We start from the raw sequence: 57,671 nt of genomic DNA, 5'->3' as shown, positions 1-57,671 counted from the left end.
GCCATCCGATTATTGTGTCACAAAGATAGAAATACAATTCCATAATTCAAAAAAATGTTCCAATATTTGAAACCAAAACCGAAAAATCAGGAAAGATTCACTTGAAACGTAGGCCTACGGGCATGGAATCGCTGAAATCGCATCGAAAAACACCCTTTTCTCAAACACTTGCTTCTGAGCCGACAGACACAAGTGTCTGTCAGCTTGAACACAAGTGTCTGTCGGCTCAGAAGCAAGTGTCTGTCAAAGGCATGAATAAGGGGTTAACTCCTTCAACTCCTTTATCCCTATACTTCCTCCCCCTTCAGCGTCGCCGAACTGGATTCGGTAATCTTCACCCGGACGAAGTCGCCCACGCGGTGTGTGCCACGGTCGAATACCACCACGCGGTTCTGCTCCGTGCGGCCGAAGAGCTGGTCGCGGCTGCGTTTGGAGACTCCCTCCACCAGCACCTCGTAGGTCCGTCCCACGCAGCGGGCGTTCGCTTCGGCGGAAAGACGGTTCTGGAGGGCGATGATTTCGTTCAGGCGGCGTATCTTCACCTCTTCGGGCACGTCGTCGGGCAGGCGTTTGGAGGCGTACGTGCCGGGGCGTTCGGAATACTTGAACATGAAGGCGGCGTCGTAGCCGCACTCCTCCATCAGCGAGAGAGACATCCGATGGTCTTCCTCCGTCTCGCTGTGGAAGCCGGAGAAGATGTCGGTGGAGAGGCCGCAATCGGGGATGATGCGGCGGATGGCGGCGACGCGCTCCAGATACCATTCGCGGTCGTACTTGCGGTTCATCAGCTTCAGGATGCGGCTGCTTCCGCTCTGCACGGGCAGGTGGATGTGCTTGCAGACGTTGGGCACGTCGGCAATGACCCGGAGCGTCTCGTCGCTCATATCCTTCGGGTGCGACGTGGTGAAGCGGACACGCATGGCGGGCACCGCCTCCGCCACCGTGCGGAGCAGCACGGGGAAGGTGACCACCTCGCCGTCGGGCCGCTCAAAGCGGTAGGAGTTGACGTTCTGTCCCAACAGGGTGACTTCCTTGTAGCCCTTCGCCGCCAGGTCGGCCACTTCGCTCAAGATGCTCTCCACGTCGCGGCTCCGCTCACGTCCGCGGGTATAGGGCACGATGCAGTAGGTGCAGAAATTGTTGCAGCCGCGCATGATGGAGACGAATCCTGAGATGTGGTTGCCGCAGATGCGCGAGGGGATGATGTCGCGGTAGGTTTCGGTGGTGGAAAGCTCCACGTTGATGGCCTTTTCGCCCGCCTCGACCGACGCTATCAGTTCGGGCAGGGAGAGGTAGGCGTCGGGACCCGCCACCAGATCGACGTGGTGGTTGGCGATGAGGTCGTCCTTCACACGCTCTGCCATGCAGCCCAACACGCCCACAATCAGGCCGCGCCGCTTCTTCTTCAGCGAATGGAAGAACTCCAGGCGGTTCAGGATTTTCTGCTCCGCATTGTCGCGGATGGAGCAGGTGTTCAAGAACACCGCGTCCGCCTCGTCCAGCGTTTCGGCCACGGAGTAGCCCGCCATCCGCATCACGGAGGCAATCACTTCACTGTCTGCCACATTCATCTGGCAGCCGTAGGTTTCGATGAACAACTTCTTGTTGCCATCGGCAGTTGCAGATTTAAAGTCTGCTCCTGTTGCTTTTTCCATAATCAAATTCGTTTTTAAATGAGTTTCCGGTTTGTCCCGGGCGGATCCTTGCCGGCCGAAACACGTTGCAAATATACTTCTTCCCTGCCAATTCGGGACGAAATAGCGTGGAAAAATAGCTCTTTGGATTGATTGTCTGAGTTTTACTACTAATTAATGTTAACCGATCGAACATTTTCCAGGCCTCCGCTTGAGATTCTTGAAATAAATCTCCATTTTTGTAGAATGAAAGAAACATTAGATTTTTTCATAGTTAAGGTTTAGGTTAAGCTCAAAAAGGATAGCTGTGAAGCTGTCCTTTTTTTATGCCCGATTCTTGCCTATATCAAATTAATTTGACTAACTTTGCCCAAACGAAGATAAGCCGTATGACAGAGGCACTTCGGTTTGCATCATCTTTGCATTAAAATTAAAACGAAGAATTATGGAAGACATCTTCAAGTTTCTGCTGGTCGTAGGCTTCATTGCCATCGGAATCGTAAAGCAATATAAGAAAGAGGCGGACAAGAACGCGAAGCCCGACGCGCCCGTGCCCGACCTGACCGGCAACGACACCACCTACGGAGGCTACATCCCCGAAGGTCCACAAAAACCTCAGAAAGCAAGGAAAGCAGGGAAAAAGGGGAAAGCGAAAGCCGCCTTCCAAACGCCCGGCAACTCCACACATTCCGCCCCGCCGCCCACCGAACCGCAAGAGTCGGAAGAGGCCTCCGAATTCAGCATCCGGTCGGCCGAAGAGGCAAGAAAGGCCATCATCTGGTCGGAAATACTGCAAAGAAAGTACTGAGAAATGAAGAATCTGAAATCATAAATCTAAAATCATAAATCTTATGGCACTCAATCACATTTCGGCAGCAGAAGCTGCAAGCCTCATCAAGCATGGCTACAACATCGGCCTGAGCGGATTCACTCCTGCAGGAACAGCCAAAGCCGTAACGGCTGAATTAGCGAAAATCGCGGAAGCGGAACACGCCAAAGGAAACCCGTTCCAGGTAAGCATATTCACCGGAGCATCTACGGGAGACTCTTGCGACGGCATCCTGTCACGCGTCAAGGCCATCCGCTACCGTGCCCCCTACACCACGAACACGGACTTCCGCAAGGCCGTGAACAACGGCGAGATTGCCTACAACGACATCCACCTCTCGCAGATGGCGCAGGAAATGCGCTACGGATTTATGGGTAAAATCAACGTGGCCATCATCGAAGCGTGTGAAGTGACCGAAGACGGCAAGATCTACCTGACAGCCGCAGGCGGAATATCACCGACCGTGTGCCGCCTCGCCGACCAAATCGTCGTAGAGCTGAACGCCGCCCACAGCAAGAGCGCCATAGGACTGCACGACGTTTACGAACCCCTCGACCCGCCCTACCGCCGCGACATACCTATCTACAAGGCAAGCGACCGCATCGGATTGCCCTACATACAGGTGGACCCGAAGAAGATTGTAGGCGTGGTAGAGACCGACTGGCCCGACGAAGCCCGCTCCTTCTCCGACGCCGACCCGCTGACCGACCGCATCGGACAGAACGTGGCCGACTTCCTGGCCGCCGACATGAAGCGAGGCATCATCCCTCCCACCTTCCTGCCGCTGCAATCGGGAGTGGGAAACATCGCCAACGCCGTGCTTGGCGCATTGGGACGCGACAAGACCATCCCCGCCTTCGAGATGTACACCGAAGTCATACAGAACTCCGTCATCGGGCTGATTCGCGACGGCCGCGTGAAGTTCGGCAGCGCCTGCTCGCTGACCGTGACGAACGACTGCCTGGACGGCATCTACCGCGACATGGACTTCTTCCGCGACAAGCTGGTGCTCCGCCCGTCGGAAATCTCGAACAGCCCCGAAATCATCCGCCGACTCGGTGTCATCTCCATCAACACCGCCATTGAAACCGACATCTATGGCAACGTGAACTCCACACACATCGGCGGCACGAAGATGATGAACGGCATCGGCGGAAGCGGCGACTTCACCCGCAATGCCTATATCTCCATCTTCACCTGTCCGTCGGTGGCCAAAGAGGGCAAGATTTCCGCCATCGTCCCCATGGTCTCACACATGGACCATACGGAGCACGATGTCAACATCATCGTCACCGAACAGGGCGTGGCCGACCTCCGCGGCAAAAGCCCGAAGGAACGCGCGCAAGCCATCATCGAAAACTGCGCACACCCGGACTACAAGAACATCCTTTGGGACTACCTGAAACTGACCGACGGCAAAGCACAGACACCGCATGCCGTACGTGCCTCCCTCGCCATGCACGCCGAACTGGCGAAGAGCGGGGATATGAGGAATGTGGATTGGGGACAGTATAAGTGATTTTTCAGCCGCAGATGACACGGCTGAAAAATCAAACACCATAAATCAGGCACGGAATTCTAAGACCTGTACAAGAAATTCCGTGCCTGAAATTTATACTACTTCTAAGAATCTCCCCTCTATTGCAATCTCAAGAACGGCAACGTATTCCCGCTCGTTGTTCTTTACATAAACTATTCCTCAAGGGGACATAACCGAATGGCAGTTCCACCGCTACGTGCCTGCCAAATAGTAAGGGTATCACCGCTTGACACTTCCCGTTCTTCCATAAGTATCGAGGCAGGACACGTCTCATAATCGGCCTCAGGAGCATCACGGTAAATCGTAGCCAAATATTTTTTATCCGTATCAAGAAAAGAGAGGTTAATGACAGCCGTCCTTCCCTCATCTCCCGTAATGCTGCCTACGTACCAGCATCCCTCCCCTTTATCGCGACGGGCAACGGTGACATAACTTCCAATGCGTGCTTCCGGTACCATTGTCCGACTCCAATCCGTAGGACAAGATGTTATAAATTTGAACGGTTCAGGATTGGCTTCGTAATTCTCTATCTCATCCGAAGCCATTTGCAGCGGAGAATAGAGCACCACAAAGAGCGCCAACTGTTTAGCCAATGTGGTATGCACACGCGTTTTCGGCATTACATCATTCACAAAACGGAACGTCGCCGGTGTAAAATCCATAGGCCCTGCCAATCCACGGGTAAATGGCAACACCACTGTATGAGAAGGGGGATTTCCACCACCGGCATCCCAAGCATCCCATTCTTGCCCACGTACGCCCTCTTGTGTCATCAGATTAGGATAGGTACGCTGTAATCCAGTAGGAATCACCGGCTCATGATTGTCTATGCAGATGCGATGACGGGCAGCTGCTTCTATCACCTTGCGATAATGAAGCACTCCAAATTGACTGCTGTGACGTTCTTTACCATCGAGCAAATCGCCTACATAGCCTGTTTTCACCTGATGCACACCGTACCTCTCATAGAAGCTGAAGCCCTCTTCCATCTGGCTTTCATAATTGGAGACATTGCCACCGGTCTCATGGTGTCCGATTAAAGCGACCCCTTTCTTATGTCCATAATCTGTAATGCGCTGTATATCAAAATCAGCGTATGGCTTTGTGAAACTGAACTTCCAGGTAGCCCAATCTTCATTCCATCCTTCGACCAATACACCACCGATGTTATTGGCTGCGGCAAAGTCGATATGACGCATTGTGTTCTCCGTTGTAGCGCCATGTTCCGGACCGGCATGCCACGTATTGTGTTTCATGTGGTAAGCCCACCAAATTCCAATATAGCGCATCGGCTGTATCCATGAAGTATCTTCCATGCGACACGGCTCATTCAGATTCAGCATAAGGCGGGAAAGCAGCAGGTCACCGGCAGATTCAGCCACTATCATGGTGCGCCAAGGAGAGACGCGCGTATCGGCGACACGCACTTTCTCACCTGTACTCCAAGGAGTAAGGGCCGCACGCAATGTGACGGCTTCACTATCTCCAGACTGTTCAACCGGCTTCAAGTTCATAGCGGCATAGTCCGTAAGATTCGCTTCATGAATTGCCAGATAAAGGCTGTCAGCCGTCTCTATTGTTACCGGAGTGCTTACCCATCCCATCTTGCTGAGAGGCTTTTTCTCAAACAACGCCTCATAAAAACGGACTCCTTCCACCGGAATGCTCCAAGCATCACAATCTGACGGAAAGACGAACTCGGTCACTTCATCATCAATCAGGAACTCTTGCAGATGTTCCTGACGGGGGAACTCATACCGGAATCCCATTCCATCGTCAAAAAGACGGAAAACGATGTCCAATTCCCGTCCCAACGCCTCTTTCTCCGCAAGGCATACCTTCAGTTCGTTATAATGATTTACGATTTCAGCCTCTTCTCCCCAAACCGGTTGCCAAACCTCGTTATGGGAATCATGTTTAATCTCTTTCACGGTGAAGCCCGTCAAAAGATTGGGAGCATCCTTCAAAACCAATCCTAAACGGGAAGGGAGCAAAATATCCTTTCCGTCATGTTTCAGGCAATACCGGGGAGTGCCCTCTTCATCCAATACAAACTCTAAAGAAAGCTTTCCGTCAGGAGAGGTCAGTTTGGTCTGCTCCTGTTGGCATGAAATCATCCACAGCCCCAAACATAAGGAAAGCATAATCCGCCACATTTTTTTTAGTTTCATAGTCTTTATCCAATTTAATATTTCCAACTCTTATTTCATAAGCCTACCGACAAGAAGGTCCTTCCCCTTTTCAACCGGAATCACACAGAAGTTCACAAACCCACAGGCGGATTCCGGTTCCAACAACGTAGCCGCCAAATTGCCCATAGGCTGCGACAAAGGTACCAGCCAACTGCCAATCGGAAGCTCGACATCCTCTTCACGAACGGCTGTTTCCACATTTACCGGACGAATGCCCTCCCATTCTTTCTCTGCGCGCTCCAAATGGGTCACTTTGTAACGTTCCGCTTTTACTCTTCGCACACGAGTGACCTGCTCAACAGATATACCCAATGCCTGAAGTTTGCATACAGCCTCCGCACAGCTTGCATCCAGCCAATAAGCCTTAGGACGAACGCGCGTCAACCGCGGTTTCATCCGCATGGCATCAATGGTCGGCAATTCAGCTTTAAACAATTCCTTCTTTTCATAATCAATAAAGGACGCGGTATGGCGTACTGTATCTGAAGAGAACGTGACATATATCGGTTCATCCGCCTTCAAAGTGCGCTTTCTTGCCTGTGCTATCATACGCTTGACCAAAACGCGATGGCGGGCGGCTGTAGCCAACGTCTGTCGGGCCACCAGAAAGCCACACTCACTACGGCGGGCGAAACAATCCGGTCCCAATCCAATCCCTCTTATTTCAATAAAAAGAGATACCGCACCGGTCAATGCCTGAAAAGTGGAACTGGACTGCGGGCTTTTCGCGTCTTTCGCAAGCAGCAGCGAACCATCATCCGCCACACGAGGAGTAAAATAGAAACCAGAAGTGTAACCCGCACGGTCCAATGCAGCCTCTGCCTCGTAGCGGAAAAGGGTTTCTGACAAAGAGCGTAAGGCCACAGGGACATTCAAATGTCCGGTAGGCAAGAACAATACATCAGAGGCATTCGCCACCGACGTGCCACGCAGCAAGCCAAATTCTTGACGCAAAGGATTATATTCGTGAATGTCAAGAGCTACATCCGGGCTCCATCGGCAATATGCCTGTTTCAACAACCAAGTAACGGGGTCTTCCAATTTACTCTGGTCACGGTTCAAATCGTAACCGTCTCCCGAACGGCGTTGCTGGATGGCATAACCGTCCACATTGGCTACAGGAACCAAAGCCACGGCTACCTGATTCAACAATTCACGCCCCTCTTCTTCACAGAGCAGGTAACGGACAAGCATACAGACAGCCTCAGCACCCGCAGGCTCATTGCCGTGCAGTGCCGCCTGAATCCACACCTTCACCTTCTTCTTGTCGGGAGCGCCTAAATAGAGCACAGAGATGGAACGGCCCTGTCCGGTCGCACCTACCTCCTCCATAGATGCCCTGTCAGGGAAACACGCGACCAATCGCCGCAAGTATTCCTTTATCTCATCCACCGATGCCAATCCGCTGCCATAAAACTTACTTAAAGTGGGGGTCTCACTATCAAGTTTCGGTTCAGGATAGAAACCGTCAGTGATGTATGACGGTTGTTTCGACATCTTCCGATTCCACAACACAAGGTTGGACAACACCACTTCCTGAGCTATTCTTTGCAGATAGAGAGCCTCATCCGATGACAAGCCCGCATAATAATCGCTCTGAAAAGACTCACCGAAGAAGACCGTATAGAAGACACAAGCCGCCAGATAGCTGCCGGCAAGACTGGGATGGCTGCCATCCGGATCATATAATTGCAAATCCGGCCGTTCCTTGCGCACCCGTCTCCACGCCTCACCCACAGGAGCGCAATAAGCATCCAGCCTATCTGCCATTTCCAGATAGTTTTCCGTAAGCCGCCGCTGCATCGTTTCGTAAGTATCGTTGTTGCGCCCCCATGTCATATAACAGACGCTCTTCCCCTTTGGAGCATAGAGGCGACGCAGACTATCCAACTGCTCCGCAGGACGGAACACATGCTCCTTCACCCGTTCTTTATCCTCATTGGCAGGTGCCTTGCTCTGCTCCTGCATCACCATATAGTCCCATCCTCCTTCACGAATCGTCTCTACGGTTCGCGTATCAGCGGTATGCTGTTCCAAGTACCAACCGGGATTAGCCACTTGGCGTACCGACATTCTTTTTCCACACGAAGCAGCCAACGCTTGAACCTGCCACGGCAGACGGTTGAAGAATGTATAGCTATTGCCTATGAAGAGTATTCTTAAGGAATCTGTCATCAACAATGGAACAGCTTGTTTTCCCATGGGGACAGACTCATGTCCTATTCCCGCTTCTTCCACCTTACGCCAATTGCATTTCCAGCCGCCGGACGCAGCCAGCCGATGCAGATAAGACCAGAAACTGCGTCCGCGTTCCAGCCGGTTCCGTCCTTGTCTCTCAGCTTCAGGAGTCTTGCGTAAGAAGGACTCACGTACCGTGTCCCCCAAAGCCAATTGCAACACGATTGGTTTGGAAAGATACTTCCTGATACGCTCGGACGAGATATAGGGAACGCCTGCCGTCCCGTAAGGATAGGCTTGCACGGAATCGGGAAAAGTGTACCATCCGGGCGAACCGATAATCGCTTTCTCCACGTAGGGGCTATCATGAAAGAGCATGAAACGCTGGACAAACTGCCCGCCTGCCGAGTGGCCGTAGAGCATATATCCTTTCCGCACGCTTTCCGTACATTGACGTATATGCTCAAACAGCTTGTCAATCAATACAGGCGTTATTGCCTCAGGAGCGTTGGCCACCGTATGGGAAGCATTCATTACCCCTATCTCCTGATAGTCCTTCAAGGGATAGGCTTTCAAATCGAAGTGGGGTATAAACAGCATGAACCCTTCCCGCTCCGCTTCTTTTTTCCAACTATCCAGCAGGTAAGAATATCCTCGGTCACCCCCTTCAAATACAAATACGACAGGCATCTGCCTGACATCCCCCCGTGAAGGTATATAGTAATGTATGTCTATCGGACGATTGGCGAAAGGAGCGTATTGGTTATATGTAAACACATGTTCGCCCCTTGAACTTTCAAAAGCCCTGTCCGCCATTGCGCACAGGGAAATGCAGAGAAATCCTATGCAGAATATAATCGTTTTCTTCATCATTCGTATCTTCCTTTCTTTACAATTTCACCATCCCGCATCACAAACTGTCCGCGGGCGACCACATCCGTAAGCCGCAAATCTTCCGTCAGGAAGCACAAATCCGCATCCGCTCCCTCCGCAACAAAGCCCTTGCTCCGCAGTTTCAGGTTGCGTGCCGGATTGGACGTTATCAGCGTAACAGCTTGCTCCAACGGCAATCCCTCTTCATGAACCAACGCGACCACTTCTCTAAAGTTCAAATCTAAAGGAGCCGGGCGATAGGTCACTTCACCCGTCTCAGGGTTTACCCTACGCACCCCGCCATGCCCATCGCTGGAGAAAGTGATGCGGTCAAGGGGGACACCTGCTTGCAGGGCACGTATCACACAACGATGGGGAGTATCGAATTGGGTACCTCCGGTCGAGAAATCAACCATTCCACCCAACTTACCCAATTCCACCGCTTGCATGAAAAGAGACTCCGTACGAATCAGATGCGTAGGAGACAAATAAGATATCAAGGTGGGATAACGGCGGGCGATGTCAAGCAATGTCCCAATGCCTTCGGGCAACGCCCCCAAATGAATGTGAAGAATCCCTCCTTTGCCGGAAGTGAATCCGCCTAAACGTACTTGATGGATGAGCCGCAATATCTCCTGTTCTGTGGGGAACGGACTGCGGTCATCGCTCATGGCAAGTTTGCAACCAATGACCTTGTCTATGAAAATAAGGTCATCGGCTACACTATCCATCAATGTCTTGGCAGGCAGTCCATAATAACCGGTCAGCATGTAAGCCGACAATCCGTCATCGTCAATGGCCTTCACCTTTGCGTAAAGCGTGGTAAGCTCTTTGGCAAAACCGTCGGTACCGAGCATCCCCAATACGGTGGTAGTACCGCATGAGACGAGTTCGCTCATGGTCACTTCGGGCACTAACGAAGCATAGCCCTGTTGCCCTCCTCCCCCAGTAACATGCACATGCTGGTCTATGAATCCCGGCATCACGATTTTCCCTTGCGCATCAATGGCATGACAATAAGAGCCATTCAGTTCAATTGCTTTAGAGACGTATGCAATCTTTTCTCCACAAAGCAATATGTCATTCTTGCCTAAATGGGCAGGAGCGTATAAATCTGCATTTTTTATCAATGTAAGCATAACAGTTGAACGTTTTTTAGAAAGTGATAAGATGATAAAGTATCAAAAAGATGATTCCTCCCACCAAGGGGAACGTATTGCGCCGCGCCAACTCCACCGGCGACACACCCGCCACACCGGCAATGGCAACAATGATTCCGGCGATAGGAGATGCGGCACGTCCCATGCTTGCCGCCAGTTGCAACGGAAGTACCAATGCAAAAACAGGCAAACCGAGTTGGGTAGCTATGCCGGGCAGTAACGGACCGAAAGAGAAAAAGGCGGCATTGCCGCTTCCCATCAACATGGCGGCTCCGAAGATGATGAGAGCAAAAACGGCGGCAATCGTCAATCCCGACAGTCCGATGTGGGAAGAGTAACTCACCAGAAAGTCAATAAACCCTAAGTGAATCAAACCTTTGGAGAAAACTTCCGAAGCGACTATCAATGTGACGACTGAAGTGAATACATTTCCCATCCCTTTCCAAAAACTGCCGAAAGCGTCAAAAGTAGTCCGCAAGTTGCGGGTATGAAGCAGCACAAACGTCAATGACAAGAACAGGGAAAAAAGCATGGCAGTAGTAGTGCCCAAAGCGACAACCGGCTGAAACAATCCCACAAATGGAGAAAAGACAATGAGAAGCGCCAAAGGCAATATGGGAAGCAGGGCAAAAAACAACGGCACATCCGGCTTTTCCACGGACGACTCGGCAAGATCGCCCGATGACTGCGATGAAAGTTCCTGCCGCTTTTTCCTGTCTCTCTTATCAAAATAGCGGTTACTGAAATAGAAAAGAATCATGATGACCAGTGAAGTGGGAATCACCAAAGGAAGCTGGTGAACGATGAAATACTCCACATTGGATTGCCCGATAAGTCCGGCAGCCATCGCCGTATTTGCCGAACCCGGTCCCTGGTCAAACAGCGTAGCGGCGGCAATGACCGACAAAGCCGTGAACCGGCTTACTCCAAGGCTAACCAGCACCGGATAGACCGAAGCCACCAACAGCAATCCCAACCCGGCTGCCGACGGAGTCGTGATGAACAGCAATTGTCCGATGGGAATCACGATGGTAGCCGCCAGATAAGGATAATTCCGGAAAAGCCCTAACGGCTTCATGGAAATATAGACCAGAGCATTCGTAGCTTTGATATGATTCATAAAGGCCACATACCCGCCAATCGTCATAATCATTAGCCCCGCACGCGCCAGATTGGAGAGGAAGGTCTCCTCTACCATCCTGATGATGTCAAACGTCACCGTTCCGGTGGGTTTATCGGGTGTTACAGGATGCACCTGCATAAAGAAAGCGGCTGTCAGCATAAGCAGGCCGGAGAGCATCAGAAGCCCCTGGGGGTTAAACTTACGGTAAAGGCCTATCGCCGTAACGCCCACCATAAAGAGGCTGAAAATAAAAGCTGATTCGGACATAGAGTATCAGATATTAAGTTTCTGCAAAGAATCAGATATAAATACCGGAAAAATCCGCCATCCCGCGAATTTCAGTATTTATATCTGATTCTTTGTTATCAATAACCGGGATTATTCTCCAAAGGATTCCCCACATTGGAATCTATGAACGATTGCGGCAGAGGGAACAACACCGGAGTATCATACTCGTCCATTCCACGTCCCGCGATGCCGGCTATCTCGTTCAGTTTCCGCATACGACGCTTGAAGTAATTATCGGTATCACGCTCGTCGCCACCGTTCTCTTGGCAGACACGTACCAGTGTGTGACGGCGTTCTTCCTCCGTAAGCAGCTCACGGCTACGCTCGTCCAGAATGAAATCCATGCCACCTGCCGTGAGGTCGTCTTCTGTGATGCTGACGGCGTTGGAACGGTTGCGAACCTTGTTTATCCACTTGACGGCTTCGCCTGCCTGATGGCTCTTATAGAGAGCTTCCGCATAGAGCAGATAAGTATCAGCCAAACGCAAATAGACAATATCCGCATAGTGCCCGTCATTGGCTGCATTGGCAAGAATGGGCGGGGTATAGTTCCACTTGCGGGTAGTGGGCCAATTATATTTCTTGATGGAAGTGGAGGAAAGCATAGAGGCATTGACCGTCGTGTCAACAAGTGCCTTTCCATCCAATTCGAATACCTTGGTCACATTACCGGAAGCGTCCACATCGTTGATGCTCCATACGATGGCATCGGGAGATACACGGTCATCTTGTTCTCCCATCCCTTTATAATCGTACAAGCGAAGCGCTCCTCTGGAGGGAACCACACGTCCGGCTCCCTTACCGCCGTTGGCTTGCCAGAATACCTGTGCGAACGAGCCTTCTCCACCATTGTTCACATAGTCCGGATTCTGCTGGTTTGTCTTCTTGCAGTTGCCGTCATTGGCGTAATAGTTCTTGTAGGTGGTAGTCATATAGACGTTTGCAGTACCGTATGCACTGTTCTCTTCTTCCGTATTCAGGAAAGCCAGCAATACTTCCGTATTTCCATCGGCGTACATAGGGGTATAGAACACATCGATGAAAGGACAACCCTCGTTAGAAGCATTGCCGCCAAAACGCTGGGTGATGAGGGAATACTCATTACTTTCCACCAAGGGTTTCAACACAGAAGCCGCTTTTTCGGCATCTCCTTCCGCCAGGTAAAGCTCGCCCAGATAGTGACGAGCCACGGCACCAGACACTTTGCTGTTATTGGAAGTGCGCAACGGAAGATTGTCAGCCGCAAACTGGAAGTCTTCAGCCATCACTTTGCGAATCTCGCTGACAGGCGTACGTTCCCAGTCGTCGCGATAGTTCAAGCCGGTAATCTCTTCCGTAGAAAGGGGCACCGCACCGAACGAATAGGTCAGGTGGCGATAAGCCCAAGCACGGAAGAAACGTGCCTCGGCAAGCACTTCATTCTTACGTTTCTCGGCATCGGCTCCACTTCCCCAGTTAATACCCTCATTGCCGGCTCTTGAAATGACCATGTTGGCCGTATTGATGATGCGGTATCCCCATTGAAAGATGTTGTTCCAGATGGCAAGACTGGTATAGGTAATCTCTTTGGGATTGTAGAGGAACTTCATCTCGGAGTGAGTGTTATTCGCCCATGAATTGTCCACACCTCCGCCCCAAGCGGCATGCAGGCAAAGCGCGATGCTTCCTCCCACCGCATCCGCACGCCGATACTCCGCGCGCATCAGACCGTAAAGAGGAGTTATCATTGACTTAAACCCATTGTAATCGACAAGCAGGTTTTCCGGATAGAGTGCATCATGAGGGTCCTCTTTCAAGAACTTATCCTCATTACAGCCGCTCATGACGAGCAATAAGGCCGCAAACACCCAAATATTGAAATGTATCATTCTTTTCATACGTACAATACTATTTTAGCTTTTTGTAATATACTGTTCTTCTTCTCAAATATCCAACTTCAGTCCGAAAGTGAACGAACGTACCGGAGGAGCCGCCAACTGGTCATCCAGAAATTCCGGGTCCATGCCGGTCCAACCCGTGATCGTACCCAAGTTCTTGACATTCATATAGAGGTTAAGACGCTTGATGCAGGTGCGGCGGAACCATTGTTGCGGGAAATTATATCCCAACGTGATATCGGAAACACGCAAGAAGTCTGTCTTCTCATAGAAATTGGCGCTCTCGGGATTCACGTCGCTGTTCAGGCTGTTCTTCGGATAGCTGTTCGTAGGATTCTCCGGCGTCCAGAAATTCACCAGAAAGCGGTTCTGGCGATACGAATTGTGGCTGGTGTCATACAAGGCGTTCAGATGGGTCTGTCCCAGTTGAGCCGTCAAGAACACGCTCAGGGTGAAGTTCTTGTATTCGAACATATTCATCAAACTCATATTCACCTTGGGGATAGCCGAGCCTATGATGGTTCTATCAGCGGTGGTAATGTCATCCTTACCGTCCACATCAAGATATTTCAAATATCCGGGATAGGAATTGCGATAGTTGGGATCCTGCTGTCCGGTCGGATTGGACGCGTCGGCTATCTGCCATACACCGATAATCTTGTAGTCGTAGTTCACGTTGATAGGCTCGCCGATGAACCATCTGGAAGCCACGTCATCCATCGGTTTCCCGTTGGCATCGTACAAACCGACATCCACAATCTCCGAGCGATAGTGTGAAAGGTTGAAGGTAGTGCTCCAACTGAAGTTCTTCTTCGTAATGTTGTTGGAAGTGAGTTGGAACTCCAGGCCACGGTTACGGGTCTGACCGCGATTCTCCGTAATGGTACCTGTACCGTTAATGGTAGGGATAGAGCGGGAAAGCAGCAAATCCTTGGTCTTGGACCAATAGATATCAAACGAACTCTGAATCCGTCCGTTCCACAACGAGATGTCAAAACCTGTATTGACAGAGGTAGTCGTCTCCCAACCCAAACCGGGAGAAGCCAGTTTCGAAGGATAGAAACCAAATTGAGCCGTATGGTCGTCGTTCAGGTAGTTGTAAGTCGAAAGATTGGGCAATGTGCTGTAGGCACTGATAGCCTCGTTTCCGTTTTTACCCCACGACAAGCGGTACTTCAGATTGCTGATGATTTCATTGATAGGCTTGCCGCTGAAAAACGCTTCATTGGAAATGTTCCATCCGATAGCCGCCGAAGGGAAGACTCCGAACTTAGAACTCTCGCCAAAAGCGGAGTAACCGTCGCGACGGGCGGTAAGAGTCAGCAGATAACGGTCGTCGTAGGTATAGTTCAGACGACCCATTTGTGAGATATGGTTCTCCTTGTAGTAAGAAGAATTGCCTGACACGGTAGCCGCCTTGGCAATCTGGTAATAGTACATCACATCATTGGGGAAATTCTTACCTTCCATCTTGTTCTGCTCGTACTCCTTGCTTTGAGCCGAATACAAGCCGGTGAAGAAGATGCGATGCTTGCCGAATTCACGCTGGTAAGAAACGATATTCTCCAGAATCCACTCTTCCGAATGCCAGTCATCGGTATTCAGTACGCCGTTGGCACCGGCGCCTTCGTAGGTGTCCAAGCCTTGATAGTTCTTATAGGAGCTGTTCTGGTAGGTGAAACCTGTATTCAATTTATAGCTCAATCCTTTGATGAAGGGTACTTTCACCTCCAACACATTGTTTGTGATGACCTTCGCACGGATATCCTTTGTCCGGTTGTTGAGCGTTCCCAACGGATTTACACTGAATGCCGAAGAAGAGTCCTCCGTAGCGGAAAGCGTAAGAGACCCGTCCTCATTATAAGCGCGTCCCAACGGAACCTGCTTCAACGCTCTCCAGAACGTGGCACTGCTGCCGCTGCGGTCGTATCGTCCCAACTGTGTGGTCGTGGAGAACTTCAACCAACTGTTGAGCTCCTGGTCCAGGTTGAAACGCACGTTGTAGCGCTTGAACTGGTTGCCTACCGCCGTGCCCTTTACATCCGTATAGTTCAACGAAACGAAATAAGCGGTTTTGTTGGCGCCTCCACGAAGCGAAAGATTGTGTTGCTGTTTTACGCCCGTCTGCGTCGCCAGCTTCATCCAGTCGGTGCTCTCACCGGCAGCGTGCATCGCCAGCTCGGTAGGAGTCAGGTTGTCCAACCACGGTTCGGGGTTGTCTCCCGTAGGAGGAGTGGTGTTTGTAGCCTTGAACGCCTCTGTTTTATATTTATAGAACTCCTCTCCATTCATCATGCGAGGCAGATTGATGGGATTGTCAATAGTGACATAAGTGTCATACGACACCGTCAGTCTGTCTTTCTTACCACGTTTGGAAGTAACCAGGATGACACCGTTCGAACCACGGGCACCATAGATGGCAGCCGAAGAGGCATCTTTCAGCACTTCGATGCTTTCCACATCGTTCGGATTGATTTCCGACCACGGTCCGTCAAAAGGTATTCCATCCAGAATGACAAGAGGCTTGTTATCGGCGGTAATGGAGTTGTTTCCACGAATGCGCGTGGTGGTGGACGAACCTTCCGCATTGCTGCCCGTCACGCTGATGTTCAATCCCGGTACGGAGCCTTGCAATGATTGAATCAAGTTGGCTTGCGGACGGCTCTCGAGCACTTCGGAGTTGACCGACGCCACCGAACCTGTAAGGTCGCTTTTGCGCTGCACGCCATAACCCACCACCACCACTTCATCCAACGCCTGGCTATCTTCTTTCAGCGTAATCTTCAACGGCGACGCATCCTTTATCTGCAATGTTTTGGTGATATATCCTATGAAACTCACCTCCAGCATCGCCCCTTTCGCCACCGAAGCGAGATGAAAGTTTCCGTCAACATCGGTAATACTTCCCGTACCTGTACCCTGTATCACGACATTGGCACCGATAACCGGTTCTCCCAGTTCGTCCGTCACATTTCCGTTGATGTTCCATGTCTGCGCGTAGAGTGGACTTGAAAGCGACAGCATCCACATAAGGCAGACAAGCAGAACGGCACCTGCATCTCTTGATTTTTGTCTGGTTTTCATAAATTACATTTTTAAAGTTGTTTTTAAGTAAATAGAAATTTGCATGCGAAAATCATGAGGGCAAAATTAGGCGATGCCACAACCGCTTCTATATGCAGGTAGCGGTTTTGGTAAATTCAATAATTCATAATCAATTAGCAATCAATTTATTATAAAAACAAATAAGAAGTTTTCAGTAATCGTTTGGAAGCCTATCGGTAGTCAGGAAACAGGCATATATGCCCGCTGTAGAGGGAGACGGCCACATACATTTACCGGGTACGTGCAATTGCCCAAAACAATACCCATGCTTGGAAGCCACATTACCAAAGCATGGGTATTCCGGCACCGGCACATGAGAGTCCCGGTTCCAACGGCAGGTAACTTCCCCGTGCCTCTATTTCCTGCAGATTTCTTTCAAGGCGCGAAGGAATTCGTCCTTGCTGAGTGAAGACTTGTTTAAGGTTATGGAACGGTTGTTATAGACGGTTTGCAGCGAGCAGTGCAGGAATTCCGCAATCTTCTCACTGTCCGTCACCCCCATCCGTATCAAGGCGTGGATGCGCAGTTCCGTATTAAGGCGCCCGGCTCTCACCTCAGTATGCTCTTCCGGACGAAGCAGAGCATTGAAGTGTTCTACAAAATCGGGATACAAATTCAGCACAATGGAGTCGAACTTCTCATAAAAGTCCTTCATCTCATCACTCGCCGCAGGAGTGGAACTAATCAGCTTCTTCAAATCTTCGAGCTGCCCCGCCTTCAGCTTACGGTTCAGCTTCTTGCGATACTCTTCCATCCGGCAGATGTAGGACGAACAGAGTTTGAAGACCTGACCGATGTATTCCTCTTTGATGTAATTGGTATCGCGTAAGACCGAATTGAGCTTTTGCTGCTCGCTATTCAGCTTTTGCAGTTCGCTATTCAGGTTCTTCAACCGGTCATTGGCAGTATGCAGCTCCACCAGCGCCTTCCTGCGCCTCTGCGTCTGCCGCCACAAGAAGAAAAGGACTATCAGCAATACAGCGGCAAGCAGGCTGATAGATACAAGAAACAACCTCAATTGCTTCTGCTGCACACGGTCACGCTCAATGTAGCTTTGGTGTATTTTCCCTTGCAGCTCCTGTTGATGGAGCAATCGTACACGGCTTTTAAAGACCATGCCTATATCCGTACAATAAGTACTGTAACGGTAAGCGCGGTCCAACTGACCATGTTCGTATAAATAGGAAGCCAGCGCATTCAGCGAGCCGACATCCCGATTCACCGCATAGACATCGGCTATGCCCGAATATATCATATTTTCCAGCCATTTGACATGATTGCCCTCCTTTTCATAAAGCAGTGCCAGATTATAAGTCAAGATGGAATAATTGCGGCTATTGGGCAACAGACGCCCTTTCTCCTTTTCCAATTCGTTTCTAATGGCAACACGCTCTTCCCCCGGAACATCCTGATATTTCCACACCCGACTATAAAGATAACGCGGCTCATCCGGAGTAGCCGTCTGCAAGACGGAATCCGAATACAGCGCATAAAACTCACCATACTGCTTGTGCAAAGCATTATCCCCCAATGAATAGAGTTGCAACCGCGAGCAAAGGGTACGCATCTGTCCGTAATAGCGTGAGCGCAAATGGCGGGACATCTCCGAAGAACGAAGCGAATGCATCACCGACGAAGCCTGAGTGAGCAGGCCGTTAGCCGTATAAATGAAACCGATGCCCAACAGGGATTCAGTCTCACGCTCCTTGTCGTGATGCCGCCGCGCCAGTTCAAGGCTTTGTGTGGTATATTTCATGGCTGAATCCGCATCATACACACGATACTCCAGATAAATGGCTTGACAAAGTTCATATCGCCTTTCAAATTCCGCAGATTGTTTCAGCGATTGCTTCAACGCCTCTATCCGTTCTTCTTTCTGTCGGACAAACTCCCCCGAATTATCTATCAAACTGTCCAACTGAACAAACAACGGTTCATTGGCCTTTATGGCATTATTCGAGACATACCGCTTGCATCCGGTACAAAACAACAATAGGAAAAGCAGATTTAAGCAACAATGTTTTTTCATACTTATACGCGAATTCAGAGTAATGAAAGTCCTTCCGCCGGAAGCGGAAAATAATGTCTGACAAAAGTAATCTTTAAAAGAGAAAAAAACGCAGATTGTTATCGAAAATATGTATAATCTCACTCTATTCACAGGCAAAAGTCATTGAAAACAAGATAAAGCATAAAAGTATATGCAAAGAGGGGCTGACCACCACAATCAGGTAAGTCAGCCCCTCTATTTTCATGCCAATGCCAAAATCAATGGAATCATCTTATCCCAACGGATTTTCCCCTTGGTTGTCGTCACCGCCGGAACCGCCTTGGTTTCCATCCCCTTCTTCATTGCCGCTGCCGTTTTCACCGGAATCATTGTTGATGCGGTCCACGTCTTTCAAGACAAGCCCGTCCGAACGGGTAGCGCCGGAGGCAATGATGCGGATATCGCTGTTGGCACGGAAGCAAATGCGCAATGCCGTGATATCGCTACTGGTGAAGTCTTCCGCCCTATCCGTTCCCTTGCTCTGGGCGGCAAGAAAGAAGTGCCCCAGCCCGTCGATGTTCACGATGCGGCCAGACATCAACGTCTTCTTCAGATATGCGCGGAAATCTTTCAATACGCTGTAACAGTCACCTTCACTGACTCCGGAAACGGAGCTGATTTCCTTTGCCACCTCCTTCAGTTTGGCGGGGTTGCTGTACTTGTAAGTAATCGTAGGATATACCTTCTTCGGAGAATTCTTGTCAGCCAAATTGCTTAAACGATAGTGCTTACGAAATAAAATTGCCATAATCTTTTAGTTTTTTAAATCAGTAATCATAAGTTTGTTTTCTCGTGTTCTTACAGGCTCGTCAGTCAATAAGAATAGTTTTTTTGTGACCACGGTGCAAAGGTAGAATGAAAATGGTAAGGAGACGAATGAATTTGGCAAAAGCGTTACACAAAATGAAGATTCTTCTACCCCCATCCACAACCCCTTCTGAGGCCGGTTTTCTCCGGCACCGGGGAACGGGTCGTCCGGCACCGGGAAAGCACGCCTCCGGCACCGAGTAACACGGCCTTCCCCGGTGCCGGTATCATTCACGCACTTTCAGCTCCCGAAGCAGATGCTCCGCCTTCCCGACTTCGCCAATGCGCCACCCAAAGCCACCCATTATTTACACCTAAACATACAGATTATCATTGTGCGCCACATAATGGTGCAATCAAAGTGATGAAATCAAGAAGAGACTCTTCAAAAATCAAGTGCGACTACTTGAATAAAGACTCACAAAAGCAACAACACATATCGGCCTATTTACGTTAATTTGGAATCATTAACACAAAAGTCTGGATTATATAAAAAGTAAAGCGATATATTTGCGGAGGAAACAAATACTGCTTTTTGCCTCTCTTGCAAACAATCAGTCTGTTTGTTTGCAAGAGAGGCAATTTTTGTATTGCAAAAAAGAATAACCAATCTAATCTATAAGAACAGATGAAAAAACTGTTATCATTCATTCTCATTACGCTTTTCTTCCTTCCCGAAGCGAGTCATGCACAGGTAGCCACCGATTCGGTCTGCATCTACTACAAGCAGGGACACCGCGAGATAGATACCTACTATAAAAATAACCAGGTGCAGCTGGCGCGTTTTCTGCAAGTGGTTCGTGAAGCTCAGCAAAAGAACATCATCGACCAGCTGGTTATCAACTCCTACAGCTCGCCCGACGGAATCAGCCATTACAACAAGCGCCTTTCCGGCTATCGGGCAGAGTGCGTAAGCCAATACCTGATTCAACACACCGGAGTGCCCGAACAACTCATCAAGAAACGGGCAAACGGCATTGCCTGGAAGCAGCTGCGCGACCTGGTAGCCGTTTCCGAAGTGCCCTATCGCAATGAGGTGCTACACATCATCGACCACACCCCGGAATGGATTTACGATGCCAACCACCGCATTGTCGATGGGAAGAAAAAACAACTCATGGACTTGCACTACGGCATACCTTATAGATATATGTATGAGCATCTCTTCCCACAACTGCGCAGCAGCGTGGCGGTATCGCTCTACCTACACACCACCGACGATCGGGAAATTGCTGCCGGAAACACCGACATCCCTACCGGCACACAACCGGCCGATTCCTTAGCCGCCACCGTCGAGGAGAAGGCAACCACACAAAATGTACAATCAAAAGAGGAAGAAACGATACAGCGCCTTGCCATCAAGACCAACCTGCTTTATGACGCCATACTGATGCCCTCACTCGAAGTGGAATACCGCATCAATGACCGCTGGTCGGTAAACCTGGAAGGCGACATGGCCTGGTGGAAAAACGACGGAAAGCACAAATACTACCAGCTTGCCACCATCAGCCCCGAAGGACGCTATTGGTTCAAGACCCGCAAGCCTTGGCATGGCCACTACATAGGGCTGTTCGGCGGTTTCACATGGTATGACCTCGAAAACGGCAAACGGGGCTACAAGGGCGAGGCGGAGATGGCAGGACTGAGCTACGGCTATATGTGGCCCATCGGCAAACGAATCTCGCTCGAAACAGGCGTGGGAGTCGGATTCCTGCACACCCGCTACGAAGAATACCTGCCATTGGAAGGACACTATGTATATCAACAGACCAAACAGACCAACTACTTCGGCCCGCTGAAGCTGAAGCTGGCACTTGTATGGCGTTTATGGAACGAAAAAAAGAAAGGAGGAATACAATGAAACGTTGCAGACCCAACATACTACCACTACTTGCGATTGTGCTGTTGCCGCTGCTGGGCAGTTGCCGCAAAGACCTGTGTTACGACCACGACGAACACTCCGTGGGCTACCGCTCGAACGTAAACGCCGCATGGGAACAAGAATGGGAACGGCCCTACGGATGCCAATGGCAAGCGGAATGGAATAACGACAAATATGGGGTGGGCTACGATGCCTTGCGCCCCGATGCCGGAAAGGGTATCGCCGCACTGATATATGAGACCACGGAAACCAAAGCGGAAGGTGTGCAGGAATTCCACCTACCCGCCAATGGCGGACTGCTCTACACCACAGCCAACACACACTCCATCCTCTTCTACAATGACGACACCGAATACATTGTCTTCAACGACATCGCCTCTTCGACAACGGCAAGCGCCACCACGCGTACCCGTACCCGTGCAAGCCTCTCCCTCTCAGAACCGCACAGCGAAGAGCGCACGGTCAACATGCCCGATATGCTCTACGGCTCTTTCGTGCCCGACTTCGAGCCTATCCCTATGGCGGGAGGACAGCAACTGGCTGTTGTGATGCGCCCCTTGGTGTTCACCTATCTGATCCGCTACGAAATAGAACAGGGGGCGGAATACGTGGCACTGGCACGTGGCGCCATGGCGGGAATGGCAGAAACCGTTTTCTTAAAAGAAGGGCGCACCGGCGAAGAGCTGGCGACACTGCTCTTCGACTGCACCCTTACACCCGGATTAGCCGAAGCCCGGATTCTGTCATTTGGCGTGCCCGGATTCCCTGACAGCTATTACAGCAGAGGTCCCAATCACGAAAGAAACTATGCGCTCAATCTGGAGTTGATGCTGAAGAACGGCAAGAAGCTGGACTTTGAGTTCGACATCACCGACCAGATGAAGAACCAGCCGCGCGGCGGAGTGATTACGGTAAGCGGCATACGCATCTCCGACGAAGAGGGTGCGGAAGGCGGTTCGGGATTCGACGCAAGCGTGGACGGCTGGGGCGAATACGAAGATATTGAGTTGGATTTGTAGTCAGATAAAGCCGACTTTTCGGTTTAACGAGATAAACATCATTATACTATTTATTAAAATTCATTTGAGATGAAGAAACATTTATTTTATTTGGCAGCCGCCGTTGTAGCAATGAGCAGTTGTACGGAAAGTGAAGTGATAGAAATATCACAGAGTAAGGCTATCGGCTTCGACAGCTATGTAGGCAATACCACGCGTGCAGAACAAGAAGGATTGACACAAGACAATCTGAAGGAATTTTATGCATTCGGCTCTTACAAAATGAGTGGTGGAGACGAAGTAGTCGTTTTTGATGGAGAAACTACGGGTTCTTCTCAAATCAAAAAGAATGGCAATTCATGGCAATATGAGCCTGTTAACTATTGGTTGGAAGGAGCTCTTTATAAATTTGCTGCTTATGCCCCCGCTTTGACGAAAACGCCTACGTTCAATTATGACAAGAATTCGATGGAGATTCATTTTGTGGCAGATGGGGAAAAAGACTTATTGGTTGCCGCAACAAGTCAAGATGGTTATACTTATATTGCCCAAGAAAGAGAAGAAGAAAATGACGAAAAAAGGGCAGTCAATTTGAACTTCAAACATGCTTTGTCCAAAGTTCGTTTTACAATCGTAGACGGTTGGCGAAATGCGTTAAACATGACTATATCTGACGTTTCGCTGAAGGGTGCAAAGAATACAGGAACATTAACTACTCCTGGAGATTTGTCATCTGTCACCACTATTGATTCGGATGCATGGAAACTGGACGAAGAAAAAACTGGGACATATACTGATGCCGGTACAACAGAACCTTTAACAGAGAATGGTAAAACGTATGTGTTTGAAAATTTCTTGCTTCCGCAAACTATCGAAACTGATGCTATAACATTAGAATTCATTGTATCTGTAACGAATAATGTTGGTGGAGGTCCTATTATTGATGATGATGATACACCGCATTCCAAGAAATTAACCGTCTCCATACCTACAACAACTTCATGGGCACCGGGAAAAGCTTATAACTATACTTTGAATATTGATGGCGACACATTTGGTTTACATACTATTTACTTTGGAAATATTACAGTAGCTGAGTGGGGGAACTCTACTGATACTGAAGTAGAGGTTGATGCTAATAACTAATTCCTATTTGTACAAGAGTAAATAGAAACTTAGGCCTTTCGGGGTTGAATGTCCCCGTCAGGCCACTACGTCGGCAAAAAGAGGAAACCGACACACGCTGCCGCTGTAACTATGTACAACGGCGCATAAGAACAGAAAATAACTAAATAACAAAGATATGCCAATAAAAAAAAGAGTCCCGGCACTACCGGTATGCATGTTGTTCTTCCTGCTGGCAGGATGCACCGACGGGATGGAGAGCAGTTGGGAGAAGGATGGAAATGCCATCCGTTTTTCCCTGCCATCGCTTACACGCTCCATAAACGACCTGGATGACCTGAAAGCAGCGGGAGAGTATGCGGTATGGGGACACTTCATACCGGAAGCGGGAGGACAAGGAACCCGCTTGTTCGACAAAGAACCCATCCTATACAAGGAGGAAACGGACAAATGGGACTACACCACCGATGAGCGCTACTGGATGCCCGGAAACACCTACCACTTTCATGCGCTCTATCCCAAAGACCCTGCATCCGGCACGGTGAGCTACAGCCAAACCGCTTCGGGCACATTGACTATAGACAACTTCAACGCCTCACAACCTGCCGACGGAACAGAAATGACCGACCTGCTCTATGCCTCCAATACCGGCATCCGCGTCTCCACACAGGCAGACAGCCCGGCATCCGTCGCCCTGAGCTTTCGGCACTTGTTGGCACGCGTGAAATTCCTTGGCTACACCAGCGACCGCTATCTTGGCGCCGACGGAAAACCCGATGGCAGTGTGCGTAAACTCAAAATCAAGTCGTTTGAAGTAATTGGCATCGCCGCCACAGGCCAATGGAACGGCAGTAAGTGGACAACGGGCGAGCCCACCGCCATCTATAAGGCAGCTATCGGAACGGACGGCATATTGCTCGGCAATGAGCCGACAAACATGTTTGGCGACGAAGGGGCGCTGTTGCTCATACCCCAAAGCTTCACCAACCTCAAGGTGACGATAACCTACGAATACACCGAAGGCTCTCTGGGCACCCTCACCGCCACCTCCTCGTTGCAAGGCACTTGGGAATCAGGCAAGAGCTATTCCTACAGATTCTCCATCAATTCGGAGATTTTCTTCGACACGCCGCAAGTGGACGACTGGAACGAAATGCCCATCCACGACAACGACCTAAACATAGATGTTACCCAATAATAACCGCATTGTTATATGAAATGGATTGAAAAGAACAACGCAGCGGCACTCCTGCTTCTGGCACTGACAGCCTGCACACAAGACATTCCCGATATGCCTGCCGAAGGCGACCTTATCTCTTTCGCCATACCGGAAGTGGTAATCCCCAATGACGGGAAACCTGCTTCACGCACCACACTCATCAACTCCAGACTCCCCTTAGACAGTAAATTCGGAGTGATGGGCTATTGTGTAGCTCGCAATATCGGAGACACTTCCTTAGATGCTCCCAATTCGGGTTCCTCGAACTGGGAAGATAAAAAAGAGCTCTCCAGACCCGATGTGCTCGATCAGGCACCGTTGCGAGTAGATGAATACGGCTGTTATTATGAAGACAACACGAAACTCGGCAGATGGTACACCGACCAGTCATTCCCGGGAATCAGCGCGGCAGGCTTCAAATACACCTTCATTGCCTATCATCCTTTTGAGGGAAGATATGCAATCAGTACACCCAACAACAACGGAATAGGCGCACCGACTCTCACCTACACCGTGGTTTACGGCAGTGCGGACGGTAAAGGGGATGGAACATCGGACAACCGCATTGAGCGCGAACCCGAACTGACCACCGACGCCATGTATGCCCAAGTGAAAGACCATGTAAGGGCATCGGGAGCAGTCGATTTGCGGTTCCACCACATCATGAGCGGATTCAGCGTGCAACTAAACAACTACAACGAAACCGCTGTCACCGTCAAGCGCGTAACCCTCGACGGCGGTTTCTACAAAACGGAAACCGTGGACTTCAGCACCCCCGACCCCACACTGACCGTCGGCGATGCAAAATACTGGGGCGCCTTCGAGTTTATAAGAAACGGTGATGTTGGTGTAACGATACCCGGCAAGTCGTCGTTGAAAGCCGGTGCCACGACCGAAAAGCCCGACGGCACCATAGTGCTGCTGCTACCCAACCTTTCTGCTGCCGAAGGAAACTACCTCGGCACAGACAAGAACATCACCGTGGAATATGAAAACGTAAACGGAGACTCCAAAAAAGTAAGAATAGAAAACTTCAATCTGGGACGCATCCCGCAACCCGGGCTCAACTATCGGTTGAACATCAACTTCATAGGCAACCAACTGCTCCTGATGTTTACCGCAGACGAGGTGGAATACTGGGAAGAGGGTTCTGACAATAAAATAATTATCAACTGATTTTACCTGACTTATGAAAAGATATATACTGTTTGCCGCGCTGTCGTTGCTGCTTGCATCCTGCGCAAAGGAGGAGTCCGACTCATTCATCCCCCAACCCACCGAAGGCGTCACCTTGTCTGCGCAGTGCGTGGATATGTTGCCGCAAGTCATCATGAGCCGTGCCGTGGAATCCAAAACCGCCGAAGAAAAGAAAATCAACCGTCTGCACCTCTTCTTCTTCGATAAAGAGGGTAATTTCCTTACTCCTACGTCGGATAACTTCAAGCCTTATCATGTGGCAAATATCGGCGAAAACGGACTTGCCGCGGTAACCATCCCTAAAAATGCCTTCCTGGAGCAGCAGGATTTGACCGACATTCAGATTTATGCGGTGGCAAATCCGATAAGCAATGTGCAAGACGCCGACCATACGAATGAAACATTCCGGGTTGAGACCTATTCTTCCAGTGGCACCATCTGCCACGGCGATGCCACAGACCCTACGGCAGAAATCGAAATAAAGAATCTTGATGACCTTCTCAACTGGTATTATCGGCCGGCCAAACGCGCCGATGTCACGAAGTTGCCCGCCGGCGGCATGCCCATGGTGGCACACTACCAAGCACCTGCCGGCGAGAAGGTGCTTGCCGATAACGGTACCATCGTGTTGCAGATGAAGGCCCTCATGGCACGTGTAGATATCAAAGTGAATCTCGACGCCAACCAGACCAGCCACGACCACCGGCTGCCTACCTTGCAAGTAGAGCAATATGGTATTAAAAACATGCCGCGCTGTGTGCCCTTCACCGCCCCCACCACAACCACCACCGTACCCGCAGCAGACATAGAACCGGAAATGTGGGTAAAACTCGACAATCCCATGACACTGGTTGACGGACAGCAGACAGAAGTCTTTACCTACTACACCTACGAGAACATCAAAGAAAAGAAGGCAGAGCCGAAGTATCCGGCGGGAGTAGATGTGAATGACGAAACCGTCACCCAGCGTTGGAAACCCACTATCGCCCCCGACGATGCAAGTGCATTCATCATGAAAGGGCACTACGTAACCCATCAAGGACTGGAATACGATGCGTCGTTCACCGTCTATCTCGGCAGCGATGTTGTCGATAAATTCGACGTGCGCCGCAACCATTGCTACAAGAACAACATCACCATCTGTGGATTGGACTACGTGCGCAACAGCGACGAAAGCAAATATACCTTCGACGGCCGCGTCAACGTGATAACCGAAAACCCCGTTTACATCTCGATTGTGAACGAGCGCAAAGTCGATGCCCACGCCACTGCCCTCCCCATGGACATCTACTTCTTGCGTATGGAAAATAATACTGCCATTTGCCCCAGCACAGTCACCATAGAACTGCTTCCCGGCAACGATGGCCGGATTCCCGATTGGATACGTATGGAGAAGGTATCGGCAGCCACCATGAAAGCCAACGATTATAAGGCAGGTACCGGTGCAAGAGAATACTTCACCAACGATTTGGTGACCAATACACTCAAGGATAATACAAAGTATGTCATTCACAATAATTATGACAACCAACATCCCGAAGACGGTACACGCACCCGCATCTACTTCTACATCGACGAGAATGTGCCTGCAAGCAACAATCCGGCTCCGGGCACTTATGGCGACCGCACGGCCGTCGTCCGGGTACACTACGAGAACGAGGAGGGAGAAAATCGGGACCGCACCATCGAGATAGACCAAAAGGCATTGCTACACGTAACCGGAGTAAGAAATAGTTTGAATATAGATTATTGGCTTGAATACTACGAGGAATACATGGATCACAAAGACCCGTTGGACCTGCATAGTATGCCGGCAGAACTCTATTCCGGATTGCCATGGTCAAAGCGTACAGATGGAAATGACAGCTATCGCACTAATGCTGCTTTCAAAAGCTATTTGGGAAGCATCGGAATCAGTATTTTCAATAGATTTGATTCATACGAAGTATATGGAGCCAAACAGGGTTTATGGATGACAGAATTCATGCTGCTTTCCCGAACCGGCCGCCGCCCGATTACAGATGTCAAAATCTATAACGATGAGATTCCTCCCACAGCTTTCCACTACTGCTACGGCAAGAACAAACGCCTGGAGGATGGTAATGTGCCTGCACCAACCAATGGACAAGGATATTGGTTCCTGCCGGGCATATCCGATTTGGAAATAGCTTTAGAAACCTACTATACCACTTTCCCCGAATTCCAACAGAACTTATATTGGTCTGCCTCATCGGCAAGTATTGGTTCCGTTAAATCAGAATATACCAGCCATGCTCGCGCAACCGCCATAAAGGCTGATGGTCGTTATGTAGAAAGTGGTGCAGAAACTCCCGACTACAACGCAAATGACCCGATGAAAAGTGGTAAGGCACCGCGCACAACCCCCTTACGCATCCGTGCAGGCTATGTATTTAGATAAGGATAATCGCTACCGCATGCGGAATGACACTGAATTTGATTCCGTGTAATTCCGCATGCCTGAAACCATACCTTTCACCTCCTCCCCGCCCAACAAACCCCGCCCAATATGCACAAAGTTCCTGCAAACGCCACTGCCGTCAGACGCTCGTCCAGCAATAAGGCAGAGCCTATCAAGGTGAAAAGAGGATTCAGATAGATATAATTGGAAGCCTGCACCGTGCCCAGCCGCTTCAGAACCACGTTCCACACCGCAAAGCAGACAAGAGACGCCAACACACCCAAAAAGAGCAGATTCATCAAAACCGCCGGCTGCAACAGCCCGAAGACATCGAACTGCCAGGGACGGAACAGAAACACAGGAAGAATGGTCAGCACCCCATAAAAGAATATCTTGCGGGTGATGAAGACTGTGCCATACCTGCCCGACATCTTTTTCATTATCAGGCTGTAGAACGCCCACGACAGGGCGGCAAGCAGAGAAAGGAAATCGCCCGCAGGAGAAATCTTCAGCACGAAGCTGCCGTTATAAACCACCAGCGCCACCCCCACCAGCGCCAGCAACGAACCGCCTATCAGGCCGCGCGTGGCCCGCTCCTTCTTATAAATCAGCAAAGAAAGAATCGTGGTAAGCAGCGGAGTGGTGCAGACGATGAACGACACATTGGTGGCCAGCGTGATGCCCAAAGCCATGTTCTCCGTCAGAAAATAGAACGAGCCGCCCATGATGCCGCCCGCCAGCAACCAGCACTCGTCCCTCCAACTATCCGCCCACAACTTGCGGGGAGAGAAGAACCAGATGCCCAGATAGGCTATCAGAAAACGGAGCAGGAATATCTCCTGCGGAGAAAGGCCGCGACCTATCAGCACTTTGGTGGAAATGAAAGTCAGCCCCCAAACGCCTACCGTGAGAACGGCGATAATATGACAAGTAGATTTTTTCATTGCGCCCATACCTATTTAATATGTTGCGCAAATTTAGGTATAAATCGAGATTTATGTCTAAATTTGCAGACATTAAATAAATCTTAAACTAGTATCCTTGAAAACAAAGAATCTCAGTTATTACATGAGAATGAGGCGGATGCAGTATGGATAGGATGAATCATTGAAAGGAAAGCATTATGAATTATAGGTATATTTTCCTATTGTGTACATGGCTGTTGTCCTGCATTTCCGCATCGGCCGAGTATTTCAGACAGATTGGCTTGCCCGACGGACTGACACAGCCTTCCGTCATGGCCATCTACCAAGACCGGTTAGGACGGATGTGGTTCGGCACCCGCGAGGGAATCAATATGTATGACGGAAAACAGGTGACATCGTTCAAGGGATGGGTGCCCGGTGTCAATCCTGAATCTTCCGTATGGCTGGGAAATGAAGTCTCCGCCATTGCGGGCGACAGCTTGGGAAACGTCTTCTTCCTAATCGACAACGATTTGATTGAATACGACATACGCGCCGAGAAATTCATCCGACTCTCTTCCCATAACCGGATCTCCGTGCTGGCCGAGTCGGACGGTGACATCTGGTATATGCGCCACGACTCCATCTTCCGCCGCCACACCGCCGACGCCAAAGAGTCGCTTGTAACCAAGACCCATATCAAAGAAAATGAGGCCGTATGCTGCATGATGCTGCAACCCGACAAGATAGGCATCGGCACGCAAAACGGAGTATATCTTATCGACCGCACCACCCTCTATCAGAAGCAACTGCTGAAAGGCATCGACGTCTATCAGCTGTTCGAAAGTTCGGAAAAAGAATTCTGGATAGGCACCCGGATGGACGGACTCTACCGGATGAAGGAAGGAGAGGAGGCATACAAAGTGCCCTACAGCCCCGGAACACCGGCAGGCATCAGCAGTCGGCAAATACGTATGTTTGTGGAAGACAATGAACACAACATCTGGTTCGGCACCTTCGACGGACTACAGAAATACAATACACGGACACAAGAGTATTCGTTGATTCGGATTCCGCAGCATGCCGGCGGGCTCACCCATCCCTCCATCTTCTCCCTGTATAAAGACAGGCAGGGGACGATATGGGTGGGAAGCTATTTTGGCGGAGTGAATTACTTCACCCCCAGAAGCGAGACTTTCATGCGCTATGACTATGACAAAAGCAACACCCGTACACCCTACTATTCCTACATCGGCGACATCCTGACCGACAAGGAAGGGAATCTATGGCTGAGCACCGATGGCGGAGGCATCACCTGCATAGACAAAGACTGGAACGTCGTGCGCCAACTGACGGCGGACGGAAAAGCAAACTCGCTTCCGCACAACAACATCAAGAGCATCGCATACGACCCAAAGAACCACTGCCTCTACGTCGGCACCCATCTGGGCGGATTGTCGCGTTACGACATCCGGACCGGACAGTTCCACAACTACCTGAACGAACAGAAAGGCGAGAACGCCCCCAACGAGATTGTCTTTTATGTGAAGATGTGGAACGGACAACTCTATCTGTCGGCACGCAACGGAGTATTCCGCTTGGACGTAAACACCCAGCACTTCCAAAAACTGGATGCGCCCGACAGATATTATGAATACTTCGACATCGACCCCGATGGAAACCTCTATTTGGCACAAAACACCTCTTTCCTGATCATCAGCCTGTCTGCCCCGAAAGAGATGCAGGAGATACCCCTACCGTTAGAAAACAACAAAGCGAGGATTACCCGCATACGCTCCACAGACACGGGAGCGTATGTCAGCACATTGGGTGGAGGAATGTTCTTTTATGAACGTGCCACCCGAAAAATCACCCACTATACGGCAGGCGACGGACAGCTGCCCAGCGATTTCTGCTACAACCTCTGCATCTCACACGACAACAGCGTCCTGGTCACCAGCGACCGGGGAGTGACCTGCTTCTACCCGAACGAGAACCGATTTACCTCGTTGAACCTGCGCGACGATTTCGCCTCTTCCTACATCATCAGCGGATGCGGCCTGTTCATATCCGACGAGGGCAAGATATTCATCGGCGACACGCAAGGTGTGACCGTACTTTCCGAAAACGACTTCAACAAAGTGAATTCACTTCATCCCACGCCCGATTTATACTTTTCACAGCTATGGGTGAACAACCAGCCCGTCGCCCCGCAAGACAAGACCGGCATCTTGAAAGTCTCCCTACCCTACACCCGCCAACTGACGCTGAACCATCGGCAGAACAACCTGATTATCGGCTTTTCGCTGCCCGACTACGAGCTGCTGCTGTCGAAGAAGCAATACCGCTATAAGCTGGAAGGATTGGACCAGAACTGGATCACCACCCGGCACCCCGAAGCACACTATACCAACCTGGCCCCGGGAACCTACACATTCAAGGTGGCGGCCGCCATCGACAACGGACAGAGCGCCCGCACGAAGAACCGCGAAATCAGTCTGCGACTGGTCATCACCTCCCCCTGGTACGATACATGGTGGGCATGGATGCTCTACCTCTTGCTCACCTCCGGCTGTCTCTACTATTTCGTCTCCAGCCGTCTGGCAAAGCGCACACTGGCACTCTCTTTGGAGAAGGAACGCTTCGAGAAACAACAGATTGAAAAGATGAACCAGGAGAAACTGGTGTTCTTCACCAACGTAAGCCACGAGTTCAGGACACCGCTCACGCTGATTATCAGCCATATCGACATTCTGCTGCAAAGGTATTCGCTGACTCCCTCCATCTACAACCAGATTCTGAAAATCAAGAAAAACGCCGGAAAGATGCACAACCTGGTATCGGAACTGTTGGAATTCAGAAAGTTGGAACAGAACCATGAAACCCTGCAATTGAGCAGACAAGACATTGCCGCCTTCCTGAAAGAGATTTACCTGTCGTTTGCCGACTACGCCCGCCAGCGGAACATCAATTACGAATTCCGCCTGCCCGACGTTCCGTTCGAATGCTGGTTCAACGCGCAACTGATGGAGAAGGTATTCTTCAACCTGCTTTCCAACGCCTTCAAATACACCCCCGACGGAGGCTCCGTCTCCTTGTCGGGCGAATTCACCCACGGGCAGATGGTCCTGTCCATCACCGACACCGGTATCGGCATCTCCGAACAGGAAACCGACAAGATATTCAACCGTTTCTACCAGAGCGACGACCCTGCAAAGAAAAGCAGTCTCTTCAGCGGAACCGGCATCGGACTGGCACTGACGAAGACCATTGTAGAGAAGCATCACGGCCGGATAAAGGTGCAGAGCACATTGGGCAAAGGAACCACCTTCACCGTAGAGCTGCCGAGGCTGAAAGAGGAGTTCGAAAACGACCGGAACATCCGCCTCATCACCCGCCGGCCCGAAGAGACGATTGTGCAAGGCTCACTGCCCGACCCGCTCCCGCTCGACGCCGATGCACAACAGCCCGAAGAAAAAGCGGATATGGAGGCGGTCACCGACAAGTCGCGCACCCTGCTGCTGGTAGAAGACAACGAAGAGCTGCTACAGGTGCTGGTAGAACTTTTCAGCCCCTTCTACCGCGTGGCTTGTGCCCGCAACGGAAAAGAGGGGCTCAAACAGGTCTATCAATGCAAGCCCGACCTGATAGTCAGCGACGTGATGATGCCCGAAATGACCGGCACCGAAATGTGCCTCCAGATAAAGAACAACCTGGATTTCTGCCACATCCCCGTCATCCTGCTCACCGCGCTCAACTCGCCCGAACAGAACATCGAGGGCTTCAACCGGGGAGCGGACGACTACATCACCAAACCCTTCCATGCCCGCCTGTTGCTGACCCGCGTCAACAACCTGATACGGAACCGCCTGCTCATCCAGCACCAGTTCGACAAGCAACCCCTTTCGGAGATAGACCTGACCAGCATCAACCCGCTGGACAAGGACCTGCTGAAACGCGTGTCGCAGGTGATAGAACAGCACATCGACGATTTGGAATTCGACATACCCGTGCTCTGCCGGGAAGTGGGCATCGGACGCTCGCTGCTCTATATGAAGTTCAAGGCACTGACCGGCATGACGCCCAACAACTACATATTGAACTATCGTCTGAAGCACGCCGCCACACTGCTGCGCCGGTATGCCAACATTCCCATCGCCGAAGTCAGCGACCGTTGCGGCTTCAGCTCGCCGATGTATTTCAGCCGCTGTTTCAAGAACCAGTATGGATGTCCCCCTCAGAACTACAAAAAGGAAAAGAAAGGCGAAGAACAGGCATAATCTATAGGACAGACATACGCCTGAAAGAAATTTCAAAGACTGATTATCAGCAATATAAATACCATCTGACAGACACTTGCTTCTGTCGCGACAGACACAAGTGTTTGTCATGACAGAAGCAAGTGTTCAAGACGACAGAAGCAAGTGTCTGTCAAAGTTACAAGATATAAGCTACGAGTTACGAGTGAATGAGTTACGAGTTACAAAGCTCTTATCTGCCTGTTTTATGAATAAAATATCGGTAAAAATCCAGTCCGTTTCTCCTTGTAGCTCATTCACTTGTAGCTTGTAACTTACCCACTACTTTCTCAAAGATTGATGCCCGTCAATGGGGAACTGCTGTCCGCTCCAGGCTTTCTGCGAAGTCCACGGCTGAGCGGGATCCGTCCAGAAAGGATGGTCGGCGGGCAAGCCCAACGGCATGAATACCAATGAGGTCATATACAAACTGCCGTTATTGGTATAGTAATTGGACAAATCGGGCTGATGGCCTACAAAACCCAACTGGAGAAATCCGCCTTCGTTGAAGTTTCCCTCTATCTTGAACATATTGTGCATGATGGCTGTCAACGCGCTACGCACCTGTCCGTTGGTCAGCCCTTCGGGCAATCCGTACTTCCAGGCTGCCATGGCCAGTGTCTGGAAAGCTCCCATGCGATAGACCACCGAACGGCCAAAGGCAGGATAAGTTCCTTCCGGAGAGATGAGCCGCTCCATAAAGACATTGAAACGCTGCATACGCTTGATGGCCAAAGCGGGGCTGACGGGAGTCCAGAACTTATTCTTGTTCAGCGTTTCCAGCATCTCTATATACATGGGGTGGATGACGTAGGCATTGTAATAATCCAACGCGAACTCAGGACCGTCGGAGTACCAGCCGTCGCTCAGGTACCACTCGTTGATTTTGTTGACGGCCACGGTCAGCGCATACTGGTCGGCATCCTCGCCTACCGACAGCAGGAAAGCCTCTATCAGGCCGCGGAACAGCAACCAGTTGTTGTAGGCGGGACGTACAATCTTCAGCCGTTGGAAGCGCTCCACATAGCGTTTGCGGGTCGTCTCGTCCAGCAGGTTCCACGTGGCCTCCGGAGCACGGAGGAAACTCTCCGCCAGATAGGCGGCATCCACCAGCCGCTGCGAGGAATTGGTCTCCCACAACAGGAGGTCCGGACTTTCGGGGTCAACGGCGTTCTTGTAAGACGCCACCGCCCATTCACGGAGCTGCTTGCGCATCCGGCCTTCTTCCGTATCGTCATCGGGAAGAGCCAGCCAGGGAGAGATGCCGGCCATGAGGCGACCGAATGTCTCCATATAGGCCACGCGCTTGTCGCGTCCGTCCCAAGTGGGGCTGAATTCCAGTTGCATGTTCTTCTGCAGTTCTCCCTTACTCATATTCTCCAATACCGGAGCGGCAATGCGGTAACAAAGTTCGGCCCATTGCTGCCGGTCGCCAACCGGCGCCGTGTTTTTTTTCTTAGCGGACATGTCCGTCAGGAAAAGCACCGATAACAGTGCGATAGTCAGTAATCGTAATTTCATGATATTTGTTTATTTAAAAAGTTGTTTCATCGGACGTCCTGTCCATACTTGCGGTTGTTCCAGTCCCAATATATAGGCCATGGTTGCGGCCACATCATATTGCACCATACTTTCCCGGAACTCTCCGCCCTGTCTCACATTCTTTCCGCAGATGATGAACGGTGTCTCCATCTCGTTCATGGTCTTTCCGCCGTGACCCTTGTTGATGCCGCCGTGGTCGGAAGTGACGATAAAGATGGTCTCCTCCATCATGCCTGCCTCTTCCACCGCCTTCACGATACGGGCGATATATCCGTCCAGCTCTTCCAGCTTGCTGTAGTAGGCCGGAGTGTCATGGCCGTCCGCGTGTCCCACATGGTCGGGATTGTCGAAGCAGATGGCAACCAACGCCGGTTTCTTCTCTACAATGTATTTTTCCGACATCTCGCACAGGGCAGCAGGATATTCATTGTAGTCGGGAGCTTTGGCAAAATGATTGACCGACAGCGTATCCACCAGATACTTGATGCCTTCCCATTCGTAGAGGGCGCCGATTTCGGCCTCCGGACGGGCGTCGCGGTAGATCTGGAAGATGGTGGGGAAGATGTTGTTCTTCAAGACGACGCGCGAAGGCAGTTCGGGTGTGCGTGAACCCCACTCCGTATAGCCGTGGAGTTCGGGACCGGCTCCCATGAACATGGATGCCCAGTTGACCGCACTTGATGAGGGGAGCACCGTTCTCTTCTGCATCGTATAGCATCCTTGCTCCATCAGCTTCTTCACGGTCGGCATATTGGCCTTGGGCATGCTGTATGAGCCCCATCCGTCCAGACCGATATAGACAATGTGTTTGGCTTTCGCTGTCGCTTCAGCCTTTGTTTCAGACTGCGTCGCACAGCTTGTCATGGAAAGACAGCCCAGCAACGCGATTGTAAAAATGAAAAGTTTCTTCATGACAGGTATCTTTTATTGCCCTTATTTCTCCAAATCCGCCTTGCGCTTCAAAGCCTCCAGATAGTAGTAGTCGGCATAGTTCAACGGCACGTCAATCTCGCTGTTGTGGGGGATGCTACCAACGCTGTGCATCAAGATGAAGCGTCCGTTCTCGCCCAAAGGAGCGGTGTACTCCGGCGTAGCGAGCGATTCCAGCATCTTGTCGGCATATTCCTTATACGATTGCGGGTTTTCTACCGGATAGGTACTGATTTCATACAAGGCCGATGCGATGACCGATGCCGACGACGCGTCGCGCGGTTCGTTGGGGATGTTGGGCGCGTCCATGTCCCAGTAAGGAATCAGGTCGGCGGGCATCCGCTTGTGGTCTTTCATGAAATGGAAAGTCTTGAGCGCCTGGTCCAGGTATTTGCGGTCCTTTGTCTCGCGATAGCATACCGTATATCCATATACCGCCCATGCCTGTCCTCTGGACCAGGCCGATTCGTCCGCATATCCCTGTGCGGTCTGGCGATGGCGTACGGTTCCGTCTTCGATGCTATAGTCTATCACGTGATAGCAGCTGCCGTCGGGACGGAAGTGTTCCTGAAGGGTGCGGTCGGCATGTGCCACGGCCACGTTGTAGTAAGCAGAGTCACCGGAAAGCTTGGTTGCCTCGAACAGCAGTTCCAGGTTCATCATGTTGTCGATAATCACCGGACATTCCCATCCGCGTTTGGACTGCCAGCTGTCTCCCACCACATCCCAGCTCTGGATGACCTGCGGCTTTTCGTGGAAACGGGTGCAGAGCGACTTGGCTGCCTGTATCATGACATCCTTGTATTCGGGCTTGCCCGAAAGGCGCAGACCGTTTCCGAAACTGCAATTGATGATGAAACCGATGTCGTGGTGCCAGGTCAGGTTCTGCGCTTCACGGATGGCTTCGGTATATTTCTGCGCCAGCGGAAGCAGCGTTGCGTCGCCGGTCAGTTCGTACAGGTACCATACACTTCCGGGGAAGAATCCGCTGCGCCAGTCGGCATATCCGCAATAATAGACTCCTCCCTTGCTGTTGAGAGTAACCGGATTCAGGCACTTTCCACTGGCTTCAATCGTATCGATTTCCAGACCGATTTGCGCACGGGCGTTCTCGACGGCTTGTTCCTGCCACGATTTTTGGGTCGGCGTAGTGACGCACGAAGTTGCAGTGAACAATGCTGCACATCCCAAAAGAATAGATGTTTTCAGTTTCATAATTATAACTTCTTTATGGTAAATGAATAATTTCCTTTCTTAGTCTGTTGTTTTGCTTTGAATGACAGCCGGCAGATGGTATTTCCCCATACGTTGGACAGCCTGGAATCGGTCAGTTCCAAAGGTTCCACGGTCAGGTCGAACAGGGCGGCATCGTAAAGCAACACCGCGTTTACACGACCGACGCGGATGCTGACTCTCCCCTTTTCCGACGGTTCCACCTCTCCCCACGTCATGAAGTTGACCACATTGGGAGCTACCGTCTCTTCCAGTTCAAAAGAGTCGCTGATACGGGCCTGCCTGCCTTTCACTTGATACGAACGTATCCATCTTTTCACTTTGGCTTCTTCGGGATAGGCAGTGGCGATGTTGGCTTCAAAACTGCTTTTGCCGGCCTTCACTTCGGTGGCTTTGTATTTCTTGCCATATTTCTCGGACACTCCGTTTATCATCGGAAGATTGTGGTAATCGCTTTGCATGGTCCAGATGGAATAGCGCTCGCTGCTGAAAGTCTGACGGGTGTAAGTACCCACGCCGGCATCTATCAATACCGGTGTCCGGTCCATCCATACCGAACAGGTTCCGGCATCGTTATGGTTGTGGCTTTCGTCATTATAGCCTCCTTTGGCTGCAAGAAACAGTCCCTCTTTGGTGGAGAGATAGCAGAATTCCGTCTCAGGATACCAGGTGAAGGGGCGGTTTTCGTGCATGGGAGCCGTCTGTTGCAGCTCCTTGTCGATGGCGATGGAAGTCAGGGTGCGGAAAATGTCACGGCCGTTGTGGGGCAAGGCGGACGGTTTACGCATCAGGGCGGCAAATCCTTTCAGCTCATCGCTGTTCACCGCCTTACCGAAACGGTAAATCAGAGAGGCGTCTCCCCCTCCGTGCGCCGACGCGTCGGCAAAGTTCACCACCCAACCGTCGCCTACGTAGGAGCGTGAGATATATTCGCCCATACTCCGGACCATGGAGTCTGCGAAGATATCCACCTTCCCTCCGGTGATGGCCGAAAGCAGCTCCAGATAGTCCAACGTCTTTCCGGCGGCGTGCCCCCAATAGGAGGGTCCCTCCTCGCAGGCTCCGTCAGCCTTGATGTAGTTGAGGAACTTGTCCACCGACTCCATGGTCAGATAGACTCCCCGGGCCAGTTTGTCGCGGTCGTCTTCCAGCAACATGAAACACATCAGGACGTTGCTGTTGCACCAGGGGTTCCAGTTGTTGAGCATGCGTCCGTTGTAATTGCGTGCCATCCACCAGAAAGAATCGTTGTTCACGTATGGGTCAAGGATGCGGGTCTGAAGTTCGTGACGCAGCCGGCGTGAAATCTCAGGGTCCATCTTGTCGAACGACCGGTGCATGAAGTAGTAGGTCCACGAAAGCAGTCCGCCCAAGTCACCCGAAGTAAGGTCGATGACAGGATAGTCGTATGCAGGCAATGCCCGCTGAGTGGGTTGCACGATGATGTGGGCGGAAAGTGCCCATGAGGTCATCTCGCAAGTATGGAAGACTCCGTTCACCAACTGGTCGATGAAACGGCCTTTTCCTTCTGCCAGTTCGGCCATGAGCAGGTCGGCAATGGCATTGTTGTTGGCACCAAAGGGATCTTCCATAATCTTGCGGTCACCGGTGCGTTCGAAAGCGAGGTAATCGGTGGCTCTGACAACTTGCCACCGGTAGTCCAACATTTTCTCTCCCCGTCGGATATATTCTTCTTTGAATGCACCCAGAAAGGCGTCCCAACCGGCACGGTCGTCATAGTCGGGATAAGTGACCCACTTCCGGTCCAACACCAATACTTCTTTCAACCGGTTCATGTCGGCTTGCTTCTGAAGCAGGTTCCGTTCCGTATAAGCGGAGACAGCGGACACATAAATTAATACAAATAGTAAAGCTACTAATTTTTTCATGATATTGATAGAATAAAATAATGAGGCAAAGATGAGAAAAAAAGAAGCAAAAAGGTATTCTTTTTGTGCTTAATATATACACATATTATCCAAACAAGACAAAAACACAGGAAAACACTCTTTCAATATCATTTCTTTTTCATCTTCATTTAGCCAGTCATACAACTTTATGTCTTTTTACTGCATAAAAAAAGAAACTGCCTTGATCTTGTATGAATTCCACACAAAGGTCAAAGCAGTTTCGCTATCGGTTATCTCCCTAACGGAGGAAAGCTCCTTTTTTAGCTCATATTACATATATCTACAGATTGAGCCATTAGTCTCTCCAACCATCAGCTAAAGTCAGGTTTTCGTTTAACTGACGTTCGCTCCACGGAGCCGGCCATGTATATACCTGATCTCCACTCCATGCATACAGATACTGAGGCTCACCCCAGATTTGTTTCAGACCTGAGCCTTCGAAGAACTTGCTTTCTTTCCAAGTGCCCCAACGCATTTCATCAAAGAAGTTCACACCTTCACCATTGAATTCCCAACGGCGTTCGTTGCGGATGCGTTCGCGCAGGTTATCTTTTCCGGTCACGGTAGTAGGCTCGTTGGAGTTCAACAAAGCGGCTCCAGCACGTCCACGCACCTGATTCACACATTCCACAGCTTGGTCCATCTGGTCCATCTCGTTGTAGCATTCTGCCAGATTCAACAGGATGTCGGCATAGCGGATCAACGGAATGTCGATGGGCGAATAAGAACGGTTCGGTATTTCAGAAGCACCTTCAGCCACAAATTTGCGGAACAGATAATAGAAACGGTTGTTGGTATCCGTCTTCAGGTCGAACGGAGCCGCCGTATCAAAACCACGATAGGGCCAACGCAGGGTGTAGGTAAACTCGTTGGAGTTGTTCGCACCGTTATATTCGGCATACGGAGTGATAATAGTGGCAGTCAGACGCGGATCGCGGTGAGCGTATGCGGCCTTGATGCGTTCTTCATTTCCCGTGGGCAGGTACTTGCTCATATCGGCACCAGTCTTTTCAAGACTCTTTATTTCATCTTCGGTCAAGCCATCGCGGAAGAAATAAACCGAACGGGCGGCAGGTTCCATTTCATTATATCCGGGCAGATAGTCATCCCAATCAAACTCACTTCCGTCAGCGTTTTCGTATGTCTCTACAAAGTCTGTGCTGGCAAGGTAGGTGTTCCAGCAAGAGCCGAAGGAACTACGTGTTCCGTAACGGAAACTGATATCATTTCCCAGTCCGTCGAGCCCGATGCATTGTACAGAGAAAATCATTTCGGAAGACTGTTCGTTAGCTTCTTTGAACAATTGCTTGTATTCGCCCTGGAACAGAGAGAAACCGCACTTGCCCACTGCTTCGAAATCGCTGGCAGCCTTGGCATATTCTTTCTGATACAAATAAGCTTTTCCACGCAGAGCGTATGCCAAACCTTTGGTGACACGTCCATAGTCGCTAGAACCTTCAGCATAGATGTTCGGCAAATTCGGTTCGTTAATAGCATCTGTCAAGTCATCTATAATAACTTTCCATACTTCGGCTTCCGAACTCTGCCCCTTAGTGCATTCCGATGCTTCCACCGGTTCCAGATATACAGGCACTCCCTTATACATGATGTTCAGCTTGTAATAGAAGTAAGCGCGCATCACCTTGGCTTCGGCCATGTAACGTGCCTTTTTGTCTTCGGACATTTTCACATCGGGAAGATGGACAATGGCATCATTGGCACGCGAAATGCCGGAATAGTGCTGCGACCAGTAACTGCTGAACATACTATTTGCTGTCGTTACTTTGTTCACCATAATGGGATAATCCTGGTCACGACAGTCGGCAGACACACCGAAGCAGTCCATCTGATACACCTGCAAACCTACATAAGATTGACGCAAGGTGGAGTAAATAGCAGTAACACCTTTGTCTGCCAGATTTTCGGAAGTCCACATGTTGCCTGCTGCAACACTTCCGTAGGGTGCTGTCTCCAGCAAATCACCTTGACATCCGCTCATGACCAAAGCGGCGGCGGATATGGCTATTATATTTCTTAATGCTTTCATTTTTTTCTTTCTATTTTTTAGAATGTGATATTAGCTCCAAACGCAAACGAACGAACAGAAGTGTACTGAGGTGTAGAACCTATTTCCGGGTCCTGTCCGGGGAAGTCGTCTATGCTGAGCAAGTTCTCGCCCGAAACATATACACGAATGTTTTGAGTAAACAGCTTGTTTGTAATGTGTTTCGGCAACGTATAACCAATGGTAAGGTTCTTCAGTTTCAGATAATCGCCGCTATACAGGAAACGGGTACTGGTCTGCTGGTCTTGATGGCCGCTTTCGCCATTTGTCAGACGGCAGTATTTACCGTTGATGTTGGTACGCGGATCATTGGGATTTTCAGGATCGTAGAAATAGTGATTATCTGCAATCATCTTAGGAAGACCCACACCTACACGTGTTCCGGAACTATTGTAACCGGTGGTATAACCCCAATACAGCTTACGTCCGGCGGCACCTGCCCAGTTCATGGAGAAGTCGAACCCGTTCCATGCGGCTGAAGCCTGGAAACCAAACGTATATTTAGGATCGGAAGATACATTCTGGAACACCTTGTCGTAAGAGTTACCATAAATGCCATCACCGTTGGCATCGGCATAAATCACATCTCCATACCAGATGCTGTTCTTTCCGATAGTCTTGTTCGGCCAGAATTCATAACCAGCAGCTATCATGGCTTTCAGCCATTCCATATCTTTCTCCGTACGAATCATACCGTCCTTCGGACCACCTCCGGGCATCACATTGCCTTGTGCGTCAAAGTATTTTCCATTACCCTTGTAAGCATCCATCAAGTACCATTCACCTTTCATGTGGTCTTCCACAATCGGGCTGCTTGAACCACCGTTATTGAATACATCGCCGGCGTTGTTACCCCAGACCTTCTTTGAATCATCGGTCACTGAATTTCCATTCTTATCCACATAGTTGAAGTTTCCGTTCTTATCGCGGGTATATCCGTAGATAGGCGCTCCGGTCGAATCCTTTCCTTTTTCATATTTCCATCCTTCATAGTAACGTCCGTTGTAGCTCTTCACCTTATTGGCATTGTACGAGAAGTTACCTCTTACCGAGTATTCCACTTTACCGATACGGTCTCTCCATCCCAGGTCTATTTCAAAACCTTTGGCATCCATCTTGGCGATGTTCACACGGGGAGCCGACAGACCTCCCAGCGTGATGGGGATGCTGCGGGTGGTAAGGATACCTGTAGTACGCTTGTTATAGACATCAAACGTAGCGGTGAAGCGGTTGCCAAATGCGGCAAAGTCGATACCGAAGTTCGTGTTGTTGCTGGTTTCCCAACCCAGTGCCGCATTGGCCAATCCGGTCATGGCCAGACCTGACACCTGCTTGCCACCGAATGAGTAATCGGTGATACCGTAAACGGACTGATATTCGTAGTTGCCTACATCGTCACCACCGTCATTACCCAGTTTACCCCAAGAAGCACGGATCTTCAAGTTGTCCAACCAAGAACGTGATCCTGCCATGAAATCCTCTTCCGAGATTCTCCATCCGGCAGAGAATGAGGGGAAGGTGCCCCAACGATGGTCTTTTCCGTAACGGCTGTTACCATCGTAACGCAAGTTGGCTTCGAACAGGTAGATTCCTTTATAATCATAGTTCACACGGCCGAAGAAAGAGCGGGTGGCGCGGTCATTGGCGGTTCCGCCGATGCTTTGCATCTCTGTGGCTGAGCTGGGCACGTTGATGGATTCGTCTATCAATCCCTTCAAGCTACCATTGGAAGTGTTCCAGTATTTGTACCATTCCTGATAACCGGCCATCACATTGATGTTATGGTTCTTGGCAATCGTGGTATTGTAGTTCAGGATGTTCTCCAATGTATATGACCAGTTTCCTTCATTGTTGAACGAGGTGTTCATCAGGTCGGGAGTTGTTCCGGGCTTAATCACTTCGCCCGTGCTGAATTTCACCTGGTCGCTGGCGTGTGACCATGTACGTGCCTCATACCAGTAGCGCTTGTAGTTGAAGTTGAACGTCCATGTGAGTCCTTTCATGAATGTGACTTTGCTGAAAGCAGTGGCGTTCACATTCGTTTTCTTGCGCGTACCGTTCTGGTTGTTCAAGAACTGCAAGATGCCATTGGCCGTCGGGCTTTCTTCGGGCGCTTCGGGATAACCGTAGTTGCCTTTCCATTCGGGATAGATACCCGGAGTGGTCTGCCTCAGGTAGTTGTTGGCATTCGAGAAGTTTCCGGCCTCCTGATCCTGCATGTCACCGTAAATACGTGTACCTACGGTCAGCCATTTGGCTACGTCGGCTTCCAGGTTGACGCGTATCTTATACTTCTTGATACCTGTGTTATCTACCAGACCGGGGTTGTCGAGGTAGCCCAATGATGTAAGGAAACGCACGCTTTCCGTACCACCGCTCAACGAGATGTTGTGGTCATTGATGATACCGTTTTTAAAGATTTCATCCTGCCAGTTGGTATTCGGGTAAGCCACATAATTGGGTACTCCCAACTCGTTCACCTCGTTGGGTCTCAGTGACTTCTCGCGCCATGTGTCAATGGTGCTTTGGTTAAAGTGAGCAGGCTGTCCGATGTTGGTGAATGATTCGTTAATCAATTCCATGTAATCGGCGTAATTGTTCACAAAGTCAATCAGATTGGTAGGCTGCGCATACGACAGACGTCCGCTATAGTTCACACTGACGCGTCCTTTACCTTTCTTGGTAGTAATCAAAATCACACCATTGGCGGCACGCGAACCGTAGATGGCACAAGATGCGGCATCTTTCAGAATAGAGATGGACTCGATATCCTGCGCATTCACATTGTCCATAGAACCTTCCATACCATCGATCAAAACCAACGGATTGGCATCATTCAAGGTTCCCACACCACGCACACGAATGGTGGCACCATCGCTACCGGGCTGACCGGAGTTCTGCATCACTTGCACACCGGCACTCAAACCGGCCAATGCGGCCGATACCGTAGTGACAGGACGTGATTTGGCTTGTTCTTCAAAATCTACGGCAGAAACGGCACCGGTCAAGTTAGCCTTCTTCTGCACGCCGTAACCTACCACTACCACCTCGTCCAATGTCTTCGAATCTTCTTCCAGCTTAATGGAGAGATTGGAAGTCGCAGCGGTCACCTTCACTTCTTTAGTCGTATAACCGATAAACGAAATCTGCAAAGTGCAGTTTACAGGCACATTCAACGTGAAATTACCGTCAATATCGGTAATGACACCGTTTGTAGTTCCTTTTACAATCACATTCGCACCAATAACAGGTTCGCCCGCAGCATCAACGACCACACCTTTGATAGTCTTCTGTTGCATGACATTCTCTATCACGTCAACATAAGGTGATGTGGAATTTCCGCCTGCCGCCCATACAGATCCGCCGGCAATCAAAGCCAACGATGCTCCCAAAACCATCTTTCTGGAAAAGAAGCAGCAATTATTAATATTCCTTTTCATAGAACATGAATTTAAAATTAATTATAAAATTTTCCGCAAATATCATTCTACATTGCAAAGAAGGGCTAGTCAAATCATCCAAATCAACTATACAAATCATCCACGGATAATTTGCATAGCATTAATGGATAATATTTATTAAACTGATAACCTGTTGACTAAACGGATTTTACCTGAAAGAGACTCTCAAAAGAATACGGAACAAAAACAGACAAACTTTAACTTAAAAAAGCCGACAGAATCCCTCGAAAACCACCCTCCATATACCCCGTTTGACAGACACTTGTGTCTAGCGCGACAGACACAAGTGTTCAAGATGACAAACACAAGTGTCTGAGACGACAGACGCAAGTGTCTGTCAAACGAGGCATATATTCAGTAACCTGATGCCTACAAACGACTTTTTTAGCCCGTATCGCTACATATCTGAAAATAAACACGTAAATTTGCACCGATATTAACCGAATACTAACCGGTTTTAACCAGGCGAACATCGGTTTTCAACCATTGAATAAACACTGTTTTCAACAATATACTAACAAATAGCAGTATGGAATACAATTTCAGGGAGATTGAAAAGAAATGGCAGAAACGGTGGGTGGAGAACAAAACCTACCAAGTGACGGAAGACGAGACGAAGCAGAAATTCTATGTGCTGAACATGTTCCCCTACCCCTCAGGCGCGGGATTGCACGTAGGACACCCGTTGGGATACATCGCTTCGGACATTTACGCCCGCTACAAACGACTGCAAGGTTTCAACGTACTGAACCCCATGGGATATGACGCTTACGGACTGCCCGCCGAACAATACGCCATCCAGACGGGACAGCACCCTGCGATTACCACCGTCAACAACATCAACCGCTACCGCGAACAGCTCGACAAGATAGGTTTTTCCTTCGACTGGAACCGCGAAATCCGCACCTGCGACCCCGAATACTACCACTGGACGCAATGGGCCTTCCAGCAGATGTTCAACAGCTACTACTGCAACGACACCCAAAAGGCACGCCCCATCCGGGAACTGATAGAAGCCTTCCCCAAACAGGGCAGCGAAGGACTGAACGCCGCGTGCGGCGAAGAGCTGCACTTCAGCGCCGAAGAGTGGAACGCCATGAACGAACAGCAACAACAGGAAGTACTGATGAACTACCGCATCGCCTATCTGGGCGAAACGATGGTGAACTGGTGCCCGCAGTTGGGTACCGTGCTGGCCAACGACGAAGTGGTGGACGGCGTCAGCGAGCGCGGCGGTTTCCCCGTAGTGCAGAAGAAGATGCGCCAATGGTGCCTCCGCGTATCGGCCTACGCACAGCGCCTGCTGGACGGACTGGAGACCATCGACTGGACCGAATCGCTGAAAGAGACACAGAAGAACTGGATAGGGCGCAGCGAAGGTGCCGAAGTGCAGTTCAAGGTGAAAGACAGTGACCTGGAGTTCACCATCTTCACCACCCGCGCCGACACCATGTTCGGCGTCACCTTCATGGTGCTGGCCCCCGAAAGCGAACTGGTGGCAAAAGTCACCACCGAAGCGCAGAAAGCCGAAGTGGATGCCTACCTGGAACGCACCAAAAAGCGCACCGAGCGCGAGCGCATCGCCGACCGCAGCGTGACGGGCGTATTCTCAGGAAGCTATGCCATCAACCCCTTCACCGGCGAAGCAGTGCCCATCTGGATCAGCGACTATGTGCTGGCCGGCTACGGAACAGGTGCCATCATGGCCGTACCTGCGCACGACAGCCGCGACTACGCCTTCGCCAAGCACTTCAACCTGCCCATCATCCCGCTGGTGGAAGGTTGCGACGTCAGCGAAGAGAGCTTCGACGCCAAAGAAGGCATCGTCTGCAACTCTCCGAAGGCAGGCGTGGAGCCTTACTGCGACTTGAACCTGAACGGACTGACCATCAAGGAGGCCATCGCCACTACGAAGAAATATGTAAAAGAGCACAACCTGGGCCGCGTGAAGGTGAACTTCCGCCTGCGCGACGCCATCTTCTCGCGCCAGCGCTATTGGGGCGAACCGTTCCCGGTTTACTACAAGGACAACATGCCCTACATGATTCCCGAAAGCTGCCTGCCGCTGGAGCTGCCCGAAGTGGCCAAATTCCTGCCTACCGAAACAGGCGAGCCGCCGTTGGGACACGCCACCCGTTGGGCATGGGACACAGCGAACAACTGCGTCGTAGAGAACGAAAAGATAGACAACGTCACCATCTTCCCCCTGGAACTCAACACCATGCCGGGATTCGCCGGTTCCAGCGCCTACTACCTGCGCTACATGGATCCGCGCAACCACACGGCACTGATTGACAAGAAAGTGGACGAATACTGGCGCAACGTGGACCTCTACGTGGGCGGTACCGAACATGCCACCGGCCACCTGATTTACTCCCGCTTCTGGAACAAGTTCCTGCACGACATCAACATCTCCGCCGTGGAAGAGCCGTTCCAGAAACTGGTGAACCAAGGCATGATTCAGGGCCGAAGCAACTTCGTCTATCGCATCAAAGACACCAATACTTTCGTATCGCTGAACCTGAAAGACCAGTACGACACCACCCCACTCCATGTGGACGTGAACATCGTATCGAACGACGTGCTGGACGTGGAAGCCTTCAAGGCATGGCGTCCCGAATACAACACGGCAGAGTTCATCCTCGAAGACGGCAAGTACATCTGCGGATGGGCGGTAGAGAAGATGAGCAAGTCCATGTTCAACGTGGTGAACCCCGACATGATTGTCGAGAAATACGGTGCAGACACACTGCGCATGTACGAGATGTTCCTCGGTCCCGTGGAACAGTCCAAACCGTGGGACACGAACGGCATCGACGGCGTACACCGCTTCATCAAGAAGTTCTGGTCGCTGTTCTACGACCGCAGCGGCAGCTACCTGGTGACGGACGAAGCGGCCACCCGCGAAGAGCTGAAATCCCTGCACAAGCTGATTAAGAAGGTGACAGGCGACATCGAGCAGTTCTCCTACAACACCTCCATCAGTGCCTTCATGATTTGCGTCAACGAGCTGTCCGGCATGAAGTGCAGCAAGAAGGAAATCCTGAACCAGTTCATCATCGTGCTCGCCCCCTTCGCCCCGCACGTATGCGAAGAGTTGTGGGAGACGCTGGGCAACGCGGGTTCGGTATGCGACGCCCAATGGCCGGCATTCAACGAAGAGTATCTGGTGGAAAACACCGTAAACTATACCATCTCCTTCAACGGCAAGGCACGCTTCAACATGGAGTTCCCTACCGACGCCTCCTCCGAAGCCATCCAGGCCGAAGTATTGGCAGACGAGCGCTCGGCGAAGTGGATGGAAGGAAAATCCATCGTCAAGGTCATCGTAGTGCCGAAGAAGATTGTAAACATCGTAATTAAATAAGTCAATGAACTACGGGATACGAGTTACGAACCACGAGCGACAAGAAGAGGTAGCTTGTAACTCGTAACTCGTAGCTTGCCACTTGTCACTTGTCACTAAAAAAAACAAAACCATGCGAATCACCAAACCCACCAAAGCCGAAGTGCAGAGAGAGTTGAAAGACTACTTCTTCATCACCTTAGGACTTGTCAGCTATGCCTTGGGATGGGCGATCTTCCTGTTGCCTTACCAGATTACTACAGGAGGTACTACGGGTATCAGCGCCATCCTCTATTACGCCACAGGATTCCCCATCCAATGGTCGTACTTCATCATCAATGCCGTCCTGATGACGTTTGCCATCAAGATATTAGGACCGAAATTCAGTATAAAGACCACATACGCCATCGTCGCACTGACGTTTCTTCTGTGGTTCTTCCAGTTGTTGGTAAACGATGCGAACGGGGTTCCTCCGCTGATTTTGGGAGAGGGACAAGACTTCATGGCTTGCCTGATAGGCGCCTCGATGTGTGGCGCCGGGTTGGGTATCGTATTCAACTGCAACGGAAGCACGGGAGGCACGGATATCATTGCCGCCATCATCCACAAGTACAAGGATGTTACGCTGGGACGCATGGTGATGGCTTGCGACTTCATCATCATCAGTTCCTGCTATTTCGTATTCCACGACTGGAGGCGGGTGATATTCGGTTTCGTAACCCTGTTCATCATCGGATTTGTACTGGATTATGTGGTGAACAGCGCACGCCAGTCCGTTCAGTTCTTCATCTTCTCCAAAGAGTATGACAAGATTGCCGACCGCATCATCAAAGAGACCCACCGGGGTGTGACGGTATTGGACGGAACAGGATGGTACAGCAAGCAAAACGTAAAGGTATTGGTGGTACTTGCCTACAAACGTCAGTCGGTAGAGATATTCCGGTTGGTGAAAGACATCGACCCGAACGCCTTCATCTCGCAAAGCTCCGTCATCGGTGTATATGGAGAAGGGTTCGACAAGCTGAAAGGCAAATAAGTTCTCAGTAAATAGAAGTAGCCTTCAAAAACAACACGCATAAAAAGGTATGAGAAAAAGATTTGTATTCGCCACAAACAATGCGCATAAACTGGAAGAAGTAGCCGCCATCTTGAAAGATAAGGTGGAACTTCTCAGCCTGAAAGAGATCGGTTGCCATGCCGACATCCCCGAAACGGCAGATACGCTCGAAGGGAATGCCTTGCTGAAAGCCCGATATATTTTTGAAAACTACCACACAGACTGCTTTGCCGACGACACCGGTCTGGAAGTGGAAGCGCTTGGCGGCGCTCCCGGCATCTATTCGGCACGCTATGCCGGCGACGGACACGACTCGGAAGCGAACATGCAGAAACTGCTGCACGACCTGGAAGGCGTGGAGAACCGCAAAGCACAATTCCGCACCGTATTCGCCCTGATTATCGACGGAAAGGAACACTTGTTCGAAGGAATCATCAGAGGAGAGATCATCAGCAACCGGAAAGGTACTTCGGGATTCGGCTACGACCCTATCTTCGTCCCCGAGGGATATACGCAGACCTTTGCCGAAATGGGCAATGAACTGAAGAATCAAATCAGCCACCGGGCCGTGGCGACGAACAAGCTTTGCAAGTTCCTGATGAGATAAAACCAGCTTCTATAATACATCGAAGCATTCGATGGAGATGTGTCAAAACGAAAAGGGACAATGAGATAATTCAGGCACGGATTATGCGGATTTCATGGCATTTTCCTTTTGTAAATCCGTGAAATCTGCGTAATCCGTGCCTGAAAGAAATTCAGCCTGCCAATAATCACAACCCTAATTTTGCCGAAATCTCCAGCATCCTCTTTATCGGCTTCACGGCCTTCGCGGCTATTTCCGCATCCACCTTTATTTCGGGAGACTCGTTCTTGAGGCAGTCATAAAGTTTCTCCAGCGTGTTCAGGCGCATGAAGCTGCACTCGTTACAGGCACAGGTGCTGTCGGCGGGAGGAGCGGGAATGAACGTGGTCTGCAGACACTGCTTCTTCATCTCGTGCAGGATGCCCGACTCGGTGGCGACGATGTAGCTCTTCTCCGGATGGGCCACGGCGTACTTCAGCAGGGCAGCCGTGGAACCCACCACATCGGCAAGCTTCAGAATCGTGCTCTTGCATTCGGGATGGGCCAGCACCACCGCATCGGGGTGGGCACGCTTTATCTCAACCATCTTTTCAACCGAGAACTGCTCGTGCACATGGCACGCTCCGTCCCATATCAACATATCTCTTCCGGTAACGCTGTTGATATAACCGCCCAGATTCCTGTCGGGTCCAAAGATTATTTTCTCATCTTTGGGAAAACTTTCCACTATCTGACGGGCGTTGGTGGAGGTGACCACCACATCGGTCAACGCTTTTACGGCGGCCGTCGTGTTCACGTAGGAGATGACCGTATATCCGGGGTGCTCTTCGACAAACCGGGCAAACTCATCCGCCGGACAGCTGTCGGCCAGCGAACAGCCGGCTGCCATGTCGGGCACCAGGACTTTCTTGTCGGGGCAGAGCACTTTGGCCGTTTCGCCCATAAAATGGACGCCGCACATCACGATGATGTCCGCATCCGTCCGTGCCGCCTGCTGCGCCAGTGCCAGGCTGTCGCCCACATAGTCGGCTATCTCTTGTATTTCACCCCGCTGGTAGTAATGCCCCATGATGACGGCATTTTTCTCTTTCTTCAGTTGCTTGATGGCTTCTATCAGATTATCCATAATTATAAAATTTAATTTCTCTTCTTTTAAAAAAAATCCATTGATGCTGATGATAGGCGGTTAATAGTGTGGAGAAATAATCGGGCTTTTTTTTGCTCCTGAAGTTATTAGATGCAGGAGGAAACTTTATTCCCCGTTTATTAACATCGGAAATGAAGGTCTATCTCTTGAAAATAAACTTCCTACCGGCTCATCTTCCCGCTTCATTAACATCATGTTGATAATCGGCAAAGTTAATAACTTTGATGGGATTTAGGAGTGAAACAATGCTGAAAAATGTGTTTAAACACTTCTGGAAGTTTTCTCCTAACTTTTTTGGTTTGTTGATTCAGCAGCCGGCATAGGTAAGATTTTGAATAATGCAAGTATTATTTTTGAAATTCTTTGCAGGGTGTATCGACACGTTTTCAACGGTTATTAACCGCGATGTGAACGGAAAAAAGTATCTTTGCAGACAGGCATATCGGGGCGTTTGACAGACACTTGCTTCTGTCGTGACAGACACAAGTGTTCAAGACGACAGACACAAGTGTCTGACGCGACAGAAGCAAGTGTCTGTCACGACCGGAAAACGCTCTCTCGTGACGACTTGTTAAACGAATGATAATCAATAAAATATAAATTTTATTATGCGTAAACTGAAGATAACAGAACTGAACCGTATCAGTGTGGAAGAGTTTAAGGAAGCCCGGAAATTGCCTTTGGTGGTGGTGCTGGATAATATCCGCAGCCTTCATAATATAGGTTCCGTGTTCCGCACTTCGGATGCCTTCCGCATCGAGTGCATCTACCTTTGCGGCATCACCGCCACCCCACCCCACCCTGAGATGCACAAGACGGCGTTGGGAGCCGAATTCACTGTCGATTGGAAGTATGTTGATAACGCGGTTGAAGCGGTTGATAACCTCAAGCAGGAGGGATATACGGTCTATTCCGTAGAGCAGGCCGAAGGCAGTATCATGCTGAACGACTTGCAGTTGGATCGGACGAAGAAGTATGCCGTGGTGATGGGCAACGAGGTGAAGGGTGTTCAACAGGAGGTGATAGACCATTCGGACGGCTGCATCGAGATACCGCAATATGGCACGAAGCATTCGCTCAACGTGTCGGTCACGGCGGGCATCGTTATTTGGGACTTGTTCAAGAAGCTGCAAGGCTGACCAATGAACCGCTGTTCATTAGTTATTAACAATTGATATGGATTGATAGTCAATTGGTTGTACGGATGGACGCGATGGGTCTTAACAAGGTTTTCAACAATGGGTGGTAAACCGGACAAGATGGGTCGGCTGAAAATTTATGTGGAGTGTATGTCCTATGTTTCCATCTATTATTGTATATTTGCCGTATAAATATCAACTATACTAAATATGAAAAAGACAATATCATCGTGGGTAGGCATCTTTGTGGGCTGCATCATCATGGCTTCGGCTTTTGTTTACTTCATCAATCCTTATAACCTGGTTCCGGGCGGGGTGTATGGAGCCAGCATCGTGCTTCACAATCTGTTCCCCTCCGTCCAGGTGGGAACGTTCGGCTATATGTTCGACATTCCTTTGCTCATCATCTCCGTATTGCTGTTGGGCTCGAAGTTGGGTTCGCGCACCATTGTGGCGGCGCTTTTCACTCCGCTTGTCATGAACGTGCTCTCCTACCTCTCCTATCCCACCGAAGAGGCGCTCCATCAGTTGGACCCCACGCAGTTGTTGGGCGGCTGTCTGGATATGTCCGACCACTTGATGCTGACTTCGGTCATCGGTGCGGTCATCATCGGTCTTGGCGGCGGCATCGTGGTGCGCAGCCGCGCCACTACGGGCGGTACGGACATTGTGGCGATGATACTTCAGAAGTATTGCCACATCCGCTTTTCGAAAGCCATCCTGCTGGTGGACGGCATCGTGGTGCTGTTCGGCCTGCTGGTCATCGGTTTCGGCATAGGCAATCCTGATGACGCTGTTCAGCCTTCGTTGTATCTCTCCTTCTATTCGCTTATCACCATCTACATCTCTTCGCGCGTAATAGCCTATGTCATCAACGGCGAGAAGAACGACAAAATCGTGTTTGTCATCAGCGATATGCGGCTGACGGCCCTGCACGACTACATTATAGGCGACCTTGACCGCACGGCCACCTGCATCAAGAGCAGCGGTCTCTACACCAAGGCCGACAAGGAGATGTTGTTTCTGGTAGTGAGCTACAAAGAGGTGATGAAAATCAAGCAGAAGATACGCGAGGTTGACCCGAAAGCCTTTGTGGTGGTGACCGATGCCTACGATGCCTTCGGCGAGGGCTGGAAGGAGCTGCCTAAGGAAGGGGAGTTGCAGCCGGAATAAGGGGGAAGAGGTTCAGGTTACCGAATGACTTTCTGGAAATTGCACTATGAAAGTGTAGAAAACATGCTTTTTCTGCACTTCTATAGTGCAATTTAACTATGATTTAATGCAGAAATAGCACTATTACGATGCTTTTTTGCTATATTTGTTGCATAAAAGCACCGTCTATGGACAGATTATACGAAAACTTCAACAAACTATTGAAGGGGACAAAGACCAATTTCATCCGCTACATGTACGATGAAATCAAGTGGGAGAACCGCATGTTAGGTTTGGTGGGACCGCGTGGAGTGGGGAAGACTACCCTGTTCCTGCAATACATCAAGAAGAACCTGACGTTGAAGGATACATTGTATGTATCGGCCGATAATATCTATTTTGCCGACAATACGCTGATTGATTTGGCAGACAAGTTCAGCAAGCAAGGAGGCAAACATCTGTTCATTGACGAGATACACAAATATCCGAACTGGTCCAGGGAATTGAAGCAGATGTATGATTCTTATCCCAATGTCCGATTCTTCTTTACGGGTTCATCCATTCTGGACATCTACAAGGGAATGGCGGATTTAAGCCGCAGGGCACCCGTCTATGAGATGCAAGGTCTCTCTTTCCGCGAATACCTGGCTTTGTTTCATGGCATAGACGCGACGACCTATACCTTTGAAGAACTTTTGGAACATAAAGTTGATATTCCCGAATTGATACATCCCTTGCCGGTGTTTGCTGATTATCTGAAAAGAGGATATTATCCTTTCGGCAAAGACTTGGATTTCAATATGGAACTGGAGCAGGTCATCAATCAGACAATGGAGATAGATATTCCGCAATATGCCAATATGAACGTGGCTACCGGACGTAAACTGAAGCAGTTGCTGATGATTATCTCGCAGAGTGTCCCCTTCAAACCCGTTATGCAGAAGTTGGCGGATTTGACCAGAGTCAGCCGCAATTACATCGCCGATTATCTGCTTTATATTGAGCGGGCGGGAATGATTGCGCAGCTTCGGGATGAGACGGGGGGCATCCGGAGTTTGGGCAAGGTGGAGAAAATCTATTTGGACAATCCTAATCTGATAGCTATCTTAGGTAAGAACGAACTCAACGTCGGAAATCTCAGGGAGACTTTCTTTTATAACCAAATGCGTGTGAAACAGGATGTCATATCTTCGCATATCGCTGACTTTCAGATAGGCGGGCGCACCTTTGAAGTAGGTGGAAAGAACAAGGGGCAGAAACAGATAGCAGAAGCCGCGGAGGGATATGTGGTGAAGGACGATATAGAGACGGGGTATGGCAATGTAATTCCTCTCTGGTATTTCGGGTTGAATTATTGATTTACAGCTGTCCGCTCTCCACCATCAGAATCACCCGTTCGGTCAGCGCATCCTCTCCCGTGGGATCGTACTCCTTCTTCAGGCTGGCGCCGAACAGGGCGGCGAATGTCTGGTAGAATCCTGCCTTGAAGGGTCCCATGAAGGCTTTCACCAGTTCGTAGCCGGTGGAGTGGGTCTGCCGGTCTATCAGCTTGATGAGTAGCTTGCCTTGGGCGAAGGTGAGTTTCTTCATGCGGGGGGTGTATTGCTCCTTTACGCTTTTTTCCACGGCTTTGATGTGCTTCTGGCGTGCCTTTTCGTTGGGCAGGGTCATCATGTATTCGTAAGTTTCCATCATGGCAAGTTTGATTTCTTTGGAGATGGGGAGTACCTTCTTCACGTCGCGAACCAGCTTGTTGTATTTCGCCATTTCCCGCTTGTTCTTGAACTTGAGCGGCTTGAAGATATAGACGGTGGGCAGCTTGACGTAAGGGATGGTGTCGCCGTTGTAAACGCACATCGGGGTGAGGTATGCGCTCTTCTGTTCGCCGGCTTGTGAGGGCTGCTGCTGAGCAAGGCATTTCAGGCTTCCGAAGAGAAGAAACAGGAAGAGTACTATGTGAAGCCTTATGTTCATGTTGCAAAAGTACATCATTCTGTGGAATGTAAGTTCTTTTTCTCTACTTGTTAACTTATTTATTGTTTTTTCTTCGGAAAAGTTTCCTGTTCTCATTATATTCACGTACTTTCGTCCACAGAACAACAAAACGGCTATATCCCATGAAAATCTTCAAGATAGGAGTCTTTCTAAGTATGTTGCTGACGACTCCTGTACTTGAAGCTCAAAACACCACCGTATCTCTTCTGAAGGAAAATCTGGAACAACTCTCCATGAACGGGGAAGAAGACCCCGACTGGGAAGACGAACTGGAAGAGCTCTCCCGACGGCTGCAAGAACCCCTCAACCTCAACACCGCCACCCGGCGGCAACTGGAACAATTTCCTTTTCTGACGGACATTCAAGTGGAGAACATGTTGGCGTATATCGGCATCCACGGACAGATGCAGACCCTCTACGAACTGCAACTGGTGGAGGGGATGGACCGCCGTACCATCGAACTGCTGCTGCCCTTTGTCTGCGTGCAGGCAGTGGAGGAGGGTAGGGGCTATCCTTCCTTGCGGCACATCTTGAAGTACGGGAAGCACGAGATGCTGGCTCGTCTGGATGTCCCTTTCTATACCCGCAAAGGGTATGAGAAGGAGTACTTGGGACCTTCGCCCTATCACTCCTTGCGATACGCTTTCCGTTGCAGCGATTACCTCCAGTTGGGCGTCACCGCCGAGAAGGATGCGGGCGAACCGATGTTTGCCTTGCACAACCGCAAAGGATATGACTATTACTCCCCTTATCTTCTTATCAAGAACTTAGGCAGACTGAAAGCGCTTGTCTTGGGCAATTACCGCCTGAGTTTCGGACAAGGATTGGTGTTGAGCACCGATTATCGCATGGGGAAGACCTTCTCTGTCTTCACCACCGAGCGTCGGGCGGGCGGCATCCGCAAACACAGTTCCACGGATGAGTACAACTACTTCCGGGGTGCGGCGGCAACGGTCGGTCTGCTTCCTTCTTTGGATTTTTCCGCGTTCTATTCGCATCGTTCCATGGACGGGGTGGTGAAGGACGGAGAGATTACTTCCATCTACAAGACAGGCTTGCACCGCACGCAGAAGGAGGCGGACAAGGCGAATCTATTTGCCCTGCAACTGGCGGGCGGCAACCTGACTTATGAAAAGAACACGCTGAAAGTGGGCGTGACGGGCATCTGTTACTTCTTTGAACATCCTTACGAACCGAAGTTGCAGAAATACGCAAAATACAACCTGCACGGCAAGCATTTCTACAACGTGGGTTTGGATTACAAGTATCGTTTCCGGCGGCTCTCATTGACGGGAGAGGCGGCAACGGGTACAAAAGGCTATGCGCTGCTGAACCGGTTGCGGTATGCCCTATCTTCAAACTACAGTTTGCTGCTGTTGCATCGCTACTATTCGCACGACTATTGGGCGATGTTCGGCCGTTCCTTCGGCGAAAGCTCCACTCCACAGAACGAGAACGGATGGTATCTGGCAGCAGAGGCGGTTCCGTGGGCATGCTGGAAGTTTTTCGCCTCGCTGGACCTCTTCTCTTTTCCCTGGTGGAGGTATCGCATCAGCAAGCCGTCGCAAGGCATGGACGGCATGTTTCAGGCAGCTTATTCTCCGAAGCGTTCCCTTTCCATGTACCTCAACTACCGCTATAAGCGGAAGGAGCGCGATGTGACGGGGACAAGCGGTGCATTCACTTCGCCTACCCATCACCATCGGCTTCGCTATCGGCTGACTTATACGCCGGGGGATTTCACCTTACGCACTACGCTCGATTATAACCATTTCCGTCAGCAGGATATCGGTGAGTATCGTTTTGAGCGGCGGCAAGGGTGGGGGATTAGCCAGTCTTGCGCATACGCTCCTTCACGGTTTCCCTTGTCGCTCTTCGTGCAGGGCACCTATTTCCATACCGATGACTACGACTCGCGCGTCTATGCCTCCGAACAGGGTATGCTCTATACCTTTTACACTCCTTCGTTCTCGGGCAGGGGGGTCCGCTGTTCCGCCGTGGCGCGTTACGATTGGAACAAGAGGCTGCTGCTGCTCGTCAAGTTCGGGCAGACCGTCTATCAGGATAGGGAAAGCATCGGTTCGGGCAACGATTTGATACCAGGAAACCGGAAAGCGGACTTGCAGATGCAGGTGATGGTGAAGTTTTAGGCAGTTTTTTGTGTGGTTTCTCTGTTATTTTTCTACTTTTGTTCATAAAACGTTTAAGATATGACTGTCATCTACCCCTCTCCCATCTTCGGTCCCGTCCATTCCCGCCGTTTGGGAGTATCTTTGGGAATCAACCTGCTGCCTGCCGACGGCAAAGTGTGTACTTTCGACTGCATCTATTGCGAATGCGGTTTCAATGCCGCCCATCGTCCCAAACAGCCCCTACCCACACGCGAGGAGGATCGTGCGGCGCTTGAGG

The 57,671-nt window shown here is 50.4% G+C and carries 34 protein-coding genes and 1 pseudogene; 17 read left to right on the top strand and 18 right to left on the bottom strand.

Features of this window, described 5'->3' with window-relative positions:
* Positions 1–287 precede the first annotated feature (287 nt).
* A complete protein-coding gene (gene miaB / locus K2G43_RS05865) occupies positions 288–1,655 on the bottom strand; it encodes a tRNA (N6-isopentenyl adenosine(37)-C2)-methylthiotransferase MiaB (RefSeq protein ID WP_297642483.1) in 1,368 nt (455 codons plus the stop codon).
* Between the two features lie 424 nt (positions 1,656–2,079).
* On the opposite strand from miaB, the gene K2G43_RS05860 reads away from it, so the two are divergent.
* Positions 2,080–2,442 (top strand): hypothetical protein, encoded by a 363-nt coding sequence (locus K2G43_RS05860; protein ID WP_297642485.1) that lies wholly within the window; start codon positions 2,080–2,082, stop codon positions 2,440–2,442.
* A 43-nt stretch (positions 2,443–2,485) separates the two neighbouring features.
* A complete protein-coding gene (locus K2G43_RS05855; RefSeq protein ID WP_300153485.1) occupies positions 2,486–3,982 on the top strand; it encodes an acetyl-CoA hydrolase/transferase family protein in 1,497 nt (498 codons plus the stop codon).
* Between the two features lie 173 nt (positions 3,983–4,155).
* Here the strand turns inward: K2G43_RS05855 and K2G43_RS05850 are convergent, their stop codons facing one another.
* From K2G43_RS05850 to K2G43_RS05815, 8 genes are all read right to left on the bottom strand, one after another.
* On the bottom strand, positions 4,156–6,174 hold the full coding sequence (locus tag K2G43_RS05850) for a glycoside hydrolase family 97 protein (RefSeq protein ID WP_300153483.1): 2,019 nt from the start codon (positions 6,172–6,174) through the stop codon (positions 4,156–4,158).
* A 30-nt stretch (positions 6,175–6,204) separates the two neighbouring features.
* Positions 6,205–9,246, bottom strand: a complete 3,042-nt coding sequence (locus K2G43_RS05845; RefSeq protein ID WP_300153481.1) for a M14 family zinc carboxypeptidase — start codon at positions 9,244–9,246, stop codon at positions 6,205–6,207.
* A complete protein-coding gene (gene iadA / locus K2G43_RS05840) occupies positions 9,243–10,385 on the bottom strand; it encodes a beta-aspartyl-peptidase (protein WP_297642492.1) in 1,143 nt (380 codons plus the stop codon). The genes K2G43_RS05845 and iadA overlap by 4 nt, the downstream gene beginning before the upstream one ends.
* 16 nt (positions 10,386–10,401) lie before the next feature.
* On the bottom strand, positions 10,402–11,796 hold the full coding sequence (gene dcuC / locus K2G43_RS05835) for a C4-dicarboxylate transporter DcuC (protein ID WP_300153479.1): 1,395 nt from the start codon (positions 11,794–11,796) through the stop codon (positions 10,402–10,404).
* 98 nt (positions 11,797–11,894) lie between these two features.
* Positions 11,895–13,685 (bottom strand): RagB/SusD family nutrient uptake outer membrane protein, encoded by a 1,791-nt coding sequence (locus tag K2G43_RS05830; protein WP_300153477.1) that lies wholly within the window; start codon positions 13,683–13,685, stop codon positions 11,895–11,897.
* Positions 13,686–13,739: 54 nt separating this feature from the next.
* Positions 13,740–16,778: a TonB-dependent receptor gene (locus tag K2G43_RS05825; protein ID WP_300153475.1), complete on the bottom strand. Its 3,039-nt coding sequence runs from the start codon at positions 16,776–16,778 to the stop codon at positions 13,740–13,742.
* Between the two features lie 376 nt (positions 16,779–17,154).
* Positions 17,155–18,828, bottom strand: a complete 1,674-nt coding sequence (locus tag K2G43_RS05820) for a DUF6377 domain-containing protein (RefSeq protein WP_297642500.1) — start codon at positions 18,826–18,828, stop codon at positions 17,155–17,157.
* A 253-nt stretch (positions 18,829–19,081) separates the two neighbouring features.
* Positions 19,082–19,597, bottom strand: a complete 516-nt coding sequence (locus K2G43_RS05815) for an HU family DNA-binding protein (protein WP_297642502.1) — start codon at positions 19,595–19,597, stop codon at positions 19,082–19,084.
* 687 nt (positions 19,598–20,284) lie between these two features.
* Here K2G43_RS05815 and K2G43_RS05810 point away from each other — a divergent pair.
* The 6 genes from K2G43_RS05810 (at position 20,285) to K2G43_RS05785 (ending at position 28,496) form a co-directional block, all read left to right on the top strand.
* A complete protein-coding gene (locus tag K2G43_RS05810) occupies positions 20,285–21,517 on the top strand; it encodes a DUF3575 domain-containing protein (protein ID WP_300153472.1) in 1,233 nt (410 codons plus the stop codon).
* Positions 21,514–22,557, top strand: a complete 1,044-nt coding sequence (locus tag K2G43_RS05805) for a DUF5119 domain-containing protein (protein WP_300153470.1) — start codon at positions 21,514–21,516, stop codon at positions 22,555–22,557. Before K2G43_RS05810 ends, K2G43_RS05805 begins: the two co-directional genes overlap by 4 nt.
* A 69-nt stretch (positions 22,558–22,626) precedes the next feature.
* Positions 22,627–23,682: a fimbrillin family protein gene (locus K2G43_RS05800; RefSeq protein WP_300153469.1), complete on the top strand. Its 1,056-nt coding sequence runs from the start codon at positions 22,627–22,629 to the stop codon at positions 23,680–23,682.
* Positions 23,683–23,839: 157 nt separating this feature from the next.
* Entirely contained in the window at positions 23,840–24,859 is a 1,020-nt protein-coding gene (locus K2G43_RS05795; protein ID WP_297642914.1) for a fimbrillin family protein, read from the top strand.
* Positions 24,860–24,874: 15 nt separating this feature from the next.
* Positions 24,875–26,056, top strand: coding sequence for a fimbrillin family protein (locus K2G43_RS05790; protein WP_297642912.1), 1,182 nt, complete (start codon positions 24,875–24,877; stop codon positions 26,054–26,056).
* 13 nt (positions 26,057–26,069) lie between these two features.
* Positions 26,070–28,496 carry a hypothetical protein gene (locus K2G43_RS05785; protein WP_300153466.1) on the top strand — a complete coding sequence of 809 codons (2,427 nt, stop codon included), beginning with the start codon at positions 26,070–26,072 and terminating at the stop codon, positions 28,494–28,496.
* A gap of 74 nt (positions 28,497–28,570) precedes the next feature.
* Here the strand turns inward: K2G43_RS05785 and K2G43_RS05780 are convergent, their stop codons facing one another.
* A complete protein-coding gene (locus K2G43_RS05780) occupies positions 28,571–29,449 on the bottom strand; it encodes a DMT family transporter (RefSeq protein ID WP_300153464.1) in 879 nt (292 codons plus the stop codon).
* Positions 29,450–29,619: 170 nt separating this feature from the next.
* Between K2G43_RS05780 and K2G43_RS05775 the strand changes: the two genes are divergently transcribed.
* On the top strand, positions 29,620–33,681 hold the full coding sequence (locus tag K2G43_RS05775; RefSeq protein WP_297642907.1) for a hybrid sensor histidine kinase/response regulator transcription factor: 4,062 nt from the start codon (positions 29,620–29,622) through the stop codon (positions 33,679–33,681).
* Between the two features lie 300 nt (positions 33,682–33,981).
* Here K2G43_RS05775 and K2G43_RS05770 read toward each other — a convergent pair whose 3' ends face one another.
* The 6 genes from K2G43_RS05770 to K2G43_RS05745 all read right to left on the bottom strand — a co-directional run bounded on the left by K2G43_RS05770 (position 33,982) and on the right by K2G43_RS05745 (position 44,819).
* Positions 33,982–35,220: a DUF2264 domain-containing protein gene (locus tag K2G43_RS05770; RefSeq protein WP_297642905.1), complete on the bottom strand. Its 1,239-nt coding sequence runs from the start codon at positions 35,218–35,220 to the stop codon at positions 33,982–33,984.
* A gap of 9 nt (positions 35,221–35,229) precedes the next feature.
* A complete protein-coding gene (locus tag K2G43_RS05765) occupies positions 35,230–36,153 on the bottom strand; it encodes an alkaline phosphatase (protein WP_297642903.1) in 924 nt (307 codons plus the stop codon).
* Between the two features lie 21 nt (positions 36,154–36,174).
* A complete protein-coding gene (locus K2G43_RS05760) occupies positions 36,175–37,386 on the bottom strand; it encodes a glycoside hydrolase family 88 protein (RefSeq protein ID WP_300153461.1) in 1,212 nt (403 codons plus the stop codon).
* Positions 37,387–37,388: 2 nt separating this feature from the next.
* Positions 37,389–39,293, bottom strand: a complete 1,905-nt coding sequence (locus K2G43_RS05755; protein WP_300153459.1) for a heparinase II/III family protein — start codon at positions 39,291–39,293, stop codon at positions 37,389–37,391.
* A gap of 316 nt (positions 39,294–39,609) precedes the next feature.
* The gene (locus tag K2G43_RS05750; RefSeq protein WP_297643908.1) at positions 39,610–41,361 is read right to left on the bottom strand and encodes a RagB/SusD family nutrient uptake outer membrane protein; all 1,752 of its coding nucleotides are present in this window, start codon (positions 41,359–41,361) and stop codon (positions 39,610–39,612) included.
* Between the two features lie 17 nt (positions 41,362–41,378).
* Positions 41,379–44,819, bottom strand: a complete 3,441-nt coding sequence (locus K2G43_RS05745; RefSeq protein WP_297643910.1) for a TonB-dependent receptor — start codon at positions 44,817–44,819, stop codon at positions 41,379–41,381.
* 550 nt (positions 44,820–45,369) lie between these two features.
* On the opposite strand from K2G43_RS05745, the gene leuS reads away from it, so the two are divergent.
* The 3 genes from leuS to K2G43_RS05730 all read left to right on the top strand — a co-directional run bounded on the left by leuS (position 45,370) and on the right by K2G43_RS05730 (position 49,850).
* The gene (gene leuS / locus K2G43_RS05740; protein ID WP_297643912.1) at positions 45,370–48,207 is read left to right on the top strand and encodes a leucine--tRNA ligase; all 2,838 of its coding nucleotides are present in this window, start codon (positions 45,370–45,372) and stop codon (positions 48,205–48,207) included.
* Between the two features lie 112 nt (positions 48,208–48,319).
* Positions 48,320–49,222, top strand: coding sequence for a YitT family protein (locus K2G43_RS05735; RefSeq protein WP_297643914.1), 903 nt, complete (start codon positions 48,320–48,322; stop codon positions 49,220–49,222).
* Positions 49,223–49,271: 49 nt separating this feature from the next.
* The gene (locus tag K2G43_RS05730; RefSeq protein ID WP_297643915.1) at positions 49,272–49,850 is read left to right on the top strand and encodes a non-canonical purine NTP diphosphatase; all 579 of its coding nucleotides are present in this window, start codon (positions 49,272–49,274) and stop codon (positions 49,848–49,850) included.
* A gap of 166 nt (positions 49,851–50,016) precedes the next feature.
* Here the strand turns inward: K2G43_RS05730 and nadA are convergent, their stop codons facing one another.
* A complete protein-coding gene (gene nadA, locus K2G43_RS05725) occupies positions 50,017–50,955 on the bottom strand; it encodes a quinolinate synthase NadA (protein ID WP_297643916.1) in 939 nt (312 codons plus the stop codon).
* Positions 50,956–51,584: 629 nt separating this feature from the next.
* Here nadA and K2G43_RS05720 point away from each other — a divergent pair.
* The 3 genes from K2G43_RS05720 to K2G43_RS05710 all read left to right on the top strand — a co-directional run bounded on the left by K2G43_RS05720 (position 51,585) and on the right by K2G43_RS05710 (position 54,625).
* Positions 51,585–52,115: an RNA methyltransferase gene (locus tag K2G43_RS05720; RefSeq protein ID WP_297643970.1), complete on the top strand. Its 531-nt coding sequence runs from the start codon at positions 51,585–51,587 to the stop codon at positions 52,113–52,115.
* A gap of 210 nt (positions 52,116–52,325) precedes the next feature.
* On the top strand, positions 52,326–53,288 hold the full coding sequence (locus tag K2G43_RS05715; protein WP_297643969.1) for a YitT family protein: 963 nt from the start codon (positions 52,326–52,328) through the stop codon (positions 53,286–53,288).
* Between the two features lie 167 nt (positions 53,289–53,455).
* Entirely contained in the window at positions 53,456–54,625 is a 1,170-nt protein-coding gene (locus K2G43_RS05710; protein ID WP_300153454.1) for an AAA family ATPase, read from the top strand.
* Between the two features lies 1 nt (position 54,626).
* Here K2G43_RS05710 and K2G43_RS05705 read toward each other — a convergent pair whose 3' ends face one another.
* Positions 54,627–55,259, bottom strand: coding sequence for a DUF4294 domain-containing protein (locus tag K2G43_RS05705; protein ID WP_300153452.1), 633 nt, complete (start codon positions 55,257–55,259; stop codon positions 54,627–54,629).
* 125 nt (positions 55,260–55,384) lie between these two features.
* On the opposite strand from K2G43_RS05705, the gene K2G43_RS05700 reads away from it, so the two are divergent.
* Both K2G43_RS05700 and K2G43_RS05695 read left to right on the top strand, forming a co-directional pair.
* On the top strand, positions 55,385–57,412 hold the full coding sequence (locus K2G43_RS05700; protein WP_300153450.1) for a helix-hairpin-helix domain-containing protein: 2,028 nt from the start codon (positions 55,385–55,387) through the stop codon (positions 57,410–57,412).
* A gap of 60 nt (positions 57,413–57,472) precedes the next feature.
* Positions 57,473–57,671 (top strand): annotated as a pseudogene (locus K2G43_RS05695) (radical SAM protein); the annotation flags it as partial.

It is taken from the genome of Bacteroides sp., assembly GCF_029057325.1.
GTDB lineage: Bacteria > Bacteroidota > Bacteroidia > Bacteroidales > Bacteroidaceae > Bacteroides.
This window is presented reverse-complemented; position numbering and strand designations above follow the sequence as displayed.

Excerpts from the sequence above, each read along its gene's own strand:
- K2G43_RS05770 (WP_297642905.1), bottom strand. The coding sequence starts at position 35,220 with ATGAAATTACGATTACTGACTATCGCACTGTTATCGGTGCTTTTCCTG.
- K2G43_RS05705 (WP_300153452.1), bottom strand. The coding sequence starts at position 55,259 with ATGATGTACTTTTGCAACATGAACATAAGGCTTCACATAGTACTCTTC.
- K2G43_RS05710 (WP_300153454.1), top strand. The coding sequence starts at position 53,456 with ATGGACAGATTATACGAAAACTTCAACAAACTATTGAAGGGGACAAAG.
- K2G43_RS05765 (WP_297642903.1), bottom strand. The coding sequence starts at position 36,153 with ATGAAGAAACTTTTCATTTTTACAATCGCGTTGCTGGGCTGTCTTTCC.
- K2G43_RS05850 (WP_300153483.1), bottom strand. The coding sequence starts at position 6,174 with ATGAAACTAAAAAAAATGTGGCGGATTATGCTTTCCTTATGTTTGGGG.
- K2G43_RS05795 (WP_297642914.1), top strand. The coding sequence starts at position 23,840 with ATGCCAATAAAAAAAAGAGTCCCGGCACTACCGGTATGCATGTTGTTC.
- iadA (WP_297642492.1), bottom strand. The coding sequence starts at position 10,385 with ATGCTTACATTGATAAAAAATGCAGATTTATACGCTCCTGCCCATTTA.
- dcuC (WP_300153479.1), bottom strand. The coding sequence starts at position 11,796 with ATGTCCGAATCAGCTTTTATTTTCAGCCTCTTTATGGTGGGCGTTACG.
- K2G43_RS05830 (WP_300153477.1), bottom strand. The coding sequence starts at position 13,685 with ATGATACATTTCAATATTTGGGTGTTTGCGGCCTTATTGCTCGTCATG.
- K2G43_RS05735 (WP_297643914.1), top strand. The coding sequence starts at position 48,320 with ATGCGAATCACCAAACCCACCAAAGCCGAAGTGCAGAGAGAGTTGAAA.
- K2G43_RS05755 (WP_300153459.1), bottom strand. The coding sequence starts at position 39,293 with ATGAAAAAATTAGTAGCTTTACTATTTGTATTAATTTATGTGTCCGCT.
- nadA (WP_297643916.1), bottom strand. The coding sequence starts at position 50,955 with ATGGATAATCTGATAGAAGCCATCAAGCAACTGAAGAAAGAGAAAAAT.
- K2G43_RS05790 (WP_297642912.1), top strand. The coding sequence starts at position 24,875 with ATGAAATGGATTGAAAAGAACAACGCAGCGGCACTCCTGCTTCTGGCA.
- K2G43_RS05800 (WP_300153469.1), top strand. The coding sequence starts at position 22,627 with ATGAAGAAACATTTATTTTATTTGGCAGCCGCCGTTGTAGCAATGAGC.
- K2G43_RS05720 (WP_297643970.1), top strand. The coding sequence starts at position 51,585 with ATGCGTAAACTGAAGATAACAGAACTGAACCGTATCAGTGTGGAAGAG.
- K2G43_RS05780 (WP_300153464.1), bottom strand. The coding sequence starts at position 29,449 with ATGGGCGCAATGAAAAAATCTACTTGTCATATTATCGCCGTTCTCACG.
- K2G43_RS05825 (WP_300153475.1), bottom strand. The coding sequence starts at position 16,778 with ATGAAAACCAGACAAAAATCAAGAGATGCAGGTGCCGTTCTGCTTGTC.
- K2G43_RS05810 (WP_300153472.1), top strand. The coding sequence starts at position 20,285 with ATGAAAAAACTGTTATCATTCATTCTCATTACGCTTTTCTTCCTTCCC.
- K2G43_RS05715 (WP_297643969.1), top strand. The coding sequence starts at position 52,326 with ATGAAAAAGACAATATCATCGTGGGTAGGCATCTTTGTGGGCTGCATC.
- K2G43_RS05730 (WP_297643915.1), top strand. The coding sequence starts at position 49,272 with ATGAGAAAAAGATTTGTATTCGCCACAAACAATGCGCATAAACTGGAA.
- K2G43_RS05855 (WP_300153485.1), top strand. The coding sequence starts at position 2,486 with ATGGCACTCAATCACATTTCGGCAGCAGAAGCTGCAAGCCTCATCAAG.
- K2G43_RS05785 (WP_300153466.1), top strand. The coding sequence starts at position 26,070 with ATGAAAAGATATATACTGTTTGCCGCGCTGTCGTTGCTGCTTGCATCC.
- K2G43_RS05845 (WP_300153481.1), bottom strand. The coding sequence starts at position 9,246 with ATGATGAAGAAAACGATTATATTCTGCATAGGATTTCTCTGCATTTCC.
- K2G43_RS05820 (WP_297642500.1), bottom strand. The coding sequence starts at position 18,828 with ATGAAAAAACATTGTTGCTTAAATCTGCTTTTCCTATTGTTGTTTTGT.
- K2G43_RS05775 (WP_297642907.1), top strand. The coding sequence starts at position 29,620 with ATGAATTATAGGTATATTTTCCTATTGTGTACATGGCTGTTGTCCTGC.
- K2G43_RS05745 (WP_297643910.1), bottom strand. The coding sequence starts at position 44,819 with ATGAAAAGGAATATTAATAATTGCTGCTTCTTTTCCAGAAAGATGGTT.
- K2G43_RS05700 (WP_300153450.1), top strand. The coding sequence starts at position 55,385 with ATGAAAATCTTCAAGATAGGAGTCTTTCTAAGTATGTTGCTGACGACT.
- K2G43_RS05805 (WP_300153470.1), top strand. The coding sequence starts at position 21,514 with ATGAAACGTTGCAGACCCAACATACTACCACTACTTGCGATTGTGCTG.
- miaB (WP_297642483.1), bottom strand. The coding sequence starts at position 1,655 with ATGGAAAAAGCAACAGGAGCAGACTTTAAATCTGCAACTGCCGATGGC.
- K2G43_RS05860 (WP_297642485.1), top strand. The coding sequence starts at position 2,080 with ATGGAAGACATCTTCAAGTTTCTGCTGGTCGTAGGCTTCATTGCCATC.
- K2G43_RS05750 (WP_297643908.1), bottom strand. The coding sequence starts at position 41,361 with ATGAAAGCATTAAGAAATATAATAGCCATATCCGCCGCCGCTTTGGTC.
- K2G43_RS05760 (WP_300153461.1), bottom strand. The coding sequence starts at position 37,386 with ATGAAACTGAAAACATCTATTCTTTTGGGATGTGCAGCATTGTTCACT.
- leuS (WP_297643912.1), top strand. The coding sequence starts at position 45,370 with ATGGAATACAATTTCAGGGAGATTGAAAAGAAATGGCAGAAACGGTGG.
- K2G43_RS05815 (WP_297642502.1), bottom strand. The coding sequence starts at position 19,597 with ATGGCAATTTTATTTCGTAAGCACTATCGTTTAAGCAATTTGGCTGAC.